The organism is Ruminococcus sp. RTP21198st1_G1_RTP21198_201120, from assembly GCF_040924265.1.
In the GTDB taxonomy this organism is placed as follows: Bacteria; Bacillota; Clostridia; order Oscillospirales; family Ruminococcaceae; genus Hominimerdicola; species Hominimerdicola aceti.
The window spans coordinates 76,898-134,568 of record NZ_JBCOMH010000009.1 but is presented as its reverse complement, the minus strand read 5'-3'; the positions used below and the strand labels follow the sequence as shown (position 1 = coordinate 134,568).

Here is a 57,671-nt window from a genome sequence, read left to right as displayed (position 1 = left end):
TTAAGAACAAGACTTCAGGCTGCAAATGCAAGGTGTCTGGTGAATTCAGGTTTATGTAAGGATAATACATCGGAGGAGAAGTGAATCTTCTCCTCTATGTATTAATATAAACCTACGGAGGCAAATATATGATCAAAAGTATACTTACCCAAACAAAAATAATGCTTAACAAAAAGGGCTTTATGTTCGGCTTTTCGGCAATGATGATGATATGTCTCTTAGAGGTTGTTTTCAGTTCATACGGTGTTACCGCCCTACGAATGGAAGGAGACGGCTTTCCCGGGAACGACCCATCGTCGGTCATAACTTCCTTTGAAGCATTTATCCTCTGTGTACCCTCAGGACTGCTCAGCTATCTTGAGCTGCTGTTCCCATTCCTGTGTGCTTTGCCCTTTTCTTTTTCGATACTTACCGACAAGGCAGCCAACACGGATACTCTGTTGTGTGCCTACTGCGGTAAACGAAGGTACATCATATCAAAGATCACAGCTGCATTTATCGGCTCATTTCTGATATTTTTCGTTCCGCTGATGATAAACGGCTGTCTTAATTATCTCATCTTCGATAATTCCATGGGAGCAAATCTATTCAACCCGAACTGGCGTTTTAACGGCTTCGGCGTTATGCGTGCCACAGACTACCCCAATGCTCCCTTTGGAGAACTGCTGGCGGCTGCGCCCTTTCTGTACAGTATGCTTCATGCTTTTATGTTTTCTCTGATGTCGGGAGTGTTCGGGGTGCTTGCTCTTGCCTGTTCGGTGTTTTGCAGAAGGAACAAAGTGCTGACCTTCGGGGTCGGATTTCTTATCATAAACATAATGCAGTTCCTTGAAAACTACAGCATGAATGATGATATAGATAAAAAATATACCGCACTCGATCCATTCAAATATGTTACTTACTATTACTGTGACGGCAGGAGTGGAGTGAACTATTTAGCGTTTTTCATTGCTATGGGTGCGGTGATAGTCGTGAGTTCGGCTCTGCTGCTTTTCTGTGGCAGAAAAGACTATATCTAGGGAGTGAGAGAATGAAGAAAATGCTTCTAATGATCGCATCTATTGTCCCATTGTCACTGATATTCAACGGTCGTAATTTTTTCAACATTCTCGCAGAGCGCAGTCTGGGAGAATACGATGAGAGTTTTGATCTTTTGTTTATCGGAAACGCTTTCGGTTTTACAGCACTTCGTGATGCAAGCCTGCCCTTTATGCTGTACACATTGACTGTGGCTGTTGTCTATCTTTTTATGTTCGGACATACCATGTCTGATAACCTGAACGTCAGCGATATTTATGTTTTTATCCGAGAGAACAAGAGAACAAAATGGTTCGTCAAAAACTCGGCTCGTATATATTTGCAGAGCGCTGTTATAGTCCTTGTCAACGTGGTTGTGATATGGTTAATGACTGCCAAAATGGGCGTTGCAAATCAGCCCGGGGATATAGGAAAAATAGTTGGGATAACCATGATGATGATACTGTACATTTGGATACTTATTACCACCACAAATCTTTTCTCGGCATTGTTCGGCAGTACTATCGGATTATCTGTCGGAGCGGCAGCACATTATGCCTTTGTTATATCTGCAAGGTACGGCTTTGAGAATACCCTCATAAAAAACATAAACCCTTTGGCTGTCATTTTTAATATGTCAGAAAACAGGCGGAGCATTGTAACGTCAGTAATAGTAATGGGAGTGATCTTATTTGCGGTGTGTGTCATATTCTGCACCTATGTGAACAGATCTGATGTTAGCCTTAACAACAAAGAGATATTAGTGTGAGGGGATAGAAATGTCAACGATAACAGTTAAAAATGCAGTTAAAAAATTCAAAAACAGCACAGTGATCGACAATGTGTCTCTTACACTGGAGGGCGGAAATATCTACGGATTTGTAGGGCGAAACGGCAGCGGTAAGACCATGCTTTTCCGTGCGATATCGGGGCTTATACATCTTACAAGCGGCAGCATTGAGATAGACGGCAAGGTGCTGCACAAGGACATTGACGCTCTGCCCAGTGTGGGTATTGCTATTGAAAATGCAGGACTATTTCCGGACTTGTCGGGATATAAAAATCTGAAGCTGCTGGCAGGGATAAAAAAGAAGATAAGCAAAGACAAAATTCGTGAGACTATCTCGGAGGTAGGGCTTGATCCCGACGATAAGCGCCCGATCAGAAAATATTCCCTCGGTATGCGGCAGAGGATACTTATTGCACAGGCTATTATGGAGGAACCCGATGTGCTGCTCCTCGATGAACCTACAAATGGTCTTGATGACAGCGGTGTTGACGAAATCAGAAAGCTGATCTCTGCACAGGCAAAGCGAGGGGCAATAGTCTGTGTTGCAAGTCACAACAAGGAGGATATCGCCCTTCTGAGCGATAAGATATTCAGAGTTGACAATGGCGCTGTCCGGGAGGAATGATATGAAAGTATTTTTGACCTTACAGGCGGCTTTGATTGCAGTCACCCTTCTGCTTTGCTTACATGCAAGGGGCTTGTCAGAGGATGTAGGAATAACCCGCATGGACACTATCGAGAAGATACATAACAGCAATTGTGACTATATTGCTGTGATCCATGATACAGAGGAACTGTATGATCGCTTTTCTCAGTTTGACAGTGAGAATGCAGACTACGGCATTGGGCTTTACGGAACAGCCATATTTGTAGGAACTCCACAGGACAGCTTTTCCTTTTCAAAGGGCAGTACCTTCTGCACCCTTGATGTGGATAAGGTCATAAAGGGTAATATCAAAACAGACAGCATTGATGTTGAAATCAAAGGCGGCTTTCACTACGAAACAGAGGCTGAGTTCAAAGAGCGGTTAATGAATGCTGAGGACATGGAGATAGAGACACCTTCTGAAAAACTATTCTCGCTGGATTTTGGCGGCATGAATTTTATGGTACCAGGGAAGAAATATCTCATAATTGCGCAGACTCTTGATTTTAAAGAAAAAACTGTTTACAGGATAAACGGTTATCAGATAAGCTGGCTGTGTCTTGATGAAACGGAGAGCAAGATTATGAAAGAAGAATATGTTTATTCAGAATGTTGCAATAATGAGATATTTTCGCCGGATCATAGTATTATCGAAGCATTTTACGCTAAAAAGGACGATATACTTAAAACTTATAATATAGTACTGTGATTTATTCAGTGATTCCTTAATATGTGGTCATCTCTAAATTCTGTTGGCTTATCTGCGGCAAATCTTTATCCGTCATATTGTCCAAAATTCCCATGACATACGCTAGTATGCCTGCGAAAATTTAGTACAATCTGCCGAATAAATCTGCACCGCATCCAAACGACATATGAAGTTTATGCATTCACACGGGATGATGTGATTAAAAGTTTTGAATTATGACATAGTTTTATACTTGATAAATTAAAGTGTGATCGTGAAGCTATTGCTATGGAATTATTTGAAGAAGAGAAAGAAGATGGAAAACAATTGGTTTCTGATCTCACAAAAAAGCAGTATTAATAAAAAAACGACCGCCTGCTGTCATTACGCATACGGTACTCTTCCTGGTAGAAATGCGCCACTTTCAACCACTTGTTTGCCACTTATTTGTGCTAAAAATCACCGAAATCGGCTTAAAATCACTACAATTGCATTGCTCAAAAACGCCGCAAAATCGGGCTTTTTCGCATTTTACTAAAGACCACATCAGGTGTGCGGTTTAATTCAATTCCCGTACGGGTCACCAAAGTTTAAAGCTCGGAGATAGCACATTGTGCTGTTTCCGAGCTTTTGTTATCTGAAGTTTCATACCTTCCATGTTCTGCCCTACTTTTCCCCGCACACCTCACTCTTGAGTTTTTTCGCCGCCTTGAAATACTCATGCATTTTCACGTCCGCAGGGTCTATCTGTAATGCAAAGGATATCCTGCCCAGCAGCGAATTTATGTACTTCTCAGGCGTAATGTCAGCACCTTTGAAAAACAGGCTTTGGGAAACTCCGTATTTCTCACAGTAATATATTTCCTGACGTATCTCCCGACGCTGTTTCGACGAGATCTGCGCCTTTTCGTTGACTACTATCCCCGTTACCTGCTGACGTTGCGATGAACCGATAAGCGTTGTTTTTTTCATGTTCAGCTTAAAACCCATTTTCCACAACGCCCTGCTCACAAGTTGCGTTATCTCTTTGGCGTTAAGCACAGCTTTTCCACCTGAAAATGTCATATCATCACAGTATCTTGTGTAATTTATGCCACGCTCTCCACACCACTTGCCTATCCTCTCATCAAATCTTTTCATCACCAAATTCGACATCTGCGGAGACGTTGGCGCACCCTGTGGCAGTATGCTGTTATAAGTGCATATATTTGTCAGCAGCGTTGTTGCAGGCTTAGAAAATCCAAGCTCGCACATGGCCCCATAGACCTTGCCAAAATCAATGCTGTCAAAAAAACCTGAAACATCGAGTTTAAGCACTCTCTGTTGACCAATATGCGGCTCTGCATTTTTCAAAAGCGAAGAGTTTTTGCAATATGCAGTGGCATACTCAGATACGGACAGCGTGTAAAGATACCTTTCAAGTATCCTTCTTTGAACGAGCTTGAGATATTCGTTCGGCACTTTTAACACCCTGTTTTTATGCCCTCTGCCACGATGTATTATCACCTTGCGGTAATTTGAATAACACTTTTTCTGATTTCGTTTATGATAGCGTATTCGGTTGTTGCTAAGCATATAAAGCTTTTTTAAAGGAACATCAAGCTCCTCTGAGATCCTTATGATATCATTATCAATATCATTCATTTTGTCACCTCAAAAAAATAATAACAAGCGTCAGCACAAGATTCAAATGCTTTGGAGCCGAATTTTATTTAATGGAATTAAATCCGATTCGGTGAAAAAGCTTTTGATAAAGCTACTATTCCCTGAAACTTCCACAGCGACTCGCTGTAGTTATGCGTTTTGCAATATCGCTGCTGACGCTTGTCATATTTTACTAAACCATGTTATGTACTCATGATAAAAGCACCTTGTTTGTTTTATGAGATAATTATATCACGCGAAATGCACAACAATTGGTACATCTCGCAGAACACAACTAAAAAAATGGCTGTATATAAACACTCTGATATCATTTTACCAATTTATGCACGACACGTCAATGGGTTATCCTGACATTTTGCGCCAAACGCCAATATTTTGTATGAATACACAAAAAGCCACACGAAGATAGGAAAAAAAGCCGAGCCTTGCTTTTATCACCTCTCAATTCCCCCACCTCTCGAGCTTTTTCCTTTTTATCACTATCCCCACCGGGCTATCCGTTTTTTCGTCAAAATATTCCTCGCAGGCCCACCAATGATACTCTTGCCTTGGCAGGGTCGCCCACGTCATATAGCAAAAGCTCCACTGGCGAAGCAATTCCTTCTTCTTGCCGTTTTTCAGACTTTCAGGTAAATAGTCCTCCATAAGCTTCACTATCGTATCATAGCTTATAAATCTCATCTTGTTCTTTCTTTTTATTATGGACAGCCTGTGGGCAAGATAAAAATGCAAAACAACTTTCCATATGCTGCATTTGTATTCTGGGTCAAGTATTGACTCTTTTTTCATTCTCCTGATGATCTTAATACGTTCATCGGGGTCATTCAAAAGGTCGCACAGCGCTGAGATATTAGAACAATCGAAACCGTCCTGCCCACTGTCCATCTTGAAATATCTCCGCCCGTCTAGTTTGTATAAAGGCACTCGTGCTATCTGCCCCTCCTGTGTTTCCACTGCATATGTCCACAACCTCGGGCAGGATCTTATCTCATAGACTTCTCTGCCACTGGTATCCTGACCTCTCTGTACATTAAGAAATCTCTCCCCTATGTTGTCACCGACTTCCTGCGGAGCATTTTCAGTGCCTGCTATAAAAATCCTAAGCCTTTGGAGTTTCTCAACGCTTTCTCTTAGCTTGTCTTTAAGTGCATTTCGTGAAAATCTAATGTCCTCGTTTCCGCTGAGAAGTTCCCATATGGTGTTGAGATAAAAATCCTTTCTGTTATTGTTCCATATAGTGCAAACAGCGTCAAACACACACATATCAAAGTATGTCAGCGGTGCTTTTTCATAAGCCGTGCAGTCTTGATACCATAAGGTACAACAGATATCATTTCTGCGCTGACCTTTCACAAAAGCTACTCTGTAGTTATAGTCCTCTTGATCGTTTCTTTTGCCTGACAGCCCGTCATAAAGCCCTTGTATCTCTTTCTCTCCCAAAAACCTGTTTATTTTTTTGTCTATATATGATACCGCACGCTCGTCCTCTTTTATCTCTGAAAGGTCATCATTTTCCCTTTTATATTTTCTTATGAGCCTGTCCGTTTCCCATTTGTCAAAACCAAGCTGGATATCATACTTATCGCCTTGTGTGTAACCTAATACCTGCAAAAAATCCTTGTCGGTGCTGTCCTTATTACTGCTTATAATGCCGTCAAAAATATCCCTATCTATCTTATAAGCCACAGTGATAACAAGGTCAAATCTCTGTCTGCCCTTAGAAGCATCTCCCCTGTTCACGTCGGTGTAAAAATACACATATCTCAAAGAATATTCTTCCCTCTGGCTTTTCAGATCGTCCATAAGTATCTTCTGTGCATGATATCTTATTTCAAATTCCTTTTTCCCCGACAATGTTGCAGGTCTTACATATATAAACGCACTGTCATTAAAAACGTGCCTTTCAAGCATGAAATCCCCTTCAAGCTCTTTTTTCCATTCCATTGACCTGTCGTAAAAGCGACAGCCCTCTATATTGCCGACCTCAGCTTCAAGAAAGACCCTTTCTGCTATGACATTTCCTTTATTGCAAACTGTCCCGTTTTCATCGGGCTTATAAAACCAATTGAAATTGCGTATCTCGTTGGCAAGAAGAGTATTGTTTATATAAAGCTCGTTTATCTGACCGATAACACGTCTAAGATCCTTGTTCACTTCATCGGCAGAGGTTATCTTTGAGGTCTGTTTTTTCGGCTTGACCTGTTGGAGCAGTAATTTTTTCTTTGGAACTTCTGCCCTCATGATACTGTTTCGTATATATTCGTTGATGATATTTTCCAGCTCTGTGCCATTGAAATATTCGTCAATAACAGTTTGATCGCATGGTATGAGTGCCATTTTATCATAGCATTTTTGCATTTTGTTGCCAAGACACTCTACCGCCTGTTCTTTTGTTACAGGCTGATGCTCCAGATTTTCCATAACATACCGCTTCATCATGTCAAAGGAATATTTTCTTGACAGTTTGAAAGCTCCCTTTGTGCGATCATCAAGTCTTGATATAACAGACGATTCCAAGAACACGTTATTTACAGTATACACATACCTTCTCTTCGTTTCAATTCTCACCAAACGTCTTTTCTTGATTTCATTTTGGTCTTGAGCTGTATCGTTTTCCTTTTTCTCCTCCTGGTTCTCTGTTTCTTCTTTTTCATTGCCTTTTTCTATTTTCGAGTTATCTTCATTTTTATACAGCATTATTACGTTGTTATTTCTATCATCAGCAGACCGCCCTGCTCTGCCGATCTCCTGATAATATGTTTCAATGCTTTCAGGGACAGCATAATGTATAACAAGGTCAACGTCGCTGTTATCTATACCCATTCCAAACGCCATTGTTGCAACGATAATGTTATAACCCAGCTCCTTGTTTGCATATTTATATTCCGCACCGAGCCTTTCACTGTGATACATTTTGCCGTGATAGCTTATACTGCCCTTTGACAGCTTCCCGCCCTTTTTCGCAAGATTTTTTGAAATACGCTTACTTATATATTCGACCTGTTTTACAGTATTGCAGTATACGATGCACTTTTTGAAGCTTATATTATTAAGAAGAACCAAAAGATAATAAAGCTTTGGCAGGTCTTTATCATTATCCAAATTGCTCTTATCGCAGTTTAGGATAAAAACATTCAGGTCGTCACGCTTCACCGACAGCGAGCTTTCTCCCATCTCAACAGACCTATCAGTACAAATACCGAACTCCTTTGTTTTTTTCATATCAAGCAAAACTTTGAGCTGCTCTGCATTTGCAGGGGTCAGTGATGCAGAAAAAATGCCCATAGGTATCTCCTGATATTTTTTCAAGCGAGCTATGGTACTGCATATCTGAAAATAGCTTTCTCTGAAATTGAAGCCCCACTCTGATAAGCAGTGTGCCTCGTCAAATATTATCATGCTTATTTTCAGCTTGCCAGAAGCGACGGCTTCAATAAGCTCCTGCCTGTATACTGGCTTGTTGAGCATTTCAGGGGAAAGATACAAAAGCTTACATTCTGTGTTATCATCGTTGTTATTTTTGACCAGCTTGCTTACAGACAGGTCAAACTCTGCCTTAGGCATTTTATCAGACAGAAAGCCTGCACACTCAGGGTGAGCCTCCGCATACTTTTTATTGAACTCCGTCACAGCTTCAATGCAGTATTTTTTATTGAAGTTATCCACCTGATCGTTGCAAAGTGCCTGCAATGGAGAGATTACAATAGTCACGCCCTGAGATATGATAGCAGGGGCTTGAAAGCAAAGTGACTTACCTCCGCCGGTTCTCAGCCTTACAACAGTATCATGCCCCTTGAGCAGTGACTCTATTATGCTTTTCTGCTCGTTCCTATAATCCTTGAAATATGTAGTAAGCCTTTTCTCCAAGTCAGAAATATACCTTGTTCTAATATCAAGCTCCGCCTTTTTAAAACGCATTTTCCAGCCCCCTATATCAACGTATTTACGGCTTTTCCTATATTATACTGCACATTTTCAAAAAAATCAATATCCGCACATCAAATATTTTTAAAATGCCTTTAAATCGGCTATTTCATGGAGCTTATCATCAAGATATTTATCCTAATTATTTTATTAAAACTCGCTTAGCATAATATTATTCTATCTCTTATACTCTTATAATTCGTCTTTGTATGCACGAGTCAAACGAATTATTACTCTTTTCTAAGCGGCTGGGCCGCTTCAATTCAACTTTAATTTCCACATTACAGGAACGCTTTATGGAGCAGCAGGCTGCTCCTGTATATTTATTGATAGGTACTCCAACCTATCGTCATGTCCAATTTCTTTGATCCATTCCTTTTTCTAAAGTCATATCTGTGTACGCAGGTATGACTTCTTTTTTTCTGTCACATATCCGTTCCTATTTCACACTGTGTGACCATATTATAGGAACGCTTTATGGAGCAGCTCCGCTGCTCCTATGGGTATATTGGTAAGAATGGTGATTACCACATATAGTTTTTTTCTCCTATCTTTTTTGATAAAGTCATATCTGTGCACACAGATATGACTTTACTTTTTATTCTCTTCAAACGTTCCTTTCACACACACTGTGGGGACTGGTTATAGGAACGAGGTGGGGAGCAGCATGGCTGCTCCGGTGGATATAATGGTAGACAGCTAATAAGTCTGCTACTAAATATTTTTCATCTCCTGTACTTATGTACTACGTCAATGTCAAGAAAAGGGACGTTCTCTCTTCAAACGTCCCTGAGTATTGACGCTAATGCTATGCAGGCAGGGTCGAGTGGCAAAGCCACTCCTACTTGTATAATGAAAGGAAATAACACTTTACAAATTCATCACACACAAAAGAAAGGAACGATAACAATGAGATCAAATCTAAACAGAATACTCGAAAGTTCAAGAGGTATCGAACGCATAAATCTTGACGATCACCTGCTAAGTGAAAGAAAGATATTCCTTGATGGGGATATCCGCTCTGAAAACTGCACTGACATCATCAAGGCTCTTATGCTAATGGACGGTCAGGCAGATAAGGAGATAACACTGTATATAAACTCTCCCGGCGGTGATTGCGAAAGCGGTCTTGCACTGTATGACGCTATAAGAATGACACGCTCAAAGGTCAGAGCCGTATGCGTGGGACTTTGCGCTTCAATGGGTGCTGTCATATACCTTGCGGCAGACCAGCGTGAGATACTTCCACACTCCCGCATAATGATACATGACCCAAGTTTCGGCAAAGCAGATTTCAGCGGTCAGAAATCAAAAGAGATAGAAGAACATCTTGCGGGGCTGAACAAAATGCGAAAGACCCTTGCAACCATAATAGCAGACCGCACAGGAAAAACTCTTGAGGAAATTTACAAGGTCACACAGTATGACTCTTTTTACACCGCAGAAGAGGCCGTGGAATTCGGTCTTGCACACAAGATAATTAACAAATTAATTTAAAGGAGTAACAAATAATGAGTAAACAAAGAATCACAGGCGGCAGTCCTACTTACACTGCACCAATAGAAAGATACGGTAAAAGAACTCTCGCCAAGGACGTTGAACTCTTGGAGGACACAAAGGTCACAGGGCTTAATAACAACGTCCTTGTTATAGGCAATTCAGGCTGCGGCAAAACAGGCTCTTACATCTGCTCTGTGCTAAAAAACATCAAATCATCAGTCATATTGCAGGACGTCAAGGGTCTGCTCTATGATATGTTCGCAGGCGAACTGAGGGCTAAAGGCTATAACATTATAAAACTCGATTTTACAGAGCCTGAGAAAAGCCAGGGCTATAATCCATTGGCGGCGGTAAAAAGAAACAAAGACGGCAGTATATACGAGCCTGACGTTAAAGCTATCGCCGACGCAATATCTCCTGTGAGCAGTGGCTGTAAAGAGCCATATTGGGATATGAGTGCCGCCTCAATGATAGAGTTCGCGATAGCATACGCTCTTGAGGCCCTGCCAAAAGAGTATCACAACATGACATCAGTGTTGGAGCTTTTCCACACATATATCCAAAACAACGGCGACGCTTATTTCGTCAAATGGATAAAAGACAATCCCAACACATTGTCTACAAGGCTGTTTTCAGAAACACAGGCGACCAGACCCTCCGACAGAACATTCGCTTCCACTGCAGGAATAGCCGCTTCACATCTCAACTGCTTCAACATGAAAGAGCTGAGATACATCTTTAACAACAAGATATCCGTCAATCTTGCGGATATAGGGAGAAGAAAGACCGCAGTATTCATAAAGACAAGTGACACAGAGCATAATCTCGACAATCTTGTGAGCTTGTTCTATACCCAGACCTTGCAGGCACTGTGCAGAGAAGCTGATAACAGCCCTAAAGGCAGGCTTCCAGTGCCTGTGCATATGATACTTGACGACTTTGGTGCTACAAGCGCATATATCAGTAACTTCGACAAGAACATCTCCACCATAAGGTCAAGAGATATCTACGCATCACTGATAATACAGAGCCTGTCACAGCTTGCCACCATGTATGACGCAAACGCCGCCAAGACTATCATAAACAACTGCGACACACTGCTTTTCATGGGCTGCAACGACCCTGACACTGCAAGAATGATAGCGGACAGAGCGTCAAAGACCATGGACAACATACTCTGTATGCCAAGGGACAAGGTCTATGTGATATTCTCAGGCAGACAGGCTATGCTTGCAGACAAGATCGCACCATACAGTATGCTTCAAAAAGATCATCAGATAAGTATGTAAAAAATTACAAAAGGAGTAAAAACCATGCTACTAAATACAAATCAATTCTCTGAACTGCATTTTATAAAACAAGCCGTCAGAGATCTAATGGCACTTCCGCTGGAGAAGCTGACCTCTTACAGCACCCCAGCAGGTGAAAAGAGAGGCATTGACATCATCGCAGAGCAGATAGAGAAATACTTCCACATCAGCGCAAGCGATTGCATGAAAATGACCTTCGGCGAGCTTGTGGCTCTTATGGACGAGCTTGACACATATGCACAAATAATAAGCACCGATGCCGACAGCGAGGACGAGATAAGATGCTATTCGGCTTATGTAAGAAAAATGCTCGTCTTAAATCGACAGCTTCCGGAAGTGCAGATATACAACGCCATAAACGTCAAAGAATACTTAGGCTATCTGAACACACTCTGCATGGGCTCAAACACCAGATACCCTGCCAATGACAGATTTCTGTTGTCCAAACTTCAGATACAGCTTGAAAAAGTGCTGAAACAAGACCCTAACATGAGCTTAGGCAGTGCATTTGATATACTTGACAGAAAAGTCTGTGCATTCTGGATCCCATGGTGCATTTTTATTGACAACTACGCCGAACAGATACGTGACGCTTATGACATGAGGTGGTGGCTCATAGCCTCGGCTTCTGACATCATCTTGTCATACCCCTATAATGCGGCGGATATAATAGAGCGCTACAAGGGCGACCTGCCGCTTACCACAGCCCCCATTCCCGACGAACAGACCGCCATATCATCACAGAGCATAGAAAAAGGACATTAACATATAACCAACGATCATTAATTTTCTTTACCTTGATTTTTTCAATCACCTGATTCTATGCTCTGCTAAATGATCTGCTCTCTGTTCTGAGGGTGCAAATAGAACAAGTGACATGGCTCACTGCTGTTCGGCACAGCCATGTCGGCATTGTTCTTTACAAACGTTCATCGCCTTACACTGGTGTGAACGCCTCAAGCGGCGTTGCCGCTTCAATTTATACAATGGTAGGCAATAATGCTTACTAAACTTAAATTTTATAACGAAAGGACACCAACACTATGAAAAAAACAATTAATTTAAAAGACATCATCCATGAATACGAGAACATGACTCTCGAAAACGCCATTACTGTGATAATGGACACACCGCTGTCAAAGCTTCTTAACTTAACGGAGAATGACAAGGACATTGTTTTCAGCGAGCTTGAATGTAACTATGCCACCGCCCGTGACAAGTTCACGTTCAGAGACTTCATAGACGTATATCCAAGCTTCCTCAAGGACACAGGTATGACCATGAGAGGCGAAATAAGGTCTGCCGCAGACCAATACACTGAGCTTGCCGACACCATTGAGTATATGTGCAACATGGCTGAGCAAGCTGAGAGGATAGGCAAAATAAGGCTTGTCATGGAGGGCAAAGCGCCGCTTCCAATAAACATCAAGGGCTTCACAGACAATGCCAAGATGATATGCGCACTGAACGTCCTCTGCTCAATGGAGCTGAACGACTATTTTGCACAGGTAGGCAGACTCTATAACATCACCCCTGACGTATATCCATTTTGCAGTAAGCTTGTGAACAACGTTGGCTGTACAGTGGGCAAAATGCTTATAGCGGCAAGAGACACTATACCGAGCAACTGCGCATACATGATATTCGAGGAGCTGATATTAGCACCGTTCAGCATTGCCCGTATGCGTGAAAATTTCAAAAGGCGCAGAAGACGTCAACAAAACACCAAGAAAGGAGTGGAATAAAAATGCCACAAACAGAAGATATAGAATACATCAAGAAATATGAGGCGTATGATTGTATCAACGACTCCGAGGACGATGATTTTGACCCACTGGACGAGCTTTACGAGCCTGATCCTGTGGAGATTCAAAACACGAGCCAAAATCCATTTACAGCAAAGGTATTTGACCCCGAAACAATGTTTTTCGACCTTGCCGAAGCAAGAAAGACAGAAACAAAATTCAGAGAGAACATACTCTCTATGATGATGTCTGTTCTCATAAGCTCGGACAAGCCCAACGCACTGCTCTGCGGTCCTGCAGGCTGTGGAAAAACCAAAATAGTGGAGGAGCTTGCCTACAGGCTCAAAAACAGCGAGAACATCGTACCACAGTTCAAAGGCTATAGGATATATGCCCTCCAGCTCTCTGATATCGTGGCAGATTCAGGTCTTATGGGCGACCTTGAAAACAAGGTCAAAATGCTCATAAACTATATGAGCGACCAGGACGAGAAGCGAATTTTGTTTATCGACGAAATACATATGCTTTTTCAGGAAAAGGCATATCGGATCGTCGCTCAGATCTTGAAGCCTGCTCTGAGCCGTGGGAAAATAAAGCTCATAGGAGCGACAACGACCCAGGAAGCAAATCTCATCGACAGCGACCCTGCCTTTTGCAGGCGTATGACAAAGATAATAGTTGACGAAGCAGACCATGAGCAGACAGTGGAGATCCTTCTCAGCATGAACGAGCATTTTGCCAAACACTATAACATCTCGTTCGCTTTGAGCCGAAACAAGGCAGAGCACATTGTGGATATCGCAGACGAATTTTGCTACTCAGGCTCACACCGCCCTGACAATGCCATAACGCTACTTGACCGCTCCATAGCTTCCGCCGTGGTGAAGAACGCTTCTGACAAGAAGATGAAAATTACTCTCACCGACCGCCATATAAAAGAAACGGCTTTCCGCATGACATCAGGTCACAGCACGCCCCACGCCTTTAACGAGAGAGCCTTTCGCCGTGACCTCTCAGCCGTCTGCGGTCAGGAAGCTATCATAGACGACCTTGTCAACGTGCTTAAGCTCCATTCTCTCCACATCAGACCGACCAAAAAGCCTTTTACAATGCTTTTTATCGGACCAAGCGGAGTGGGCAAAACAGAGGTCGCAAAGATAATAGCCAAAAACTGTGCAGGCGAGAAACCTATCACACTGAATATGTCGGAATTCTATTATGACGCAGGCATAAACCGCATTATAGGCTCGCCTGCAGGCTATCTTGGAAGCGACAGCAATGTTGAACTGCCCTTTGATAAGCTCAAATCAAATCCCTATCAGGTGATACTCCTTGACGAGTTTGAAAAGTGCGACAGATCCGTACAAAGGCTGTTCATGTCTGTCTTTGACGAGGGCATTCTCACCACAAGTCAAGGAAACGTTATAGACTTCTCAAAGTCCATAATAATAGCCACCACCAACGCAGGCTGTACCGCAAAGAGCAGAAGCATTGGATTCAACTCAGACAGCACATCAGAAACACAACTCATAAGCGACCTTTCCGACTATTTTGACGTCGAGCTTATCAACCGCTTCTCACAGAAATACACTTTCAGCGAGATATCAAGGTCGGTGTACAGAAAGATAGTGGAAAACAGGCTTGTGAGCGAAATAAAAGTCATCAAAAGGCTTCACCCTGAGCTGAATATGGACTCCCTGTTCAGTGCAGACGAGCTTGCAAAGGCAGTAGATAAGATAACAGCCGACACCTACAACGTCAAATCAGGTGCAAGACCTGCCATCACAGCAGTAAGCAAGTTCATTGACAGCAGGTTCCTTTCACACTTCTCACGCATGGCAAAAACATACAGGCCAAACCAAAACTAACGCTCCGCCACAAAATACTAATGACCGCACCTTTCACGGGTGCGGTCATTTTTTTACTTCTGACAATTTTACTCTTATTAAACAGATATAAAGAAAAGAAAGATAAAAAAAGCCCGAATTATGTTATTAGGATATGTCACACCCACTGCATATCACGCTAAACAGCCAATATTACGATGTGATTTTTGCATTTGATGTGCGGGAATTGGATTTTTTCTATATGATCTTACCGTCAGACACTTCGATAACACGACTGCATTGTTCTGCGACTTTTGGATCGTGAGTAACGATAACGACTGTTTTTCCCTCTTTGTTAAGGCGTTTGAAAAGCTCCATTATCTCGGCCGAGGTCTTTGTGTCCAGCGCTCCTGTAGGCTCGTCCGCAAGTATCATGGCAGGCTCGTTGACAATTGCTCTGGCTATAGCAACACGCTGCTTCTGTCCTCCCGAAAGCTTGTTGCAAGGCTTCTTAGAAAGATCCCCCATACCAACAGCTTTTAATGCTTCAAGAGCTTTTTCTTTTTTATTCTTTATCTTTTTCTTTGCAAAATCCAATGGAATCAATACGTTTTCAAGGGCAGAAAAATCCTCAACAAGTGCAAAGTCCTGCATTACAATGCCTATCTTTTCATTCCTTATCTGTGCATACTGCCCCTCCGATAAATTTTTTACCAAAGTGCCGTCAATTGTGTACTCACCACTCTGATAGCTGTCTATGCAGGCAAGGATATGCAAAAGTGTGGATTTTCCTGCGCCTGATTTTCCAATTATCGCTACCATTTCACCGTCTGATATCTCGCATGATACCCCATGCAAAGCCTCATATTCATTGGCTTTCTTTGGATTATATATCTTTATTATTTTATCAAGCTTTATCATTATAATGCCTCTCTTATTCATTTATCATCAAGATCTCATTTGGTGTATTTCGTCTCATTATAACGCCCGGTATCAAAGGTGAGATCAGAATGTTCAAGATAACGATACATACACAGCCGATCAAGTGCAGCCAACCAAAACTTATCACTGTATTTCCCATAAATTTGCTCATAGTAAGAACATTTGAAATACACACTGCAATGGCGGCTGCCATAACTGCGGTCATAAGATCACACACAAGATCTATCTTGATATATGCGTTCCACTTTGCTCCGCAGAGATAATAGATACCATAATCTCCAAGTCTCTTTTTTATGTTCACTGCCGAAGCCGAAACTGAGCTTACAATAACAAGAACTATCACGCATATAAGCATTGGAACAAGCTTGATAAGCTGACCATTAATATAGACAAGCGAATTTTCTCTGAAATCCTCAAAGTCAAAAACCCTGCCATAATCCCTCAGATATAATTCAAGCTCCTTAAAACGCTCATTGCTTACATTATCCTTTAACGTTACTATTTGATTGCCGCAAGGGTATATTTTACAGTTTATATCTTTAAGACAGTCTGTCGGAACTATCAGCATCATGTTGCCATGCTTATTGACATTAGCATAAAGATCTCTGAAATCAGGCTTTTCTTTTATACTATCCTCAGTGCCTAAATATGCAGATGAAAACCCCAGCAACTGTGAGCCGTCAGCTATGACACCGACAATTTCCACCTTGTTCTTAACATACTCATACTTATAAGGATCAGCATAGTCAAAATCCTCATCATCAGGGGACATCTCCCCTACTTTCTCTTTGTGCATAATGGTAACTATGTCACCCGTTTTGTAGTTGCTGTTTTCAGTCACAACAGCAGGTATCAGATCTCCGTTAGCCGACGCATTAGACAGCCATTTTCCCGAACTCATCTGCGGCGTAAATGACTTTATCATATCTTCAGATAAAGCATTAACGCTCATTCTATCGTCACCAAGTCCATTAGATAGATCTTTTGATGACGGAGAATAATACAAGCTTGTATCATATCCGCTTGTCACCGACTCCACATCATCAATATTTTTAAGCTCACTGTCAAGAGGAGCAGTATCATATATATTACATATATATAGTCCCTTGCCATCAGGAAAGTATTTCTTTACAGGAGTATACATCTCTATTCTTGAAAGAACAGAAGAAACAGCCGCCGTCATTATAATAAATGCAATGGCGAGCTGAACAGCGATAAAAATATTGCTGTAGATATTTCTTGCAAATTCTTTTAAACCATATTTTATCATATTATTTTCCCCTCTCTTTCATCATTTTCACAGGGGATCTTTTATTGGTAAACAATATCACAATGTTAAGGAACAAATAAATAGAAATAATATATATTCCAAATATGGTCATATATACCCTGAAATTATATGCGACCTTGATATACTCAAAAAACAAAGTAAGCTTAGGAAGCAGCGCATAATTGAATACCAATGCAAATATCACATATATCGTCACTGATATCATACCTATCTCGGCTATATACATCCGTCTTATTTTATTTGACGTGCAGCCACACAGCATGAATATAGCAGTCTGTTTAGCACGGGATCTTATTATGTATCTGAAAAGCATTGCAAGATTTATTGCAGAAGCTATCGCAACGGCTACGGACATAAATATAACGGAATTGTAGAATTTTATTTCAGTCATATCGATCGTGTCTATCGGAGGAAAATTAACATTACACGTTAGAACTTCGCTGAAAGCTTTTTTCAGCTTAAAAAAGCTTTCTGTATCGAGAGCATTGTCATCAAGAAAACTTATGCTTGAAATAGTGCAGTTATCACCCAACGTTTTAAATGGCACCTGAAATTCCTCTTGTACAGTATTACCGAATATGCCTATGACCTTATAGCTTTTGCCAAGCAGTTCAACATTCTTGCCGATCATATCGTCTTTTGCGCCGCTAGGCAGCACGACCAAATTTTCGTCTGAAGCATATTCTTCCTTAGTAAAATATCTGCCTTTGCGTATACTCATGTTGTCGACATACGATTCGTATAAACTATAATCATTCAGCTCCTCATCATATTGAATACGCACCGCGGACATAAGATACGGTTGACCGTCGTCAAAACACTCATCAATTTTAAGCTCGTCTTGATCAAACATTAAACTAAAATACATACCCGGCATTGACGCTTTAGAATTATCATCAAGCTTGTCAAGCACCTCCCGAAGCTGAACAGGAGTTATAGAATCTGTTCCAAAATAAGACAAGATCCTGCCATCACTGTCTTCCTGAGTATCTATTATATCGCCAAATGAAAAAGTATAGTTAAATACATACTTCTTTTGCTTTTCAAAATCCTTGCTTGCTTTAAAATTCTGAAATGCACCATGTGAAAACAATATTATAAGCACATCAGTAACGGCGCAAACAATAAATAGAATAAAGATAAGTACATTCTTTACGGCAAAATTTTTCAGGTTAATAAAAACGTATTTCATTTAGTCCTCTTAATATTACTTATTTTGATTTATACGATAATAAACATCGTCTATAGTATACTGATTATCCTTATCGGTTTTAACTTTTACACGATGGATATAATAAACATATGAATTATTCTTGTTTCTTTTAATTCCAATACCTGTTCCGGCATTTTTTGTTGTTATCTCATTTGTCTGATTTGATATAACAGCATTATTTGCTGTATTTCTGCATTCAACCGATACCTTTATGTAACGTTGAAACTTACTTTCTGTTTTTCCCGCAGTAGTCATTGCAGTTGAAGAATCGCCCTTAATATTCCAACTCACGTAACTATTATTTCCAAGCTTTCCTGAATAAGCATATGACTGACCATATACCTCTTTGGTTGCTGACGTAGTTGCTAATGCAGTAGTAACAGCCATAGTGCTTACAATAGCCAATGCAACAATTCCCGTAACAATTTTCTTAATAATCATACTTATTCCCTTTCTCGTTTCGCAATAAATCACGAATTTTTAATTATACAACTAATAATTTTTTGACCTGTGCTTAACTTAGAATATCTTCATGCTCACTTGAATTTCATCAAAAATTCAACACAGTACTATGAAGTTCTAAGTATTCTGACTTACTTCCACTGTAGGTATACACCTGTAATTCCGTACGATATTTATGACCTGAGATCGCACTAGAGTAGGAATCAGTTGCTGTCAAGTATTTCCCGTTGACCTCTTTTCTTAAAACGTGAACATTTCTCCATGAACCATTCACATTTTCCTGAAGATAAAGATAAACTGTTATCTTTGTTGCCGTTGATTTTCCTGTAACGGAACAATCATATGAAATTTTCTTAGAACTGGAACGTGTGATGTTTGTGCTGATTTTGTTCGTATATAAATTCATTAATGCTATTTCATCATCAACTGTTGTTTCAGCAAAAACATTAAAACTAAAGCAGCAAGTCATCACACATATAAGAACAAGTGTAGAAATAAATTTTTTTAACATAAGATCACCTCCTTTCCCATAAAAACCTTCCACATAAATTAAAACATGAAAGCACGCTGTTTTTTGACAATAATTATCGAAAATATTTTTAATTCGTAGACTTAACTGAATTTGCCATACGAATTATGTCATCTTTGCACAAATTACCGTCTATTTCAAAAGCATAAGTTCCATCTGTCCATGCAATTATTGTATATTCACTGTCATATGAAATGAATGCTTTTTTGCCGTTAATATCTACCCATTCAGTCTTCATATTTTCGGTATCTACCTGATTAGACACTGTCAAAGAACTTTGCGAATAGTTTATGTATTTATCGCCTGATATATAATGTATTTCATGCCTTGTATCGTTAGTGACAACAGATTTGATTTCAAATTCGCTAGGTACGAATGTCGGTACATACTTAACAAAATTATAAATGCTAAAATCGTCCAAAGAATTATCTTTTATATGCGTTATTTCAGCGTTTTTATTATTATCCTGTACAAAAACTCCAACAAACCATTCACGCAGCGGCGGCACGGCGGCGACTGTAACAGAGCCGACTGCAAGCACCGCGGCTATTATCGCCGCAGCAAATCTTAGAGTGATCTTTATATGTCTGTGACCGCTTTTTCTGTTAGTTTTTATCAGCTCGCCAATTCTCTGCTCATATTTTTCCGAAAAATCATGTGGAATTTTCTCAACAGCCAAATAATCCTTATAGTCTTCATCAATTATGCCTGTTTTTATTGCCCGTCTTAACTTATCATTCAAAACGATCACCACCGATCAAATCTAAAATTTGTCTTTTGGCTTTGTTCAGATAATTAAATACCGTTCTCTTAGAAATGCCCATGATCTGTGCGATCTCATCAGCAGTCAGATCATAATAGACCTTATATGCTATCACAGACTTTAGTTTATCATCCAGCTTTCTTACCGCATCTATAAGCAGATCTAAGTCAATATCATCATAAAAATCCTCACTCGGCTCATCTTCCACCTTAAGATCAAATATAGACGATGTTGGATTTTGATTTTCCTTATTGTAGATCGCATAACAGGCGTTTCTAATAGTTCTAATAAGATATGCGTCCATATCGTGCAAAGAATAATTGTGAATTTTTTTAAAACATTTTGCGATGCTGAAAAAAGCATTTGCACAAGCCTCTTCTGCCAGCGCAGAATTATTCAAGATCTTGTATGCAAAAGCATAGGCTATCTGACGATTTCTGTAATAAAAATCTTCAAAAGACGTCTGATCCTTATCGTTGTCTATCAAGGTCATACATACAGCTAACATTTGATTCCCCCCTGAGTTACTTATGTTACTAAGCATAACACATATTGACATACTTTTCAAGATACCAACAAATAAACTTATAACCCGAAATTATAATACATTTTGCGATTTATACTTGTATAAAACTAACATGATTGAGCCATTCAATTTAGTTAAAGCTACAAAAATTCAAATATAAATCAACAATATGATGCACGAAACGACTACTTTCGCTATTATTTATAGTGTAAGACTAAAATAAATAGGAGGTTTTTATGGTAAACATAAATTCAGAAGTAATCGTTGAACGTATACAGAAAGACGGAGTAAACACTATAATCATAACAGCGGTCATAGCTATACTAAGCTGGATATTTAATATGTATCACAAAAGTGCAAACAAGTATCGTGACCAAAAAGACCAACAATTTCGTGAAGCAAGAGCTACATTTGAATCGGCTTTAAAGCAGATCAACAAAGATGATACTGATTTTAATGAATTTTATGATTTATTAAAATACACTAAAACGACTGAGGAATATTATCAGTTAGATCAGTTAATTAATGATAAAAATGAGGTTGAAATAAAGAAATACATAACTGGTAGAATATTTGAATTAAATGACAAAAATCCAACTCCATTTAATGAATCTGAATTTGCATACAAAATTATACTTGGAAAGATACGAAATTTAAGAATATATGAGAATATTGTTGTTCCTACACTTTATACATTATTTACAGTGATTGTAATTACGATTGCTATAGGATTAGGCTATAGGATTAGTATTGAATATAAATAACAACCCTTTAGGCTGTTTGGTATTAGCAAACATATTAATATCCGCTATTTTCTTTGTAACGTATGGTTCACTCTTGCTTGATGACGATAAAGTTTTCTTATCATCATCTTTAGTAAAAATACTTGTTATTCTAGAATTTGTCGCCGCTACAACCGTTGAGTATAATCAGAAATTCGGCAATGCTTTTGCCCTTTTTGTAAATGTATGTTTCTTTATAACAACAGTTGTTTCAGCACATCTAAACAATGTAAAAAACATTACTCGTATCTTAAACAAAAAGAGCAAATTGCGTGGTTATAATATGATCATGTCTTTCGTAAAATCACAAAATGGTGAACTTTTGTCAGATGAAAAACTGGTATCTTTCATTTACTTTTTCAACCATAAGATCTATGGCATTTATCAATTCAAAAAAATTGAGAATAACAAATTAGTTTTGGTCAAAGAAATAAGGAAGTCATACTATGATTCAATAATCGATCAAAAAAAGGTCTTTTCAGAAATTGAAGAAAACTCCAAATGCAGAATTATTCAATAAGATAGGCATTACCTTGAATCTAATAGCCAAACCTGAAAAAGCCAACCGCACCAAAATGGATGCGATCGGCTTTTTTATCTTATTCTATTTTTTTCTACCCCAGCTTCAAAACATTCAGCAGGAATATCCAGCTAGTTCCATAGTAAGCCACAACTGCCACCAGATCGTTCAGCGTGGTTATCATAGGGCCTGACGCAACGGCAGGGTCTATCTTTATTTTCTTAAAGAAAAGCGGTGTGAGCGTGCCCACTGCACTGGATACTATTATGGCAAGTATAAGTGAAATGCCTATACAGCCCGACATTGCAAAGGAGTATACCAGCCCCTTGCCCTTGAAGAAGAAAATATACAGCCCCACTGCTATTAACGACAGCATGCCTATAAGAGTGCCGTTTAGAAGTCCAACTCGCATTTCTTTTGACACAAGGTGAAGCTTCTGCTTTGCAGTAAGGCCTCCGTCTGTAAGCACACGGATAGTCACTGCAAGGGATTGTGTACCAACATTTCCTGCCATGTCAAGTATCAGCGATTGAAACGCCACAATAAGAGTGAGCTGTGCAACAACTTTCTCAAACGCTCCCACCACTGTTGACACCACCATGCCAAGTCCCAACAGCACAAGGAGCCACGGCAATCTCTTTTTCACACTCTGCAACACAGGCTCGTTAAGATCCTCCTCTGCAGAAAGACCACCAAGCTTTGCATAATCCTCGCCCATTTCATCATCTGACGCCTCGATGATATTTTGCGCCGTGATAACTCCCAGCAGTCTGTTTGAATCGTCAAGCACCGGTATAATATACTCTGAATAATCCTTCAGTTTTTCGATACAATCGGCAGTCTGCTCGTTGGCGTAAACATATGGGAAAGAAGTTGCCGTTATGCTCTCAAGTTCCACCTCGCTGTCAGCCGTGATAAGATCCTTCAGATCTATAGCTCCGCTGAAAACCTTATTTTCGTCCACCACGAACAGCGTTGAGATGTTGTCATTTTTTCTCGCCTGACTAACAAGAGCGTTCATTGCCTGCTTTACAGTCATGTCTTCGTCAATGATAATACAGTTCGTAGTCATTCTGCTTCCTATCTCTTCCTCATCAAATGAAGCGATAAGCTTGAGTTCACTGCGTACATCAGGTGCAACAGCGTCTATAATAAGGCTTCTCCTGTCCTTATCTGTTTCAGACAGAATATTCACCGCTGTATCAGTGTCAAGCTCCGATATAAGCTCCGAAGCCTTGTGGATATCCATTTCCCTGAGATACTCCCCTGCCTGCTTTTCGTCAAGATATTCAAATATCTCTGCCAGCATTTCAAGACTGCACACACGATAGAATTTTCTTCTGTTGAGAACAGAAAACGTACTTATTACCTCTGCGATATCACTGCCATGATAATCGTCAAGCTTGTTCATCATGGCTTTCGGGGAATCATTGCTGTTGATGACAGCGGTTATCTCGTCGCAGTGAATGTTCTTTACTGCGTCCTCGTTTAAAATTACATTTTTGTTCAGTTCATTTTTCTTCATTTGCTTGTCCTCCGTTTCATTTTTTTATGACGTGAGGGACAAACAGGCATAAAAATGCCCGTGCATGACAGGTCACACACGGGCAGATATATCAGATCACAACGAATAAAACGGCAACGCAAAGCGAAGCCCGTCGGCTGTGTTCACATATATACATAATTGCCCGTTAGACCCGCAACTGTCGCAGTTTGCCACTTTATTCACCTCCGTATTATATTAGTCCTTCGACATTATACCATTTTAGCAAAGATCTATCAACACCCAAAATCTTATTTTAATATTAAAAAGCTGTTAAAGCAATGGTGCAAATATCCTTAGCACGCCGTCAATGAGCCGTCCAAAGAAACCACGCTTCGTGTCCTCCAGTGTACGCTGTTTGCACTTGCTCTGAGTATCCAGAATGTCCGCCTTAAAAGTCTTTATTATAGACGAATCATAGAATATAGAACTGCACTCAAAATGCAAAAACAGACTTCTATAGTCAAGATTTACCGAACCAAGAACCGCAAGCTTGTCATCGCATATACAGCCCTTTGCGTGAACAAACCCAGGGGTGTATTCATATATCTTCACTCCTGCCTCGATAAGCTGACGATAATAGCTTCTCGAAAGCCTGAAAACCACCTTTTTGTCAGCGATACCTGGCATTATGATGCGCACGTCAACCCCACGTTTAGCCGCCCTTATAAAAGCGTCAAAAAGGCTGTCCCCAAGCATCAGATACGGCGTGTAGAACCACACATAATCGCTTGCGGCATAGAGCATCTCAGAAAAAAACGTGTTGCTCACATTTTCGTCCACCATAGGGGAATCATAATAAGGCAAAACATAGCCGTCGCCACCCTTGCCCTCTTTTTCAAAGCTCTCCCCCACAAGGTCATGAGGTATCATGTCATTTGAAAAAGCGTTCCAGAACTCCATAAACATATAGGTGTAGCTTTTTACGCCCTCGCCTGTTATCTTAAAGCCGATATCTTTCCAGTGACCATATTTCGAGCCTATGTTTATATACTCGTCTGAAAGATTTATTCCGCCGCTGTATGCAACTCTGCCGTCCACCACCATTATTTTTCTGTGGTCACGGTTGTTGAGCTGTGATTTTATAAAAAGGAACGGATTGAAAGGCACACATTTTATACCTTTCTCCCCAAGCTTCAAAGCGTCTGCAAGAGAATAAGTTGCGATACTTCCAAGGTCGTCATACATTATCCTGACGTCAACGCCCTGAGCTGCCTTTCTCGCCATAATATCAACCACAGTGTTGAGAAATTTGCCGTTTTGCAGAATAAAATACTCTGCAAAAATATATTTCTCAGCCTTTTCAAGCTCCTTGCACATATCAGCGAACATTTCCTCGCCCACGGAAAAATACTCTGCGCTGTCAAGCTTCACCATAGGGAATCCCGTTGCGTCGCTTATCCTTTTCACCGATTGAGCAAGCCTTTTGTCCTCACGTTCAAGCTCCCCTATGCACTTTTCTCCGTCAGAAAGCTCATAGTCCATGTGAAGCCTTGCCTTTGTGATATTCTTTTCAAGCTTTTTCGCAGTATTGTTATTGCCAAAAATTATATACATAACTGCACCAAGCACAGGAAAAGTAAGTATCACAATAAGCCAAAGGGTCTTGTAGCTGCTCTCCTCACGCTTTGTGTTGATATAAAGCACAAACAGAAATGACAGCACAGTAAGCACGATGCTGAGAAGCCCTGCCGCCTTGCTGAGCCATTTAAGTATGAGAAGATACCACAAAAACTGCATCGCCACAGGAACTATCACCGCCACCACTCTGCCTGCTATTTTCTTTACATTGTTCCACGTCAACTTCGTTTCGCTCCTTTCATTTATCATCTTAGGACAACAAAACACTATCATTATGCGATGTTACCACTATTATAACAATTTTTTTAACATAAGTCAACGCCATTGATTTTAACTGCAAAAAGTGTTATATTAAATATAACGAGTCCTGCGGATAACTTTGTCAGCCGGCGAGCGAGCTGTTCGCCCCTACAAAAATAATATAATTGATAACGGAGGTAACAAAATGTGTACTGCGGCAACTTATAAAACGAACGATTTTTACTTTGGAAGAACCCTTGACTATGAAAGCTCCTACGGTGAGGAAATAGTCATAATGCCAAGAAACTTTCCCCTTAACTTTGTTAATATGGGCAGGATAGCCACCCATTATGCGGTAATAGGCACAGCTCATGTTGCTCAGGATTATCCTCTTTTCTATGACGCCGCCAATGAAAAAGGTCTTGCCATGGCAGGTCTTAACTTTGTTGGCAATGCCTTTTACCGTGATGATATCGACGGCAGGGACAACGTTGCACAGTTTGAGTTTATCCCATGGATACTCTGTCAGTGTGCAAACGTGACAGAAGCAAGGACGCTTATAGAAAAGATAAACATAACCAAAACTCAGTTCAGCCCGCAAATGCCGTCAGGTCAGCTCCATTGGATAATAGCAGACAAGAACGATTGTATCGTAGTGGAATCTGTAAAAGAAGGCATAAAGGTCTATAACGATCCCGTGGGAGTGCTGACGAACAATCCAACCTTTGATATGCAGATGTTCAGGCTCAACGATTTCCGTAGACTTTCTCCAAAACAGCCTGAAAACACTTTTTCAGACAAGCTTGACCTTACTTCCTACAGCCGTGGCATGGGTGCAATGGGACTTCCGGGTGACCTGTCCTCGCAGTCAAGATTTATAAGAGTAGCATTTGTGAAAATGAACTCACGCTCCGCCCCTGACGAGCAAAGCAGTGTGAGCCAGTTCTTCCACATCTTAAACTCAGTTGACCAGCAAAGGGGCTGCTGCCAGGTGGCAGAGAGCAAGTATGAGATAACCATTTATACAAGCTGCTGCAATACTGACAAGGGCATTTACTATTACACCACCTACAACGGACATCAGATATCCGCTGTTGATATGCACAAAGAAGACCTTGACTCCGCCAAGCTTATTGCCTACCCTATGATAACCAACGAGATAATAAACTTTCAGAACTAGCAAACGCTCCGTACAAAATCTGTACGGAGCGTTTTTATTACTCAAATCTGAAATATTCAAAGTCAAAGTTGCTTCCCGGCAGGAACGCAAATGAGACCTTCTGTTTGCCGCTGATACCTGAGATATCAAAGCTCTTCTGAGCATAATTTTCGCTGTCATCTGTCCTGAACTCGCAGAGTATTCGGTTTTCGCCATCACTGCCGTTCAGGATAAGATGTATGCTGTTGAGGGCAAGCGGTGACTTTCCGCTTATAACGAGCCTGCTCGGCTGTTTTTCAGAGAAATCGAACTCGCCGAAATCAAGCATAACGTTGTTGCCTATCTCGGTCACACACTTTTCGCCCTTTGTGAACTTGTCACCATAAATGTTGTCAGCATCAGCCGCATTATTCACCGCAAATTCACGGCTCTCCTTTTCAAAGTTAAAACCGCCCACTTGGAAACCGTCCTCAGTAAGGATACAAAGGGTCTCAATACCCTTGAGCTTTCTTGAAAGCTTGAAAGTTTCAGGCTTGAAGATCATCCACTCAGGCTCTTTGTGATAACAAAACGTGCCAAGAAGCTTGCCGCCCTCGTCAGGTATTCCGTCATAGAAGCTTATTTTAACAGGGTCAAGGGTGTTCGCCCATATCTGCACCGTAACAGTGTCAGAGCCTGCACTGCCGAAGTCAAGATTATCATATGCCGCCCATGATGTTACCTTGCCCATTGCAAAGCCTACACCCTTCTTCATGCCGCTTGAAACGTTGTCGCTCGCCCTTGTGAATAGTCCGCCGATAACGAACTGATAAGGGTCGGTAAGTGCGTTTCCAAGACCCTCAGCAGTGAATTTGAGCATAGAAATGATGTGATAACGCTCTGTGCCGTTTTTGCACATTGCACGAAGCCAGAAGCTTCCGTCGCCCTTTGCTTTCACCTTAATGCTGTCTGCTGTTACCTCGCACTCTGCAAGATTAGATTTTATGCCCTTTTCATTTGTTACCCTGAACTCTATATCCTCGGCATAATCCGAATTGGCAGGGAGCGCCTTATATTTCACTGTTATCTCAGGGTTATCCTTGCCAAGAGTAAAAGTATCAGTATAAAGCTCTATCTTTCTCACAGGTATCTCGTCTGTTCTTCCACACTCAGTAGGAGCAAAGCCCACGTTTTCAAGCGATGATGTGCCGCTGTCATATTCTGCCTTAACAGCATCAAGGGTAACAACACAGTCAGGCAGACCCTTTGATGTGAGCGTTACCTTTATCTCCCCCGTCTTATCAGCCACACCAATAACAGCAAGCATTTTTCCTGAGAAAAGTCTGCGTGATGTGCCTTTATACTGGTCATAGTCTGTGCTGTCGCCGTTGTCAAGACCCATAAGCCTTGCCGCACCCTCAACGCTCACGTTCACACGGTTGTTGGCGTTTGCGCAGAAAGTGCCGTCCTTATCAAATGCAGATATCTCAATATAAACAAGGTCAGAGCCGTCTGCAAGTATCTCTGTCTTGTCAGGGACAGCTTCTATTTTAACAGCGTCCCCGAATGAACGCTGTATATCCTCTGCAATGATATTTTCATTCTCGTCATATGCAACGGCTTTAAGCTCACCCTTTTCATATGGTATGATATAGTTCGCTGTCAGCTCCTTGCCATGCTTGTGGTCGATATCATATGCACCCATTGAAACGCCGTCCTTGAAAAGCTCAACTCTCGGAGCATTTGAGCAAACTCTCACGTCACAAGGAAGTCCGTCGCTGAAATCCCAGTATGGGAAAATATGCACGAACGGGTCGTCCTTATAGTCTGTCCACTCTGCACGGAAAACATATGCGCTGTCTTTTGCAAAGCCTGCTGTGTCGAACTGACCAAAGTAGGAATTTTTCGTGCTGTATGGAGTAGGCTCGCCTATGTAGTCAAAGCCTGTCCAAATGAACTGACCTGCACAATATTCTGCGTCACGGTCAGGGATAATGCAAGCCTCAGTGTTCTTTGCGCCCCAGCCTGTGCAGCTATTGCCCAAAGATGAACACTGCTCGTCATCATCAGTTAGCAAGGTTTCAGACAGTGGGAAATGATAAATTCCACGGCTCTGAACAACAGAAGCCGTTTCGCTTCCGTATATCATCCAGTCAGGGTGAGCGGCGTGGTGTTCCTCATAAAGTCTTTCACCGTAGTTATAGCCTGCAAGCTTGAGAATATCAGCGCATTTCTGACCGTTCTCCCACTGCATATAGTTAGAGCCGAATGTGACATAGCCGTTGCCCTCAGGGTCATGGAGCCTGACGAGCCTTTTGAGCCAAGCCGTTACCTCCTGACCTCTCTCGTCAGCGTGTGTGTCAAAAATCTCATTTCCCACACTCCAGCCTATGATAGAAGGGCAGTTTCTGTCACAGCGCACCCATGAAGCAACGTCCTTTTCTACCCACTCATCAAAAAATCTGGCATAGTCATAGTCGGTCTTTGACCTCTCCCACATATCAAAGCCCTCAGAGAGAATGAGCATACCTGTTTCGTCAGCGATGTCCATAAACTCCTCCGCAGGCATATTGTGAGAGGTCCTGATAGCGTTTATGCCCATTTTGCGTAGCTTTTTAAATCTTCTCCTTATAGCCGCAGGATTGGAAACTGCCCCAAGACAGCCGTTGTCATGGTGTTCACATGAGCCGTGGAGCTTAACGTGTCTGCCATTGAGATAAAAACCGCTGTCGCACTTGAATTTGATAGTCCTGAAGCCGAATTTCTGATCTACACGCTGTACACAGCCGCCGTCCACAAGAATTTCCGACACCATGGTGTAAAGCACAGGCGAGGTGATATCCCAAAGCTCAGGGTCTTTCACTGTCATGGTCTGAGCGGTGAGAGAATAGCTCACGCCTTTCACACGCACAGCCTCAGGTATGCAGGAAATATCCGCCCCACAAGCGTCAGACTCATAGCTTGCCACCTCTTTGCCGTCCTTGTCGAGGATAGTGTTTTTAATGCGTATACCCACAAGAGGAGTACCCACCGGACGAAGCATTTCAGCATTGACAGTTACAAGCCAGCCGTCCTCCTGCTTTGACGTGATGATATAAATGCCGTCATTGCCGAAGCGTATCTCAGGGCTTTCGCAAAGCCAAACCTTTCTGAAAATGCCTGCTCCTGAATACCACCTGGAGTTTGGCGAGTGGTGATCCACACGGACAGTAATAATGTTCTCTCCGTCCTTAACAAGGTCGGTGATATCGAACATAAATGCCGAGTAGCCGTATTTCCACTCCCCTGCCAAAGCACCGTTCACATACACCTTGCTGTCCATGTAAACTCCGTCAAAGCGGATAAAAGTGCGTATGCCCTCTTTCTTTTGGTAAGAAAAAGCCTTTCTGTACCAGCCTGTAGAAGTTTCATATAGGTCATTTGTATTATAAATAAGCCAATCATGAGGAATGTCCACAGGCTTGAAAGCAAAGTCCTCTGAGTAGTCAGAGCCGAAAGCCGCCTTGTAAAATTCCCAATCGTTGCAAAAAAGCTTTCTGTCTGAGTGTGTTTCACAGATATCCATAAAAACTCCTTTATATTTTACTTATCTGAATATGAAAATGTGCATTTATCAAAGGCTTTTCAAGCTGATATTTCTCCGCAAGCCTTGGTCCGCAGGAGTTAGAACCTACCCCTGCCATTGCATAGTCAACGCAGATAACATTGCTCTCGCACCTTTCAAGCTCATAGTTATGTGCCTTTGCCGCAAGCTCCTCCTGCGAAAACTGAGAAGCGTTGAATGAAAACTCCTCTCCCGCAGTGAACATCACACTTGTGTCCTTACTGCTCACAGTGAGATATCTGCACCCATAGTGCGATGAATTTTCCTGCGGTCTTATATAATCCTCGTGCATATCCCCGATATCAGCCGCAAATCTGCCCATATAGCAAGCCTGACGCTTGTCAATGTAGCTTTCTGTAGGACCATATCCGAAATATTCCGCCCTTGAAAAATCTTTTGGCATGAAAAGCCTTATACCGAACCTTGGAAGCATATCTATCTTATTTGAAAACTCCGCTTCGCATTTTATGTCAAGCCCACTGCCGTCAATAACATAAACAGCTTTCAGCCTGCAAAACGGCTGTTGTATGGACCAGCCAAAAGACTGTGTGACGCTTATCTCCGCTCTGTTCTCGCTTGCTGAAAGCTCACAGCCGTAGCTTTTCACATCAAAGTCATTAAGATGCACCTTGTACCAATTGTACTTCATGACATCATTATCCGTAGGCGCACGGAAGAAGTTATACTGCAATGGTCTGTCAAGAAGCTCTCTGCCGCCGAATTTCACAGATACAAACGCCGACTTACGCTTGTCAAAGCGGTAAACAACATCTCCCACTGTCACAGTGATATCAAGAGGCGTTTCCACAGCCTCAACATTTCCTTTCACCTCAGCGACCTTACAAGCCTTGCCCTCTGCTATCCTAAGCTGATCAAAGCACACCTCATAGCCATTTTCACAATAGTCAGTGTCCTCCTTTGCAGTGAAAATAAACCTTATGAATGTTTCATTTTCATACTCCGCTGTATCATTGGGAACATTCACCACAGTGCTTCCCATAGGCTCGATGTCAAAATCCACCCTGCCGATATGTATAATACCGTTTTTGTCCGTTATCTCATAGCGGCAATCGAGAATATCCCCAGCGTTCACAAACTCCAGCGTGCTTGAAAAAACAAAGCTTCCCTCGCTTTCCCCTTTTGTTACTCGCACAGGTCTGTATACCTGCTTTACCTCTAAAAGCCCGGTGTGGGGCGTTCTGTCAGGATAAACAAGACCGTCCATGCAGAAATTGCTGTCATTGTGTCTTTCCCCAAAATCTCCGCCGTAGCCGTATTTTATCTTACCCTCAGCCGTTTTACCAAGCGGCACAGAATGGTCGCACCACTCCCACACAAAGCCACCGCAGAAACGCTCATTGGAATAGAACACATTGTGATAATCCTCCAGATCTCCCGGACCATTTCCCATGGCGTGGCAGTATTCACACTGCACAAGAGGTCTGTTTTCCTCAGGCTTTTCAAGATAGCCTTTCAGCCCGTTTAGATCCCAGTACATACCCGAAACTACGTCAAGCACGCTGTCGGAAGTTCCGTCAAGGCAGTGTGTGCTTTCATAATGCACAAGCCTTGTATCATCAAGCCTCTTTATAAGCTCAGCTTCATCAAGCATATTTTTGCCATATCCGCTCTCGTTGCCCAATGACCAGAACACCACGCAAGGGCGGTTGATGTCACGCTTTACAAGACATTCCGCACGATCTTTTATGGCATTGCCAAACCTCTCGTCGCAAGCAAGCATCGCAATGCCGTTGTAATCTGAATAGTCCCACTTGTAGTCATAATAGACCTCCACACAGCCATGTGACTCCAGATCCGCTTCATCAATAACATAAAGCCCCAGCCTGTCGCAAAGCTGATAAAACACAGGGGAGTTAGGATAATGTGACGTTCTCACAGCGTTTATGTTGTGCTTCTTCATAAGCACAAGGTCAGCTCTCATCTGCTCATAAGAAGCATAATATCCCGTGTCAGGATAGCTGTCATGACGATTTACACCCTTGAACTTCACCGCCCTGCCGTTTATCTTAACAACGCCCTTATCCACCTTTACATCTCTGAAGCCAACCTCCTCGCCGATAACCTCGTCGCCTGCATTGATAGTAAGCCTGTAAAGATAAGGTGTTTCAGCACTCCAAAGCTTGACGTTCTCTAACTTTATCTCAACGCTCTCACCGTCATAAGCCGAAAACTGAGCCATTGTAACACCGTCATCATCGCAAAGCTTTGCCGAAACATCACAGCCGAATACCGTAAACTCCAGCCTTGCAGAGCCATTTTCACCGAGAACAGTTTTCACGATATAATTTTCAAGACGCATTTTTGGTCTTGACAGCACATAAACATCTCTGAAAATTCCCGAAAGCCTTATCTTGTCCTGATCTTCAAGATAAGTTCCGTCGCACCATTTCAGCACAGCGGCAGTAATGATATTCCTGCCCTCAGCAAGATATGGTGTAATATTAAACTCAGCCGTAGCGTGAGAAACCTGTGAATATCCCACAAAGCTGTCGTTCACATACAAATAAACACAGCTATCCACACCCTCGAACACAAGCACCCTGTCCATGCCGTCAGGGGAATAATCATATTCACGCTGATAAACTCCCACAGGTATATCGTCAGGCACAAAAGGCGGGTCAAATGGTATTGGATAGCACACGTTCGTATACTGCGGCTTGTCATAGCCGTAAAGCTGCCAGTTTGACGGCACCGGGATAGTGTTTTCAAACTTTTCGTGAATAAAATCGTCCTCTAGGTCTATTATGCTGTCATAATAGCGAAAACCCCAGTTGCCGTTTAAAAGCTCCATTCGCTGAGAATTTTTACGGTCCTCAAAAGGATCCTGCCCCTTTGCAAACGGCACAAAATAGCAGTGCTTGTCAAGCGTGCCAATGTGCAGTGCCTGAGTATCCTCATGATATATCATTTTCGATCTTGGCGAATTCTCCGCCGCAAGCTTTAAAATATCCATAAATGTTCTCCTTTACAAGTTTATAAATTACTGTAATTATTTTATCAGCTATTGACAGGCAAGTCAATGAATGATATTATTAATTTATAACAATATGAATATGGAGTTGATATTTTTGTTCTTTGCCGATTATCCTATCCTGGGAAACGAAAAGTCCCTGCCACTATATCTGCAAAATATGGGTCATCATCACTGTCAGGATCACATTATAAGACCCGAGGGCTATCACTATGACCAGATCCTCTACTGCACCAAAGGCAGCGGCACGCTTATCTTTGAGAATAAAGCCATTCCCATACCACATGATACCGCCATATTCATACCCGCTGAAACGCCCCACGAATACTATCCAGAAGAGGATATATGGGATATCCACTGGATAGTCCCATGCGGATATGCCGCCAATGATATCCTTACCCAGTTCGGCCTTACCGAGCTTAAAACCTTTCACCTCAGCGACACAAAAATGCTCGAGCATATTTTCCGCAAAATGCACAATGCTCTGCGAACCGACAGTATTTTCGGCAATTACAAAGCCTCTGGCTATTTGTATGATTTTCTTATGGAGTTTTACCGCCTTATCGCCTACAAAGACCCTGCCACGTCAGTATCCTCCGCCCTTATGAAAGCACTGGACTACATAAACTACAACTATTTTTCACCTATCACAATGGACGAGCTTTGCAGTGTGTCAGGAGTAACTAAACAGCACCTTTGTCTGCTTTTTCGCAAAAAACTCAGTATGCGTCCAATGGAATACATCGCAAAACGTCGTATCCAAGAAGCCAAAGCCCTGCTTACCGGTACAGAAAAAAGCATCGAGCAGGTAGCCGAGGAAACAGGCTTTTGCTCAGAAAGCTATTTCTGCAAGCTTTTCAAAAGATACGAGGGCATGACCCCCTCCGCTTTCCGCCAGATCAAATAACCACAAACAAAAAAAGAGCCGCCCAAAGGCAGCTCAATTATGCAGAAAAATTAGCCCTGCTCCTTCATCTTAGCGAAACACTCACTGCAGTAAACAGGTCTGTCCTCTCTTGGCTTGAAAGGAATAACAGCCTCGCCGCCGCAAGAAGCACAAGTTGCTGTATAAGTCTGTCTTTCAGACTTTGTAGCAGCCTTTCTTGCATCTCTGCAAGCTTTACATCTCTGTGGCTCATTTACGAAACCTTTCTCAGCATAGAACTCCTGCTCTCCTGCTGTGAAAACGAACTCGTTTCCGCACTCCTTACATACTAATGTCTTGTCTTCGTACATGGTTCTTACCTCATTACATAAAATTGTGCCTAGTCGGATTTGCACCGACACCTTTGAATAAACAACGCTCTGCTATTAAGCTATACGGCCATATTCCTATCTCAACAGTGATCTCAATTTCCGTCTGACTCTCTGCATTGCATTGTCTACCGCCTTTTCCGACGTGCCCAAGCCTAATGCTATCTGATTGTATGACATTCCTCTCAAAAACGATTGAAATACCTGCCACTCCTGCTCCGAAAGTGCAGAAGTGATCTTATCATAAAGCTCATTCAGCTCCTCACGCTCCACTACGACCTCCTCAGGTACAGTGCCACCGCCGCCAAGAATAGCCTCAAGGACAGCTTCCTCGCCGCCTGAAAGAAGTGCATTTCTGTGAACAGATGAAATGATCTTATTTTTTATACATTTTGTAGCGTAAGTTGAAAACTTCGCATTTTTGTCTTCACGATAGGTCCTAACCGCACCCAGAAGCCCCATAAGCCCCTCTTGGACAAGATCCTCGTGAACCTCGGCGCCATATTTTTTTGCCAGAAACTCCACCGTACAGATATATCTCGCAATAAGCTCACCGATAGCCGTTTTGTCACTCTGTGCATTTAGCACAAGCTGCTCATCTGAAAGCTTTTTCTGCTGATCCTGCCGATCGCCTCTCAAAAAATACCGCCCACCTAATCGTAGAAATTACCGCAAAGCCCCATTCTGATGCCACTGCGTAATGTTATAATACCATTTTAGACCATAAAAGTCAAGAGAATTGACGAAATCCGCCGTCCCTGTGAAAATATTTGTAACATACCACAGTTTTAAGAATGTATTCTTGTGATTTTCAACAAACAAAAAGTCAGCCGTGTCGAAATACACGGCTGACCGCAATTTACGCAACTTTGATGTTATACACGGCAGTATTTTGCTCTGCCATCGCTGAAAATATCCCCTCCGTGGCAATCGTCAGCCACAACAAGAGGAAAATCCTCAACGTAAAGTTTTTTCACAGATTCACAGCCCAGCTCCTCAAAAGCCACTACCTCACAAGACTTTATGCAGTTGCAGGCAAGTGCGCCCGCACCGCCTATAGCACAGAGATAGACCGCACCATTTCTTATCACGGCGTCCCTTACCTCTTGTGATCTCTCGCCCTTGCCGATCATTCCGCCCAATCCAAGATCAAGCAATCTCGGTGCAAACCTGTCCATTCTTCCTGAAGTGGTCGGTCCGCATGAACCGATAGGCTTTCCCTCAGGTGCAGGAGTAGGTCCGGCATAGTAGATAACGGCGTCTTTCAAAGGGATAGGAAGCTCCTTTCCCTCGTCAAGCAAAGCATTGAATCTTTTATGTGCAGCGTCCCTTGCAGTGTACACAACGCCCGAAAGCAATATCTTGTCACCGCATTTAAGCTCTCCGCTCACCGCTTTAAGCTCCTCGGAACGCACCTTTCTTATTTCCGACATGACAAACTATTATTCAGCGTCATCATCGCTTACAAGAGAAAGACCATCGTCAATAAGATCTCTTGCAGTGTTTACAGCACCGATACTATTGCCATACAGATCGTTAAGTGATGTAACGAGCTGCTGAACAGTTTCGCTCAGACTTGTGAATTGTGTCTTAACAGACTCTCTCAGATCAGCAGACTGTGCTCTGATGTTCTTAGCTTCGTTCTTAGCGTCGCTTACTACCTTTGCAGCTTCGGCATTTGCCTTTGATGTTACGTCAGCGGCTTCTGCGTTAGCCTTAGATGTAACAGCCTCAGCTTCAGCGTTAGCCTTAGAAGTTACCTCGGCAGCCTGCTTGTTTGCAGCACTTGTAACAGCTTCAGCCTCCTGCTTAGCGGCAGCTGTCATTGCGGCAGCACTTGACTTAGCTGTCTGAAGTGTAGTATCAGCCTCTGTCTGAGCATTTGTAACAAGCTTCTGTGCCTGTGCGTTTGCGTCAGCAAGAACCTGATCCTGAAGTTGCTTAGCTTCATCTTCCATCTGCTTAGCTGCCTTCTTAGCTTCCTGAACGACCTTATTAGCTGTGTTCTGAGCTTCCATGAACACGCTTCCAAGATCGAATGCAGGAGTGGCTGTGCCGGCATTAGCCTCAGCAGTTTCGAGCTTCTCTTTAAGATCCTCGATCTCCTGCTTCTGCTTTTCAAGCTCAGCGTCCTTTTCAGTTACCTGCTGCTCATAGTCAGCGATACGAACCTTCATTGTATCAGTATTAGCCATAAGCTCGGCTATCTTGTTTTTAGCCTCTTCTACCTTTTTCTCAAGTTCCTTCTTGCCCTCGAAGTCCTGCTTCTGAGCGCCGCCCTGCTTCTCAAGACGTTCGATAGTTTCGTTCTGGTCATTGACCTGAGCCTCAAGAGTATAAATTTTAGAAGTAAGGTCGTCTACATAAGCAAGAACGTCCTGCTTATCAAATCCGCCGACTCTAACCGTTCTTAAATAACCATTACTAGCCATTTCAATCCCTCCACATTAGTGATTATCTCTATTATACAATAAACCACGTTATTTTTCAACTGATTTAAGCCGTTTTCAAAAATTTCATTATTCCATACAAAATAGCAACTGAAATTTATACAAAATGTCTTAAAATCATATTTATCACAGAATAATTATATCAAATTTTCCGTAAGATTTCAAGTGCTTTTGCGAAAAATTTTCAATATCATGATAATTTTCTGAGAATACGAAAATCCCTTTAATTATGTAAACGTTTTCCGATTTTGGTTCAAACAAGGCGGACAGCGTAAACGCCGATCCGCCTTTGAAAGCATTATTACTTGTTCTTGAAGATATTGAAGATATCGTCGTAATAATTTGGATTATCAGCAGCCTTAACGCCAGCCTTGTGCATCGCTTCAGCGTCAGCCTTTGCGTCGTCAGCCTTCTGAGTAAAATTTGCAGTATATGTTGTCGCAGCCTTTGGTGCAGCAGCCTCAGGAACGTCATCTCTGTCAACAAAGTCAGCAGCGATAACAGTAACGTCCATAGCGTCCTTGGTATCAGGATTTGTACCGTTACCAAAAATGATCTCAACGTTATCGTCAGCAGCGTCTGCTATAGCAGCAGTAAGCTCGTCCATATCACTGATAAGGAGATCCTCGCTCATTGTAACGTTTACGATAAGTCTTCTCGCACCCTTGATAGAAGTTTCAAGCAGATCAGAAGAAATGACCTGATTGATGATATCCTGTACCTTATCCTTGCCCTCGCCGTGGCCGATAGCAATATGCGCTCTTCCTGCACCCTTAAGAATAGTAGTAACGTCAGCGAAATCAACGTTGATCTCATCATGTCTTGTAATGATCTCAGCGATAGCGATAACGTCTGTCTTAAGAACTTCATCAGCGATAGCATAAGACTGCTTCATAGTGAGGCGCATCTCGTTTGTGATAAGGTTCTGGTTAGGGATAACGATAAGAGCGTCAACGTGCTTGATAAGAGCCTCGATACCCTTTTCCGCTCTCTCCATTTTCTTAGCGCCCTCAAATTTGAAAGGCTTTGTAACAACTGCGATAGTGAGCTTGTCAAGTGACTGTGCGATCTCAGCAACTACAGGTGCAGCACCAGTACCTGTTCCACCGCCCATACCTGCTGTGATGAATACCATATCAGCGTCCTTGATAGCGTTCTCGATCTCGTCCTTGCTTTCCTGAGCGGAAGCCTCGCCGATCTCAGGCTTTGCACCTGCGCCCAGACCGTGAGTAAGCTTCTCACCTATCTGGATCTGTGTGTGTGCAGCTGACTTATGCAGTGCCTGAATATCAGTATTAACAGCGATATATTCAACATTTCCCTCGATACCGGCCTGTGCGATACAGTTAAGTGCGTTTCCACCGCCGCCACCGACACCGATTACCTTGATCTTTGCGCCTACGACTGGCTCTTCAACATACTCGTAACCCATAATAGAACTCCTCCTAAAAGCGAATTTTCATACTTCTCCGTATTTTTACATATCAATTTATCAAATCAAAAATAAAATGCAAAAAAGCCTATGTGCCGAATATGCACATAAATAGATACAATAATATATTATCATACTTTTGTCAAAAAGTAAAGAACTTAAATGAAACCATTATAAACTTTTTATTAATTATCAATAAAACGACTGATTTTTCAGTTTCATTTGTGTATACTATACAATTAGTTATCCTGACCCCTACCAATCTGTGTTCGTCTGATCGTCCACATAGCCGTTGTCAGCATATCCATTGTCGGTATAGCCCTGATCACCGCCGTTATCATATTCCCAGTCGGTGTTTCCGTTCTCGTTTGTCCACTGATCTGTGCCTGCATTGTCAGCATCATCATTGCCGTCCCATGCGTTGGTATCGTCGCTGTAGCCTTGGCTATCGTCCCCTGACCATGAGTTATCACCGTCCCATGTGTTGCCGTCATCAATATTAGTATCAGCCGATACCGCACTGCTGCTGTCATCTGGCTTTGCAGAGCTTGTGTCGTCAGGTTTTGACGACTCGTCCTGCGATTTCGGAATAGCCGAAATGCCGCTGTCAGCACCATTGTAAATAAGCGTACCCTCGTAATCGTCAGTAATGCTCTTGTCAATTACCGCCTTAAGATATGTAAGCTTGTATTCCATATCCACTGAGCTTCCAAGCTTTATTTCAAGCCTGCCGTCATACATAAGCTTGATATCCGAACGGGTGGTCAGGTCAATAGAGTCTATATTTTTAAATTTCAGATCATGAAGATCATTCAGAAGCTCTTTAAGGATATCCGCCTTAAATGAATCCTCAGAAGCAAGCTTGTCGCCCTGACTAAGGCTTTTAAGCTCAAAGCCCTTTATAACAGGTATATCCCCTGTCGGAGCAGGATTTTTCGTTTCAAGTATCTTTCCCGAAGTAGACAGCACATAGTATGAATTTTTATACTCGATATCAGCCGCCTTTTCGGCCTCTGTGCAGGTTATAACAAGTGTTGACGGAAATTTCTTTGTGACCTTGACATCATCAAGATACACAAGAGTATCTTTCAAACGCTTTTCAACTATATCCGTATTCGTCCTCACAAGGTTTTGTCCCGTTGAAACGCCGCCCACGCCAAGGATCTGATCCTGCTCGTAAAGGGTAACGCCCTCTATTTTTATCTCCGACACATTAAAAAACAAAAACATACTCAGCACCAGCAGCAGCGCCGCAGCCGCAAAAAAGCTGGCAACATACACATTGCGCATATTCACTGTCTGCCGACGTGCCGCAGGCCGCTGTGAGTTCATTCTGTTTTCCTTGTAAGTTCCGTTCATTTTTCTCTTTCCTAACTGCTAGTAATTTACACGTTTTATGTTTCCTCCCAGAAGCGTAAAAGCATTTTCAATGCAGTCATAGCCCCTGTCCATAAGCTTTATATTAGTGAGAGATGTTTCTCCCTCTGCCGAAAGCGCCGCCACAGCTAACGCCGCACCGCCTCTAAGGTCAGGCGCACGGACTTTTGCTCCGTAAAGCTCCTTCACGCCCTCGATGACAGCCACTTTTCCCTCTGTCTTTATATCCGCACCCATTCTCACAAGCTCGTCAACATGGCGGTAGCGGTTTTCAAAAATATTTTCCACCACCACACTGGTGCCTTTTGCCTTAGCAAGTGCCGCCGTGACTATCGCCTGAGCGTCCGTAGGGAATCCCGGGTAAGGCATAGTCCTCACCGTCCGCACAGCTCTTAGCTGTTTAGGCGCTTTTATAAATATCCTGTCCTCATATAGAAATACCTGACAGCCCATTTGCTCAAATATAGGTATGACCGCACGGATATCCCCTGCCCTTGCCCCAAGCAGACCTATCTCACCGCCTGTTGCCGCAGCCGCGCTCATAAAAGTCGCCGCAACTATCCTGTCGGGCATGACAGAGTATTCACAGCCGTGTAGCTTTTCCACACCGCTTATTGTTATCGTTCCGCCCCCTGCGCCGCTTATCTTTGCACCGCAGCAGTTCAGAAACTCCGCAAGATCGCATATCTCAGGCTCTCTTGCCGCATTGTATATCACCGTGTCGCCCTTTGCCAGAACAGCCGCAAGCATGATGTTCTCAGTCGCTCCTACAGAGGGGAACGAAAGGTCTATCCTAGCCCCTCTAAGCCCTCTCGGGCAGGTGCAGCTAAGCACGCCATACTCCTCGTTTATCCTGACACCCATTTTTCTAAGTGCGCACAGGTGCATATCTATAGGTCTCGGACCAAGCTCACACCCTCCCGGGAATGACAGCCTGCATTCACCTGTTCTTCCAAGAACAGCTCCCAGAAAAACGATAGACGAACGCATCTCTCTCATAAGCTCATCTGGCACAAAGGTCTTTACAGCACCCCTTGCGTCCACAGTAACACAGCCGTCCTCACGGCTGCACCTTGCCCCAAGCACTGACAGAATGCGACAAGCCGCAAATACGTCCGAAAGTGCAGGACAGTTATGTAGCCTGATCTCTCCGTTTATAAGAACACACCCTGCCAGCAGCGGCAGAGCTGCGTTTTTTGCTCCCTGAACGGTTATCTCTCCGTTCAGCCTGCTTCCTCCCTGAATGATAAGCCGTTGCATAAGCGTCGCTCCTTTTAAGGTTTTGACTTATCTTATGCAGGACCGCCCATATAGGTTAAAGCTATTTGTTGATATATATCTCTGTAGCGTTTGAAACAGGCATAAAAGCAGGCAAACAAGGCAGATAGAAGTCCTTGCCTATCTTCTTTTTCATATCCTTAGTTGAAAGTATCATGCCGGTAACGCAATCGTCAAACGTACTATCGTCCATATCAGTGATATTCACAAGTATCCTTACAGTGACCTCCTTGCTGGAAAACGGAGGAACAGTGTCGCCTATGACCTCGCCGTCGCTGTTTGTTGTAACGCTGGTCGCATAGCATACCGCGTTGTCATATTCAGAAGAAACATGGCTGATCTCATACTGCGGTATCTTTATCTCAAAAGGAGACGGGTTTTTGATATTGAACACTATATCTGCAAAACGGTAGCTTGAACTCAACTCAGAACCAAAAGCTTCTTCGTTGTATACAGAATAATTTGACAGCGCATATGTTTTAAAATCCGTCATACCCATTGTTTTGAACACGTTGTCGTCATATCTAACCACGCTCTTGTCTGCGTCGTTGAAAAACAGCGGTGGGAAGAAGAACACCATAAGCACAAGCACGATAATAACAGCCACAACTGTCTTTATTATCTTGCTACGCTTTACATATGAATCTCCCACCTTTACTCCCTTGCTAAGACCTGTCGCCGCCTGCGCAGGCATAGCCGCAGCGTCCTCAAGGAAATCGTCCTCATCGTCCTCTTCCTTGTGCTTGGTAGGGTCATCGTAAGTCTTTGTGGCACGGTCGAACTCCCCTGCCTTGTTGAACTTTTCTCCGTCAAAAATCTCGTCGGCGGTGCGGTTCACTCCGCTGCCCTTGAACTTTTTATCTGACAGCTTTTTTATCTTGTCAACATCAGGCACTTCAATGCTGTCCATTGAAGCCCTCTTGTTATACTGTCTGTAATTCTTATCCATTATTTTATCCCCTTAAATTTTACGTTCCTTATCCCTTAATAAGCGGCTCTAAAGCCTTGAATATCCTGTCCTCAGTATCGGCAACATGAAGCTTTGCAGCGTTTTCCGAGCACTGTCTGAGCTTCTCAGGGTCTTCTATAAGTCCCTTTACAGTATCAATGAAAAGCTTTTCCGTCAAGTCTTTTTCTTCGATAACAAAGCCTGCTCCTGCGTTTTGCAATACCATGCCGTTGTAATACTGGTGATTTTCAGCCACCATAGGCGACGGGATAAGCACAGAAGCTCTGCCCATTGCTTCAAGCTCCGCCAGCGAAGCTGCTCCGCACCTTGATATAACAAGGTCAGCCGCAGCCATTGCCACAGGCATATTGATATAATCCTTTATGATACGTCTGCTGTTGTTGATATCTATACCCATAGCCTTCAGCTTTTCAGGATAGTCCTTATAGCCCTGATAAGTGCCGTAGGAATGTATATGACACACCTTAACATCATTGTCCTGATACCATTTCAAAAGCTTTGCGATATTCTCATTAAGCACTCTCGCACCCAGACTTCCGCCTGTTGAAAGCACACATATTTCATTTTCATCAAAGCCAAGCTGTTTTTTAGCCTCCGACTTTGACATGGTGTTGAAAGCTCCCCTTACAGGCAGACCTGTCACCACCGTCTTAGCATTTTCGGGCATATACTTTTCTGCCTCTTTCACAGTGAGCATAACAACGTCCGCAGACTTTGCAAGTATCTTGTTTGTCACGCCCGGAAAAGCGTTCTGCTCGTGAATAGCCGTCTTTATGCCCATTTTAGCGGCTTTTCTAACTATAGGTCCTGAAACATATCCTCCGGTTCCTATAACAAGATCAGGTCTTGCTTCCTTTATTATCTTCTTTGCAGTGCTTCCTGACTTTACAAGACACCCTGCCGCATGGATATTTCTTTTGAGATTTACCCAGTTAGGCTTTCTCTGAAAGCCCTCTATCTTTATAGGATAGAACTTATATCCTGCCGCAGGCACGAGCCTTGCTTCAAGCTTTTCAGGATTTCCCGCAAAGCTTATCTCAGCGTCAGGATAATGTTTTTTTATGATCTCCGCAATGGCAAGAGCAGGATTTACATGACCTGCCGTACCTCCGCCTGCAAGTAAAACTCTGAGCATAGAACTAATACCTCTTTACTTTTTTTTGATGCACTGACGTGAAACGTTTAGCATGATACCCATTTCTGCAAGCTGTATCATCAGTGCAGTACCGCCGTAGCTGAAAAACGGCAGTGAAATACCCGTGTTAGGGAAAGCGTTGCAGGCTACCATAATGTTGAAAAGCGCCTGCGAGCCTATCTGTATTGTTATACCAGCCGCAAGAAGCATACCGAAACGATCCTTGCTTCTTGAAGCGATCATGAAGCCCTCGATTATAAAAAGCACAAACAGCAGTACCACTACCATTGCACCCACGATGCCAAGCTCCTCGCAGATAATAGCGAAAACGAAGTCGTTTTGTGACTCAGGCAGATAGTATTTTTGCCTTGACTCTCCAAATCCAAGACCGAACCAGCCGCCCGAGCCTATAGACAGCAGGGATTCATAAGTCTGAAAAGTCGTTCCGCTAGGGTCAGACTCAGGATTTTTCCAGCTCTGTATACGCTCTGAAATATAAGAAAATCCCGACCCTGACGCCATTTTATATATCAGCAGCAGCACCCCGAAAACAGCACACACACCTATGAACTTCCAAAAAGTCTTTTTCGGCATACCGCTTATGAACATCATAGACACGCCTATGATACCCACCAGCATTACCGCCGACATATGCCTCTGTAAAACAAGCACCAGTGCCACCGCACCCATTATCACCGTAAACGGTATAACGCAGAATTTCCAATCCTTGAACTTAGGATAATTCACCGACATTATGTATGCGAAAATAATAATGAACGTTACCTTCAGAAGCTCCGACGGCTGAAAGCTGATCGGACCTATTTGTATCCAACGCCTTGCACCGGCAACGTCTATTCCGAAAAAAGCTGTATAAAACGTAAGAAGATATGTGGCGATAAACGCAATATATGCTATCTTAGTGTTCTGAAAGAAGTGATAATCAAGATAGCTCGTGGCAAACATGAGAAGAAGACCAAGTCCGGCAGACTTGAGCTGGCTCACCAGATAATAATATCCATCGTTATATTCACTCAGACCCCACGCATAGCTTGCAGAAAACATCATCAGAAGTCCGAATACAAGCAACACCATTACAAGAATGAAAAACGGCTTGTCTATCTCCGTAAGTATAAATCTGAATCTATGTTTTCTTTTTGCCTGTGCCACAGGTTGTTTAAGAGGAACGTGACTATTATACACTATGCTTCCGTCACGTTCACGTCTAGGACCTCTTATAGCCAAACAAACAACCTCCCAACAAAATCTCTATATGAAAAACTTTCCCGAATATATCAAAAACGCTATCGCCGCCGCAGCCCCTGCCACAGATATCACAGCGAATATCCCGATCACGGAGTGATCCCCATGACCCTTTTTCTGCAAATGCTCATGAAGCGTGTAACCTTTCATAAGCAGCTTTTTTCTTATCTTAAAAACGATATACTGCAAAAGCCCACAAGCTCCGTCAACGACCACCGCCGCACCTGCCAGTAGGAAAACGAAATATTCTCCCGAAAGCAGCACCGCCATAGTCATAAGACCACCAAGCGCCAGCGCACCCGACTCGCCCAAATAAAGCTTCGCAGGACTGCACCCCCAAAAGAGAAAACCTCCTGCCGCACCCATTGTGCAAACAGCAAAAAGCTGAGCGGCGTCAGAGCCTGCCCCTGCCGCAAGACCGCTTGACAGCCCTGCCGAAAATATCAAAGCCGTTACAGCGCACAGCCCGTCAGTACCAGTGTCGGTCTTACCGCCTGCGCAATCGTGTATCTTCACCATGTTTATCCCCACTGTCATAAACAGCGGAAAAAGCGGATAAAAAAGCCTGCCGAACTGCACATAGCCCAAGTGAAAAGGCATAAGCACAGCCGTCTGCACTCCTCCGCAGTATCTAAGCCCCACGCATACACCAAGACATATAAGATACTCCATACATATCTTGTAAAAAGGCTTCATGCCTATGCCAAGCTTTTTCTCCTTAACATAGTCCTCTGAAAGCCCGATAGCCGTGAGCATCAAAACTCCGCCCAAAGCGATAAACACACGCCTTGAAAACTCTCCGTTCTCAAAACTCAGCACCGCCTGCGAGTCATAAAATATAACTCCCGTAACAATGCCGAATATAACGCAGAGCATTATGACAACTCCACCGAATTTCGGCTCAGAGCCGTCCTTTGCGAACCTGTCGCCTATATAAAAATCGAATTTGCCTGTTTTTATCCTGCGGAAATATGGTATGAACACTCTGCCGAGAACATATCCCAGCACCATTTCACACCCCAGTATCACCGCCTGCACGCTCCAACTCATTTTGTCAGTGCATTGAACACTTCTTCAAGCTTCATTCCTCTGCTTCCCTTGAAAAGCACAGCGTCGCCCTTTGCAACTACCTCTTTCAAAGCCGCCGCAAGGTCATCTCTGCTTTCAAAGTGCCTGCAATTTTCCTTTGCAAAGCCCTTTTTCTCAGCACCCTCTATATAGCACTTTGAGTCCTCGCCAAAGCAGTAAAGCAGGTCAGCCTTTGAAGCCGCAACATACTCTCCCACATTTCTGTGATAGGTCTTTGAGTTCTTGCCAAGCTCCAGCATATCTCCAAGCACGCAAATGCGCTTGCCCTCCGCCTGTGCCTGTGAAAGCACCGAAAGGCTCGCTTTCATTGAGTCAGGCGCAGCATTGTAGCAGTCAACTATATATGTAACTCCGTCAATGACGGTAACATTCTGTCTTAAACCCTCCGGTTTGAACTGAGCAATGCCCTTTACGATATCCTCAGGAGGAGTATCAAGCGCAAGACCCACACAGAACGCCGCAAGAGCGTTCTTTACATTATGCTCGCCCAAGCAGTTTATCTGGGCGGCTATTTTTCCGCCCTCATAGTTTATAGTAAATGTTATGCTGTTGTCAACAGTCTTAACACCGCTTGCATAAACATCGCAGTCCTTCTTTGATACAGAATAGTAATAAACCTTTCTGTCAGAATGTAACTGCACCCCTGCAAGCAATTTATCATCACGGCAAAGTATCAGCGGAGCGTCATAAGCCGCACCGTCAAGTATCTCAAGCTTCGCCTTGAGAATGTTTTCCTGCGTGCCGAGATTTTCAATATGTGAAATGCCGATGTTGGTTATAACAGCCACGTCAGGCTGACATGACATTGACATTCTCGATATCTCGCCCTGATGCGACATACCCATTTCGATAACAGCCGCCTCATAGCTGCTGTCAAGACCGAAAAGCGTCTGTGGCATACCTATCTCATTGTTGTGGTTGCCCTGAGTTTTCAGCGTCTTGTATTTCTGCGCCACAACAAGGGCTATCATATCCTTAGTGGTGGTCTTTCCCACGCTTCCTGTTACGCCAACTACCTTAACATCGAATTTAGACCTGTAGTATCCCGCAATGTCGAGCAATGCCCTTGCAGTGGAGTCAACGATCATACATCTTGCACCCTCCACAGGTCTTTCCGTAACAACAGCCTCCGCACCAAGCTCCATAGCCTTTGCGGCAAAGTTGTGTCCGTCAAAATTCTCACCCTTTAGTGCAATAAAAAGCGAGCCTGGCTTTATTGTTCTCGTATCGGTGGAGATATCGGAAATTTCAACGTCAGCAGGATAGCCGTAGCTTCCGTGAACCGCCGATATTATCTCCTGTAAGCTTAATTTTTCCATTTTAATTCTTATCCGCCAATTTCTCGGCAGTATCTCCTTTCCCTTATCTTATAAATATATCTTTATCGCAAAATCGCCCACAGCCGCTTTGCATATCACGGGCGAACACTGTTCACCCCTACATTTTTCTCTTATCTGCCCTCAGCTTCAAGCTCTTTAAGAGCGTCCGCAACGACTTCTCTCTCGTCAAAATGTATCTTCACACCACCTGCAAGTATCTGATAATCCTCATGACCCTTGCCGGCAAGCACGATGATATCGTCCTTTTCCGCATGATGTATAGCCCAGTGGATAGCCTCACGCCTGTCAACGATAGTTATGTAAGGGGTCGTCTTGCCCTCCAGACCTACCAGAACATCGTTTATGATATCCTGCGGATCTTCATTCCTCGGGTTGTCGGAAGTGACGATAAGAAAATCAGCATTGTCCGCCGCAGCCGCAGCCATAAGGCTTCTCTTTGAAGCGTCTCTGTTTCCGCCGCAGCCGAAAAGGCATTTCACCTTTCCGCTTGCACTGTTCTTTATAGCTGAAAGCACGTTCACAAGTGCGTCAGGAGTGTGAGCATAGTCGCATATAACAGTGAAATCTCTACCCGTCGGAACTATCTCCGCTCTTCCTCTTACGCCCTGCATTGTACCCAAAGCTCTGATAGTCTTGTCAACGTCAAATCCAAGGGTCTCACAGCAGGCTATAACAGCCAGTGAGTTTGAAACGTTGAAAAGTCCGGGCATATTGAATGAAACATTGTGCTTTATCTTTCCGTCAGTGAAAACATACTTCACACCGCTTGCTGAAAGCAGGATATCCTCTGCTCTGAAATCAGCCTTTGTACAGCATGAATAAGTTTTCGCAGGACAGCTTATCTCTTTGAGATACCTTCTGCCGTATTCATCGTCTATGTTGATGATAGCGTTGTCAGATATAGTGAAAAGTATCTTCTTAGCCTGATAGTAATTTTCCATCGTGCCGTGAACGTCAAGATGATCCTGCGTCAGATTAGTGAAAACGCCTACCTTATAATGACAGCCTGAAAGTCTTTTCTGCTCCAATCCCTGCGAGGAAGCTTCCATAACAACATAGTCGCACTTCTCATCAGCCATTTTTCTGAAAAGCTCATAAAGGTCATAAGGCTCAGGAGTCGTTCTTGCAGTAGGATAAACGTCGTCGCCTATCTCGTTCTGACAAGTGCCGATAAGACCAACCTTACAGCCGAATGAAGAAAGCACCTTCTTTATAACAGTTGTGATAGTCGTCTTTCCGTTAGTGCCTGTTACACCGATAAGAGTAAGCTCCTTTTCAGGGTGACCGAAAAATGCCGCACACAGCAGAGGGAAAGCCTCTCTTGTGTTCTCCACGATTATCTGACAGTCAAGCCCCAGATCTCTTTCGCAGACTACAACTGTACAGCCCTTTTCTATCATGTCCTTAGCAGCGTCATGTCCGTCAAAGGTCTTTCCTTTTATGCACACGAACATCGAGCCTGCCTTGACAGCCTTTCTTGTGTCGCTTGTGACGTCACTTATCTCCATATCAGGCAGAGAAGTTTTCGCAACGTCCTTTATGATATCATATAGTTTCATAATTATCATTCCTTATCATGGTTTCTTACTGTGAGCCTACCGAGGTCACTGCAAATGTTACCGACACAGCCGTTCCCATTGGAACGCTCTGTCCTGCTCCCACGCTCTGATCGGACTGTGCAACTGCACCCTCCTCCTCATAGCCTGAGCCTTCTGCCGTCAAGTTAAGACCATACATATCAAGCGTAGCCCTTGCCTGCTCCTTTGTAAGTCCTTTAAGTTCAGGCACCGTAACAGTTTCTTCCTTGGCGTTTGCTTCTGTGTAAAGCACGACCGATCCGCCATGCTCTATCTTTGCGGCAACAGGCGTCTGCTTAACAACAGTGTCGCCCTCGCCCTTGACCTTGACCTCAAGTCCAAGATCTTCAAGTGTCTTTTTGGCTTCCTCAACAGTATAATACTGAACGCTAGGTACTGATACCTGCAAGTCTGCAAGCTCGCTTTCGTCATACTCAGGGAAGATCCCCACATAAGGCAGAACGTCTGAAAGCACGTTCACGCATATAGGTGCTGCCACCTGGCTTCCGTAGAATTTCTCGCCCGTCGGGTGGTCTACCATTACGAGCATTACTATCTCCGGATCGTCGGCAGGAGCGAATGCACAGTATGAAGAAACATACGTCTGACCGGTTGAGTCCTCGTCTATTTTCTGTGAAGTACCCGACTTACCGCCTATCCTGTATCCCTTTATATAGCAGTTAGAGCCAGGCTGACCTTCAACAACGCCCTCGAGTATCTCTCTCATAGATGCTGAGGTGTCCTCAGAAATGACCTGACGTCTTACAACAGTGTCCATTTTCTTTACAATGTTGCCGTTCTCGTCAGTTATACTGTTCACTACCTGTGGTGTAACAAGATAACCGCCGTTTATAGCCGCCGAGTAAGCTGTTATCATCTGTATCGGCGTTACCTTATTTGTCTGACCGAATGAAGATGAAGCAAGCTGAACAGGGCCCATGTTGCTAAGCGGCATACTGATAGAATTTGATTCCGCAGGCAGGTCGATACCTGTCAGCTCGTTGAAACCGAACGCATTGTAATACTGACAGAACTTTTCAGAGCCAAGCTTCATGCCTATCTGAATGAATACAGGGTTACATGAGTTTAGCATTGCCTGGGCAAAATCCTGCGAACCGTGGTCGGTAGTTGACCAGCAGTGGAAAGTCGTGTCCTCCACCTGTATCTGAGTGCCGCAGCCAAAAGTATCATTAAGAGTGATAGCCTTTTCTTCCAAAGCCGAAGCACCTGTTATGACCTTGAATACAGAACCCGGATTGTATGTTTCTGAAACCGCCTTGTTCTTCCACTGAAGGGACCATGCGTCAAGCTGTTTCTGCTTGTAATCGTTTGAATCTTCATCAAGCCCCGCAAGCTCCGCCGCCGTTTTTTCATCGGAGATAGCCGCAGGCTCGTTAGGGTCATAAGGATCAGAAGTCGCCATTGCGTATATCTGACCTGTCTTAGGATTCATTATGATACCGCAGGCTCTGTCAGTAGGCTGATTTTCCTCAACTGCCTTTGCAAGCTCTTTTTCAAGGATATACTGAATGTTGGCGTCGATATTCAGATTAAGATCGTCGCCGTCTTGAGCGTCATAGCTCTGCTTGTATCTGTATGGTATCTCAGTTCCGTCGCTTGCCTTTGCAGTGATTATCCTGCCGTCAATGCCGCTGAGATAATCGTCATAGTAAGCTTCAAGACCATATATGCCGTTGCCCTCATAGTCCGTGTGACCAAGAACAACAGAAGCAAGAGTATTCTGCGGATAAAGTCGTCTTGTGGTAGGGTCGCACCTTACGCCGTCAATGCCAAGCTCCGTGAGCTTATCCTCGATAGCCGTGGAAACGGTCTTTTCCACCTCTTTTTTCAGCACGATGTACTGAGTATCCGTCTTAGTGAGTTTTTCTCTCACAGTGTTAGTGTCTATCTCAAGATTGAGTGCCAAAAACTCCACAAGCTCGTCAAGACATTCGTCCCCTGATTTCGTTGCGTCAAGTCTTTGCTGATATGTAGCCTTCTTGGACGCGTCGTCCTCTTTGGCTATATATCCTTTAAGCTCCTCTATCTTCTTGTCGTTGTCATCAAGCTTTTCTTTGAGCATAAGAGGGTCTGCATAAACAGTATAGACCGTTGCGCTCTGAGAAAGCACCGTTCCGTTTGAATCATAAATAGTGCCTCTTGACGCTGAAACAGCCGTGCTTTTAAGCTGCTGAGCGTTTGCAAGGGACTGCCACTTCTTGCCGTCCTTTATAGACACCGAAAAGATGGTCGCAACCGTATATATAAGTATCGCCGCCACAGGCAGGCTCAGCCAAATATTCAGACGTTGTTTCATTCTGGCACTTGGTCTGTCGGTCATAAATATCTCCTCTCAGGACATCACCGCACATACAAAATCTTCAATAAATTAGCATGATACGGCAAATATCGTATTTTCACACATACAAATTAATAGAACAAGAAAGCTAAGCACAAATATCTTGTCCCTAACTTTCCCCATAATTATTTTATTCACTAAGCCCCGATATATTCCAGAACAGAGCTGAACCAGTGTTTTATCTTAACGAACACATTGTCGTCCTCGGCCTTTACCACCTTTGCCACCGAGTCTGACTCCACAGTAACATACTCTATCTGAGATTTATCCAGCTTTTTAAGTCCCAGCTCATTCTCAGCATACTCCTCGACCTTTGACATATTGGTCTTCTGAGCAAGCTCTGACTGTAAACTTACATTCTCTCCCTGAAGCTGAGCAAGCTGTTCCTCCTGTCTGGTCTGCTCCGAACATAGGCTTGATATTTCGACTCTGCCGTATATCATCGTTCCAAGAACAACAGCCACCAGCAGACAAATGCCTATCACAGCTACTACCGATATGGTTTTCTGCTTTAGTGCAGGGTTTTTCTTATATTTTATGGCTCTCTGAGCCTCCGCCTCCTGAGCGTTGTCATAGGCACTGTAATCAAATGCCAAGTTATGTACCTTTGCCATTGCGGTAAAACACCTCTCACGATCCACGGGCAAGCCCGTTATTTACACATTCCCAATTTCACACAAATTTCACTCAGTCCTTGATCTTCTCGATCACCCTGAGCTTAGCGCTGCGGCTTCTGTTATTCTCCGCAAGCTCCTTTTCATCAGCCTCTATAGGTTTTCTGTTCACAAGCTTTCCCCTAGGCGTTCTTCCGCATATGCACTGAGGAAAATCAGGCGGACATATACAGCCCTTGCAGAAGCTCTGAAATCTCTGCTTTACCAATCTGTCCTCCAACGAGTGGAAAGTGATTATGCAAAGCCTGCCGCCCACGTTAAGACAATCGAATGCCTTGTCAAGAGCGATATTCAAATGTTCAAGCTCCTTATTTACCTCTATCCTGATAGCCTGAAAAGTCTTTTTGCAAGGGTTTTTCTCACGCCTTGCCTTCTGCGGAACTGCGCTTTTTATTATCTCGGCAAGCTCCATAGTTGTCTCTATCGGTTTTTGTTCTCTGTATTTTACTATCTTAGAAGCAATGCTTCTTGAAAACTTTTCTTCGCCGTACTCGAAAATTATCCTCGCAAGGCTCTGATAATCATATCCGTTCACAACGTCCTTGGCGGAAAGCCCCTCCCCTGACATTCTCATGTCAAGAGGCGCGTCATTGTGATAGGAAAAACCTCTCTCCGCATTGTCAAGCTGATAAGAGGAAACGCCCAGATCCATAAGAATGCCGTCAGCACCGCTTATGCCGAGCCTTTCAAATATCTCGTCTATCTCAGAGTAATTCCCTCTCACAACAGTCGCAGGATAGCCTGCCAACCGTTCAGTCGCAGTTTTCACCGCCTCGGGATCTCTGTCTATAGCCACAAGCCTGCCGCCCTTTTCGCCGTCAAGCCTTTTAGCGATCTCTCTCGAATGTCCTGCTCCTCCGGCAGTGCCGTCGCAGTAAATGCCGTCAGGTCGAATGTTCAAACCCTCCAAGCACTCATCAAGCAGTACGGGAATGTGGTTAAATTCCATTAAAAATCAAGCCCCTCCAGAGCTTCCATAAGCTCGTTATCATCAATGCTGCTGTTGAAATCGTCCCAGCGCTTTTTATCCCATATCTCACATCTGTCAGATACTCCGGCCACAACGATCTCCTTTTCAAGCCCTGCCACCTCTCTCAGTGACTGCGGAACAAGTATCCTGCCCTGCTTGTCAGGCTCGACCTCGCACGCCCACGCCATAAAGCTTCGCTGTAAAGCTCTCGCCTTAGCCATAGGCAGACTTCTGATCTTTTCGGCTCTTTTCTCGAAATCCTCAAGGGAATAAACGAACAGACAGCCGTCTATACCTTTAGTTACAATGAACCGCTCGCCGATAAGCTCTCTGAGCTTAGTAGGAAAAGTCATTCTTCCCTTAGCGTCCATAGTCTGATTGTAAGTTCCTTTAAGCAAGCACGCCAGCAAGCCGTTCACCTCCCTTGACCGAGTTAAGCAATGAAATGCCACATTTGAAGCACTCATCACCACTTTTTTGCACTTTTAACCACCGTACAATAATTATACACTATATTATAGAAAATTGCAACAGTAATATTTCCCAAAGTGAATTTTTGCAAGGGATTTTTCTTGGACACTTGGTCAATTTAAGAGAGATTTTAGGGGGATTTTGTAACCTTCGCCTTTTGATTTGTCACCGTCTTGTAATTTGTAAACTTTTAATTAATTTTACGTCATACAATATCTTGTGGTACTTTAAACATTTGCGCCTGTATAAAGATAGCAGATATTTCCGTGAAACTCCCATACATTCACATCGTATTGACCTTATAAAGTTATTGTAACACAACATATAGTATACGTCAATAGGTTTTGCGAAAAAAAGCACAATTATTTCTGACGCTGTGACAGAAAAAGCAAGAAGGGTGATGAACGGTAGAATATAGTGTCGCAAAAAGGTTAAAATTCGGTAACAAGGGAATTTGTTTTCTAATTTAATTATTACACTATCCGATTTTGTAAATTTTCATTGCTTAGATAAAGAAAATAAAGATTGAAGAGGAATGGAGCATGAGAGAGGGTTTTTAACGTTAAAACAGCCAAAAATAATAGTAAAATTGCACAAAACCGCAAAATAAAGTGGCAAAAAAGGCAACTGCAAGGGTAGAAATACAATATGCAGTAAAAAAGCGGACGCACCGGGGTGCGTCCGCCAAGCCTCAGTTATTTACTTGCAAAAATTCTCAATGTATCTGTCGATACACTGTGCCACGATCTCAGTAGCGTGTTCACGATCCTTAACATCATCGACCACAGTGTCCTTGTGTTCAAGTGCCTTGTATACCGAGAAGAAATGACACATCTCATCAAAAATGTGCTTAGGCAGTTCTGAAATGTCCTTATATATGTTGTATGTAGGATCATTGAGCGGAATGCAGATTATCTTCTCGTCAGCCGCACCATTGTCAAGCATGGAGATAACGCCTATAGGATAACAGTCAACCAAAGACAAAGGCGCAAGCGTTTCCGAGCAAAGCACAAGTACATCCAACGGGTCGCCGTCCTCTGCATACGTCCTAGGGATAAAACCATAGTTTGCAGGATAGTGGGTCGATGTGTAAAGTATCCTGTCCATTCTCAGAAGGCCCGTGGTCTTGTCAAGCTCGTATTTTACCTTTGAGCCTTTTGGTATCTCTATTACCGCCGTGAATTTTTCCTTTGTTATCACCTTTGGTGAAATATCGTGCCAGATGTTCATGTACATTCCTCCTGTATTTTCATTCAGCTTCGTACATACCCTCAGACTTTAGATTTTCAGGTATGTCAAAAACCGTTTCGCCGTCCGCCTCAACGCATGAGATACAACCGGCGTTGTCCTCGTTTATCAAGTCCCACAGTGTTACAACTTCATCTTCACCCACAACGTCTATCCCAAGCCTATCAAAAAGCTTCTCAAGCTTCTTTGGATTGCGTGAGTATATCTGAAATTCCTGATAGTCTGTGAAATATATCTCCTCGTCATTCTTGTGCGAGCCAAATCCAAATCTCGATACTCCGTCATTTACAAGCACAGTGCCGTAACGCTTCATTATAGCAAGGGCGACCTCTTTCGTGCAGTTATCAAGATAATAGGTCTTGTATCCATCTCTCTCGCTGTCAGGAAGCTCCAGAAAGAAGAATATAGGTTCAGCGAGCTTCTCTATCACACCGCAGGCGACCTTCGCCATGATGTCACAACTCAGCACACCCCTTATATTATCCCCCTGAATGTGGCAGCAAGACCGCAGTTTTTCCGCTCCGCCCACAGATACGCCCTGACAGAGGGTAAAATTATCTTCCATAATATCCTCCGTAAAATAGTTTTATTACCAATAGTATAAACCATTTTCGCAGATATTTCAAGTATAACCTATGAATTTACATTAAAAGTTTACGGCAGTACAGCCTTTCAGCCATACCGCCGCTGGAAATCACAAAATTCAGAAAAAGAACAGCGTTCTCACGCATATTTCGCAAACAGCCTGTTACTTGCCTCTCTGCTCAATAATGCCGATCATCTCGCCCACATCTTTCATACCCGAAACTTCGCCCATTTTGAACCTCATCTTGAACTCGTCCTCCACCGCACCGATAAGAGTGATATGCTCGATAGAGTCCCAATCCTCGATATCATCAGCCGTGGTGTTCTCGTCCACCTCCAAAGTATCATCATCAAAAACATCTCTGAAAACATCATCAAGTCTTTCAATTATCTCGTCCTTGCTAAGCATAATGCTCCTCCTTCACCTTTATAACAGTATTTTTATCCTCATACCCCTCAACTAAAAGCCGCCAAGCCGTGTTGCCCTCTTCGTCCTGAGATATCTTCTCAAAGCCGAAGCTTTCATAAAGCCCTGCCACCATTTTATTTTTCGCCGTAGGGTAATAATGCCCGTATATCTCTCTTATGCCACGCTTTTTCGCCTGTGCCACCAGACTATCCAGCATAGCAAGCTCCATATCCCTTTTCAGCACACGGCATGACATCAGCCAAAGCTCGATATCAAGCCTGCCCTTGTCCTCGCTGTCTGTCTTTCCGATAGTCACCGCCACAACGCCGTTGTCACCGAATTTGTCATAAAGCTTTCCATACAGCCTTATGTATTCATCAGAGTTATAGACCGCCTCCATTTGCTCCGCAGTGTATCTCTTTGTAGTGAGATTGAACTGATTGCTCTTGTTGGTGAGCTGAGTTATCCTTTGCAGATACAAAGGTGAAAAATCCCCTATCTCTGCCGTCATTTCAAGACTCAAAAGATAATCATGATAATCCGCAAACCTGCTCTGCGCCTTTGCACGCTGAGCGTTCGCCCTGTACATATCATTGCGTTTGAGGTCGTCCTCCGACAGCGTAACAGTTTCAAAATATCCCGAACGGTCAAGCACTCTTATGTAGTCCGTGACCTCCCCTATCTCAGGCACAGCCGTTCCCCCAAGCTGTCCCCTGACTATCTCCCTCTCCGCAGGGTTATCGTCCACAAAAACAAACGCCTCAGAAAGAATGTTAAGCTCCTCCGCTGTGTCAACGATATTTTTGTCCTTTGGCAGCCAGTTGGCTTTTATCGCCACAAAATCATCAGGCCTTAGCACGCCCTCAGGGTGGGAAAGCCCAGCCAAAGCGTTCTCTTCCTCGTTTTTGGAGCATACCGTCAAAAGCACGCCCAAGTCCTTGTGCGCCTTAACATACTGCTGAAACTCAAAATAAGCCATTGCCTCAGCCGTTTCCTTGCCTATCTCGAGATTTTCCACACCGTCGTCACCAACGATGCCGCCCCAAAGAGTGTTGTCAAGGTCAAGAGCCAGCGCCTTTTTGTTCTTGCCAAAGATAGCCTTTATAATATTCGCCACCTGAAAAGCCAGCTCAGGTATAGCCTCGATATTGAGAGCATATTTGTAGAGATACCAATACTTCGGCTCGCTCCACTTTTCAAGCCCATATGCCGCTGACAGCCAGTTTATATCATTGAGATAAACCTCCGGTCTCTGGGCTATCCTGTCATACAAAGCCGAATTGAGCCTTGTGACGAAGTTCACCTTTCCACGCCTGTCGGAAGCGTCCATGTTTCCCATAAGGCGGAAAAACGGAAGCTCAAAATTGTTCTGTATCACAGGACAGCCGAAATGCTCTTTCACTCCGTCCCAAGCCTGAGAAAGCCTGTCAAGCTCAGCGTTCAACCCCTGCTCTATCTCCTCTTCACCCGACCTGGGGGTAGGTGAAAAGCTGAGGTTTCTAAGGCTCGTGTGTATATAAACGATATCAGGTTTAAAGCGGTCAAGCTCCTCGTTTGAGAACACAGCGTCCTGCCAGAACTGTCCGTATTCCGATCGATAGAACTCACATTCAAAGCCCATGTCAAGCAAAAACAGCTCCAATACCGACACGATATCGTCCGTAGTCGAGCCGCCCAGCACAGCCACCCTCTTTTTCAGCCGCACCGCTCCGTCGCCCAAAAGCTGCCTTTTCAGCGACCTTTTCTTTTTCATTATAAACCCATTGTCAAATGGATACTCCAACTCTTTCATTCTTTTTTACCTTCTCTTAAATAACTCTCAGCCCCTATGAGCCTGTCACTTCTTCCTGCTGTACCTAAAATCGCAGTATGGTGCACCCTCAGCAATAGTTCCCGTCCTAACGAGTTTCATGTTCATCATGTCCGCCAGCACAAAATCCATTCTGCATATGTAAGCCGCCAGCTCAGGACACCCCTCGTCCTTGCAAAGCTTGCACGCCCCACATTCGTGATAATCATACCCAAGGTCATATTCACCATTGCCCGGCAGTATGTCCACCACCCAGTCGTTTTCATATAACCTCTTGTGACTGTCCTCCGACCATTTCAAACGCCCCGGCATCTTCTTAGGGTCAAGATAACTGTCCACATCACCCATTACCTTGTGAAAAAGCTTTGAAGCGCAAAGCCCGTCACGGAATATCTCAAAATTCTCCTGCGCAGACTTCCCGGTGCTCCTGTTCATGGCAATGTAATAGCTCGCCATAATGTACGAACTCAAAAGCTTTGACTTACCAATATTCTTAGCCCTCGCAACTATCTTCCCATGTTCTTCCTCTATCTTCTTAGCCACCTCTTTAGGAAAGCCTCTCCTTTTAAGCTCCGCCTTTACCACACTGTGATAAAAGTGAAATATCATCTTCACACTAAACGTATTTTCCATATTTTCACCTTTCTATCCGTTAAACAACACCAACTCTATTCCCGATTATCCATATTGTAAATAACGCAAGCAAACCCGGTTATCACCGCAAACAGTATCGCACCGCCCATTTC

The 57,671-nt window shown here is 43.3% G+C and carries 49 protein-coding genes (1 of these 49 cut by a window edge); 14 read left to right on the top strand and 35 right to left on the bottom strand.

Annotation, left to right across the window (positions count from 1 at the left end; translation table 11 throughout):
• The 5 genes from AB5627_RS07690 to AB5627_RS07670 form a co-directional block, all read left to right on the top strand.
• On the top strand, nt 1-59 hold the final stretch of the coding sequence (locus tag AB5627_RS07690) for a hypothetical protein (protein WP_022127447.1). Its footprint begins 346 nt before the window's first position; the window shows 59 of its 405 coding nt (coding positions 347-405); the start codon falls outside the window, past its left edge; its stop codon occupies nt 57-59.
• A gap of 69 nt (nt 60-128) precedes the next feature.
• Nucleotides 129-1,019: a hypothetical protein gene (locus AB5627_RS07685; protein ID WP_022127448.1), complete on the top strand. Its 891-nt coding sequence runs from the start codon at nt 129-131 to the stop codon at nt 1,017-1,019.
• An 11-nt stretch (nt 1,020-1,030) separates the two neighbouring features.
• A complete protein-coding gene (locus AB5627_RS07680) occupies nt 1,031-1,786 on the top strand; it encodes a DUF2705 family protein (RefSeq protein WP_022127449.1) in 756 nt (251 codons plus the stop codon).
• Between the two features lie 10 nt (nt 1,787-1,796).
• Complete coding sequence (locus AB5627_RS07675) at nt 1,797-2,432, top strand: ABC transporter ATP-binding protein (RefSeq protein ID WP_022127450.1); 636 nt, start codon at nt 1,797-1,799, stop codon at nt 2,430-2,432.
• 1 nt (nt 2,433) lies between these two features.
• Nucleotides 2,434-3,162, top strand: coding sequence for a hypothetical protein (locus tag AB5627_RS07670; protein WP_022127451.1), 729 nt, complete (start codon nt 2,434-2,436; stop codon nt 3,160-3,162).
• 645 nt (nt 3,163-3,807) lie between these two features.
• Here AB5627_RS07670 and AB5627_RS07665 read toward each other — a convergent pair.
• Both AB5627_RS07665 and AB5627_RS07660 read right to left on the bottom strand, forming a co-directional pair.
• Nucleotides 3,808-4,785 (bottom strand): reverse transcriptase family protein, encoded by a 978-nt coding sequence (locus AB5627_RS07665; RefSeq protein ID WP_022288087.1) that lies wholly within the window; start codon nt 4,783-4,785, stop codon nt 3,808-3,810.
• A gap of 462 nt (nt 4,786-5,247) precedes the next feature.
• Complete coding sequence (locus AB5627_RS07660) at nt 5,248-8,724, bottom strand: DEAD/DEAH box helicase (protein ID WP_333635232.1); 3,477 nt, start codon at nt 8,722-8,724, stop codon at nt 5,248-5,250.
• A gap of 915 nt (nt 8,725-9,639) precedes the next feature.
• Between AB5627_RS07660 and AB5627_RS07655 the strand changes: the two genes are divergently transcribed.
• The 5 genes from AB5627_RS07655 to AB5627_RS07635 all read left to right on the top strand — a co-directional run bounded on the left by AB5627_RS07655 (nt 9,640) and on the right by AB5627_RS07635 (nt 15,153).
• Complete coding sequence (locus AB5627_RS07655) at nt 9,640-10,227, top strand: ClpP family protease (RefSeq protein ID WP_265290867.1); 588 nt, start codon at nt 9,640-9,642, stop codon at nt 10,225-10,227.
• A 14-nt stretch (nt 10,228-10,241) separates the two neighbouring features.
• Nucleotides 10,242-11,519, top strand: coding sequence for a VirD4-like conjugal transfer protein, CD1115 family (locus tag AB5627_RS07650; protein WP_265290866.1), 1,278 nt, complete (start codon nt 10,242-10,244; stop codon nt 11,517-11,519).
• A 24-nt stretch (nt 11,520-11,543) separates the two neighbouring features.
• On the top strand, nt 11,544-12,305 hold the full coding sequence (locus AB5627_RS07645) for a hypothetical protein (RefSeq protein WP_022288379.1): 762 nt from the start codon (nt 11,544-11,546) through the stop codon (nt 12,303-12,305).
• Between the two features lie 278 nt (nt 12,306-12,583).
• Nucleotides 12,584-13,285, top strand: coding sequence for a hypothetical protein (locus tag AB5627_RS07640; RefSeq protein WP_022288378.1), 702 nt, complete (start codon nt 12,584-12,586; stop codon nt 13,283-13,285).
• 2 nt (nt 13,286-13,287) lie between these two features.
• On the top strand, nt 13,288-15,153 hold the full coding sequence (locus tag AB5627_RS07635) for an AAA family ATPase (RefSeq protein WP_022288377.1): 1,866 nt from the start codon (nt 13,288-13,290) through the stop codon (nt 15,151-15,153).
• 216 nt (nt 15,154-15,369) lie between these two features.
• On the opposite strand, the gene AB5627_RS07630 is transcribed toward AB5627_RS07635, so the two are convergent.
• The 7 genes from AB5627_RS07630 to AB5627_RS07600 all read right to left on the bottom strand — a co-directional run bounded on the left by AB5627_RS07630 (nt 15,370) and on the right by AB5627_RS07600 (nt 20,819).
• The gene (locus AB5627_RS07630) at nt 15,370-16,032 is read right to left on the bottom strand and encodes an ABC transporter ATP-binding protein (RefSeq protein WP_022288376.1); all 663 of its coding nucleotides are present in this window, start codon (nt 16,030-16,032) and stop codon (nt 15,370-15,372) included.
• A gap of 13 nt (nt 16,033-16,045) precedes the next feature.
• A complete protein-coding gene (locus tag AB5627_RS07625) occupies nt 16,046-17,323 on the bottom strand; it encodes a hypothetical protein (RefSeq protein WP_265290864.1) in 1,278 nt (425 codons plus the stop codon).
• 1 nt (nt 17,324) lies between these two features.
• Nucleotides 17,325-18,536, bottom strand: a complete 1,212-nt coding sequence (locus AB5627_RS07620) for an ABC transporter permease (protein WP_022288375.1) — start codon at nt 18,534-18,536, stop codon at nt 17,325-17,327.
• Nucleotides 18,537-18,551: 15 nt separating this feature from the next.
• Nucleotides 18,552-18,998, bottom strand: a complete 447-nt coding sequence (locus AB5627_RS07615; RefSeq protein ID WP_022288374.1) for a hypothetical protein — start codon at nt 18,996-18,998, stop codon at nt 18,552-18,554.
• A 109-nt stretch (nt 18,999-19,107) separates the two neighbouring features.
• Complete coding sequence (locus AB5627_RS07610) at nt 19,108-19,530, bottom strand: hypothetical protein (protein WP_022288373.1); 423 nt, start codon at nt 19,528-19,530, stop codon at nt 19,108-19,110.
• 88 nt (nt 19,531-19,618) lie between these two features.
• The gene (locus tag AB5627_RS07605) at nt 19,619-20,290 is read right to left on the bottom strand and encodes a DUF4367 domain-containing protein (protein WP_022288372.1); all 672 of its coding nucleotides are present in this window, start codon (nt 20,288-20,290) and stop codon (nt 19,619-19,621) included.
• The gene (locus AB5627_RS07600; protein ID WP_022288371.1) at nt 20,283-20,819 is read right to left on the bottom strand and encodes an RNA polymerase sigma factor; all 537 of its coding nucleotides are present in this window, start codon (nt 20,817-20,819) and stop codon (nt 20,283-20,285) included. Before AB5627_RS07600 ends, AB5627_RS07605 begins: the two co-directional genes overlap by 8 nt.
• Before the next feature lie 254 nt (nt 20,820-21,073).
• On the opposite strand from AB5627_RS07600, the gene AB5627_RS07595 reads away from it, so the two are divergent.
• Complete coding sequence (locus tag AB5627_RS07595; protein WP_368369769.1) at nt 21,074-21,601, top strand: hypothetical protein; 528 nt, start codon at nt 21,074-21,076, stop codon at nt 21,599-21,601.
• Nucleotides 21,588-22,139, top strand: coding sequence for a hypothetical protein (locus AB5627_RS07590; protein WP_368369768.1), 552 nt, complete (start codon nt 21,588-21,590; stop codon nt 22,137-22,139). Before AB5627_RS07595 ends, AB5627_RS07590 begins: the two co-directional genes overlap by 14 nt.
• A 94-nt stretch (nt 22,140-22,233) precedes the next feature.
• On the opposite strand, the gene mgtE is transcribed toward AB5627_RS07590, so the two are convergent.
• Together mgtE and cls are read right to left on the bottom strand one after the other, a co-directional pair.
• Nucleotides 22,234-23,664 (bottom strand): magnesium transporter, encoded by a 1,431-nt coding sequence (gene mgtE / locus AB5627_RS07585; protein ID WP_022288369.1) that lies wholly within the window; start codon nt 23,662-23,664, stop codon nt 22,234-22,236.
• Nucleotides 23,665-23,955: 291 nt separating this feature from the next.
• Nucleotides 23,956-25,485, bottom strand: coding sequence for a cardiolipin synthase (gene cls, locus AB5627_RS07580; RefSeq protein ID WP_022288368.1), 1,530 nt, complete (start codon nt 25,483-25,485; stop codon nt 23,956-23,958).
• Nucleotides 25,486-25,708: 223 nt separating this feature from the next.
• On the opposite strand from cls, the gene bsh reads away from it, so the two are divergent.
• Nucleotides 25,709-26,683 carry a choloylglycine hydrolase gene (bsh, locus tag AB5627_RS07575; RefSeq protein WP_022288367.1) on the top strand — a complete coding sequence of 325 codons (975 nt, stop codon included), beginning with the start codon at nt 25,709-25,711 and terminating at the stop codon, nt 26,681-26,683.
• A gap of 37 nt (nt 26,684-26,720) precedes the next feature.
• Here the strand turns inward: bsh and AB5627_RS07570 are convergent, their stop codons facing one another.
• Together AB5627_RS07570 and AB5627_RS07565 are read right to left on the bottom strand one after the other, a co-directional pair.
• Nucleotides 26,721-30,206, bottom strand: a complete 3,486-nt coding sequence (locus tag AB5627_RS07570) for a sugar-binding domain-containing protein (RefSeq protein WP_368369767.1) — start codon at nt 30,204-30,206, stop codon at nt 26,721-26,723.
• Between the two features lie 10 nt (nt 30,207-30,216).
• Nucleotides 30,217-33,219: a glycoside hydrolase family 2 gene (locus AB5627_RS07565; RefSeq protein WP_022288365.1), complete on the bottom strand. Its 3,003-nt coding sequence runs from the start codon at nt 33,217-33,219 to the stop codon at nt 30,217-30,219.
• 115 nt (nt 33,220-33,334) lie between these two features.
• Here AB5627_RS07565 and AB5627_RS07560 point away from each other — a divergent pair, with 115 nt between their 5' ends.
• On the top strand, nt 33,335-34,144 hold the full coding sequence (locus AB5627_RS07560) for an AraC family transcriptional regulator (RefSeq protein ID WP_022288364.1): 810 nt from the start codon (nt 33,335-33,337) through the stop codon (nt 34,142-34,144).
• Nucleotides 34,145-34,194: 50 nt separating this feature from the next.
• Here AB5627_RS07560 and AB5627_RS07555 read toward each other — a convergent pair whose 3' ends face one another.
• The 22 genes from AB5627_RS07555 to AB5627_RS07450 all read right to left on the bottom strand — a co-directional run bounded on the left by AB5627_RS07555 (nt 34,195) and on the right by AB5627_RS07450 (nt 57,558).
• Nucleotides 34,195-34,473, bottom strand: coding sequence for a zinc-ribbon domain containing protein (locus AB5627_RS07555; protein ID WP_022288363.1), 279 nt, complete (start codon nt 34,471-34,473; stop codon nt 34,195-34,197).
• A 96-nt stretch (nt 34,474-34,569) separates the two neighbouring features.
• Nucleotides 34,570-35,130, bottom strand: a complete 561-nt coding sequence (locus AB5627_RS07550) for a sigma-70 family RNA polymerase sigma factor (RefSeq protein WP_265290860.1) — start codon at nt 35,128-35,130, stop codon at nt 34,570-34,572.
• Nucleotides 35,131-35,366: 236 nt separating this feature from the next.
• On the bottom strand, nt 35,367-35,924 hold the full coding sequence (locus AB5627_RS07545) for a FumA C-terminus/TtdB family hydratase beta subunit (RefSeq protein WP_022288361.1): 558 nt from the start codon (nt 35,922-35,924) through the stop codon (nt 35,367-35,369).
• A gap of 9 nt (nt 35,925-35,933) precedes the next feature.
• Complete coding sequence (locus AB5627_RS07540) at nt 35,934-36,923, bottom strand: hypothetical protein (RefSeq protein ID WP_022288360.1); 990 nt, start codon at nt 36,921-36,923, stop codon at nt 35,934-35,936.
• Nucleotides 36,924-37,242: 319 nt separating this feature from the next.
• Nucleotides 37,243-38,373 carry a cell division protein FtsZ gene (gene ftsZ / locus AB5627_RS07535; RefSeq protein WP_022288359.1) on the bottom strand — a complete coding sequence of 377 codons (1,131 nt, stop codon included), beginning with the start codon at nt 38,371-38,373 and terminating at the stop codon, nt 37,243-37,245.
• Nucleotides 38,374-38,628: 255 nt separating this feature from the next.
• Complete coding sequence (locus AB5627_RS07530; protein ID WP_022288358.1) at nt 38,629-39,732, bottom strand: cell division protein FtsQ/DivIB; 1,104 nt, start codon at nt 39,730-39,732, stop codon at nt 38,629-38,631.
• A gap of 18 nt (nt 39,733-39,750) precedes the next feature.
• Nucleotides 39,751-41,010 (bottom strand): UDP-N-acetylglucosamine 1-carboxyvinyltransferase, encoded by a 1,260-nt coding sequence (gene murA, locus AB5627_RS07525; protein WP_195220527.1) that lies wholly within the window; start codon nt 41,008-41,010, stop codon nt 39,751-39,753.
• Between the two features lie 61 nt (nt 41,011-41,071).
• Nucleotides 41,072-41,977 carry a hypothetical protein gene (locus tag AB5627_RS07520; RefSeq protein WP_278643213.1) on the bottom strand — a complete coding sequence of 302 codons (906 nt, stop codon included), beginning with the start codon at nt 41,975-41,977 and terminating at the stop codon, nt 41,072-41,074.
• Between the two features lie 28 nt (nt 41,978-42,005).
• The gene (gene murG / locus AB5627_RS07515) at nt 42,006-43,133 is read right to left on the bottom strand and encodes an undecaprenyldiphospho-muramoylpentapeptide beta-N-acetylglucosaminyltransferase (RefSeq protein ID WP_278643212.1); all 1,128 of its coding nucleotides are present in this window, start codon (nt 43,131-43,133) and stop codon (nt 42,006-42,008) included.
• A gap of 15 nt (nt 43,134-43,148) precedes the next feature.
• A complete protein-coding gene (locus AB5627_RS07510) occupies nt 43,149-44,375 on the bottom strand; it encodes an FtsW/RodA/SpoVE family cell cycle protein (protein WP_368369766.1) in 1,227 nt (408 codons plus the stop codon).
• A 24-nt stretch (nt 44,376-44,399) separates the two neighbouring features.
• Nucleotides 44,400-45,422, bottom strand: coding sequence for a hypothetical protein (locus tag AB5627_RS07505; RefSeq protein ID WP_368369765.1), 1,023 nt, complete (start codon nt 45,420-45,422; stop codon nt 44,400-44,402).
• Between the two features lie 17 nt (nt 45,423-45,439).
• A complete protein-coding gene (murF, locus tag AB5627_RS07500) occupies nt 45,440-46,801 on the bottom strand; it encodes a UDP-N-acetylmuramoyl-tripeptide--D-alanyl-D-alanine ligase (protein WP_368369764.1) in 1,362 nt (453 codons plus the stop codon).
• A gap of 131 nt (nt 46,802-46,932) precedes the next feature.
• On the bottom strand, nt 46,933-48,381 hold the full coding sequence (locus AB5627_RS07495) for a UDP-N-acetylmuramoyl-L-alanyl-D-glutamate--2,6-diaminopimelate ligase (protein ID WP_117859042.1): 1,449 nt from the start codon (nt 48,379-48,381) through the stop codon (nt 46,933-46,935).
• A gap of 25 nt (nt 48,382-48,406) precedes the next feature.
• Nucleotides 48,407-50,740 carry a penicillin-binding transpeptidase domain-containing protein gene (locus AB5627_RS07490; RefSeq protein ID WP_368369763.1) on the bottom strand — a complete coding sequence of 778 codons (2,334 nt, stop codon included), beginning with the start codon at nt 50,738-50,740 and terminating at the stop codon, nt 48,407-48,409.
• Between the two features lie 155 nt (nt 50,741-50,895).
• A complete protein-coding gene (locus tag AB5627_RS07485) occupies nt 50,896-51,372 on the bottom strand; it encodes a cell division protein FtsL (protein WP_022288349.1) in 477 nt (158 codons plus the stop codon).
• Nucleotides 51,373-51,445: 73 nt separating this feature from the next.
• On the bottom strand, nt 51,446-52,381 hold the full coding sequence (gene rsmH, locus AB5627_RS07480) for a 16S rRNA (cytosine(1402)-N(4))-methyltransferase RsmH (protein WP_022288348.1): 936 nt from the start codon (nt 52,379-52,381) through the stop codon (nt 51,446-51,448).
• Nucleotides 52,381-52,800, bottom strand: a complete 420-nt coding sequence (gene mraZ / locus AB5627_RS07475) for a division/cell wall cluster transcriptional repressor MraZ (protein ID WP_256320806.1) — start codon at nt 52,798-52,800, stop codon at nt 52,381-52,383. Before mraZ ends, rsmH begins: the two co-directional genes overlap by 1 nt.
• A 772-nt stretch (nt 52,801-53,572) precedes the next feature.
• Complete coding sequence (locus tag AB5627_RS07470) at nt 53,573-54,103, bottom strand: inorganic diphosphatase (RefSeq protein ID WP_038670519.1); 531 nt, start codon at nt 54,101-54,103, stop codon at nt 53,573-53,575.
• A 19-nt stretch (nt 54,104-54,122) separates the two neighbouring features.
• Complete coding sequence (locus AB5627_RS07465; protein ID WP_022288345.1) at nt 54,123-54,686, bottom strand: hypothetical protein; 564 nt, start codon at nt 54,684-54,686, stop codon at nt 54,123-54,125.
• Nucleotides 54,687-54,869: 183 nt separating this feature from the next.
• On the bottom strand, nt 54,870-55,115 hold the full coding sequence (locus tag AB5627_RS07460; protein WP_022288344.1) for an acyl carrier protein: 246 nt from the start codon (nt 55,113-55,115) through the stop codon (nt 54,870-54,872).
• Nucleotides 55,108-56,907, bottom strand: a complete 1,800-nt coding sequence (locus tag AB5627_RS07455) for an HAD family hydrolase (RefSeq protein ID WP_022288343.1) — start codon at nt 56,905-56,907, stop codon at nt 55,108-55,110. The genes AB5627_RS07460 and AB5627_RS07455 overlap by 8 nt, the downstream gene beginning before the upstream one ends.
• Before the next feature lie 45 nt (nt 56,908-56,952).
• On the bottom strand, nt 56,953-57,558 hold the full coding sequence (locus AB5627_RS07450; protein WP_302837650.1) for an L-2-amino-thiazoline-4-carboxylic acid hydrolase: 606 nt from the start codon (nt 57,556-57,558) through the stop codon (nt 56,953-56,955).
• Nucleotides 57,559-57,671 lie beyond the last annotated feature (113 nt).

Coding starts and splice junctions, on each gene's coding strand:
- AB5627_RS07685 (WP_022127448.1), top strand. CDS start 129: ATGATCAAAAGTATACTTACCCAAACAAAAATAATGCTTAACAAAAAG.
- AB5627_RS07680 (WP_022127449.1), top strand. CDS start 1,031: ATGAAGAAAATGCTTCTAATGATCGCATCTATTGTCCCATTGTCACTG.
- AB5627_RS07675 (WP_022127450.1), top strand. CDS start 1,797: ATGTCAACGATAACAGTTAAAAATGCAGTTAAAAAATTCAAAAACAGC.
- AB5627_RS07670 (WP_022127451.1), top strand. CDS start 2,434: ATGAAAGTATTTTTGACCTTACAGGCGGCTTTGATTGCAGTCACCCTT.
- AB5627_RS07665 (WP_022288087.1), bottom strand. CDS start 4,785: ATGAATGATATTGATAATGATATCATAAGGATCTCAGAGGAGCTTGAT.
- AB5627_RS07660 (WP_333635232.1), bottom strand. CDS start 8,724: ATGCGTTTTAAAAAGGCGGAGCTTGATATTAGAACAAGGTATATTTCT.
- AB5627_RS07655 (WP_265290867.1), top strand. CDS start 9,640: ATGAGATCAAATCTAAACAGAATACTCGAAAGTTCAAGAGGTATCGAA.
- AB5627_RS07650 (WP_265290866.1), top strand. CDS start 10,242: ATGAGTAAACAAAGAATCACAGGCGGCAGTCCTACTTACACTGCACCA.
- AB5627_RS07645 (WP_022288379.1), top strand. CDS start 11,544: ATGCTACTAAATACAAATCAATTCTCTGAACTGCATTTTATAAAACAA.
- AB5627_RS07640 (WP_022288378.1), top strand. CDS start 12,584: ATGAAAAAAACAATTAATTTAAAAGACATCATCCATGAATACGAGAAC.
- AB5627_RS07635 (WP_022288377.1), top strand. CDS start 13,288: ATGCCACAAACAGAAGATATAGAATACATCAAGAAATATGAGGCGTAT.
- AB5627_RS07630 (WP_022288376.1), bottom strand. CDS start 16,032: ATGATAAAGCTTGATAAAATAATAAAGATATATAATCCAAAGAAAGCC.
- AB5627_RS07625 (WP_265290864.1), bottom strand. CDS start 17,323: ATGATAAAATATGGTTTAAAAGAATTTGCAAGAAATATCTACAGCAAT.
- AB5627_RS07620 (WP_022288375.1), bottom strand. CDS start 18,536: ATGAAATACGTTTTTATTAACCTGAAAAATTTTGCCGTAAAGAATGTA.
- AB5627_RS07615 (WP_022288374.1), bottom strand. CDS start 18,998: ATGATTATTAAGAAAATTGTTACGGGAATTGTTGCATTGGCTATTGTA.
- AB5627_RS07610 (WP_022288373.1), bottom strand. CDS start 19,530: ATGTTAAAAAAATTTATTTCTACACTTGTTCTTATATGTGTGATGACT.
- AB5627_RS07600 (WP_022288371.1), bottom strand. CDS start 20,819: ATGTTAGCTGTATGTATGACCTTGATAGACAACGATAAGGATCAGACG.
- AB5627_RS07595 (WP_368369769.1), top strand. CDS start 21,074: ATGGTAAACATAAATTCAGAAGTAATCGTTGAACGTATACAGAAAGAC.
- mgtE (WP_022288369.1), bottom strand. CDS start 23,664: ATGAAGAAAAATGAACTGAACAAAAATGTAATTTTAAACGAGGACGCA.
- bsh (WP_022288367.1), top strand. CDS start 25,709: ATGTGTACTGCGGCAACTTATAAAACGAACGATTTTTACTTTGGAAGA.
- AB5627_RS07570 (WP_368369767.1), bottom strand. CDS start 30,206: ATGGATATCTGTGAAACACACTCAGACAGAAAGCTTTTTTGCAACGAT.
- AB5627_RS07565 (WP_022288365.1), bottom strand. CDS start 33,219: ATGGATATTTTAAAGCTTGCGGCGGAGAATTCGCCAAGATCGAAAATG.
- AB5627_RS07555 (WP_022288363.1), bottom strand. CDS start 34,473: ATGTACGAAGACAAGACATTAGTATGTAAGGAGTGCGGAAACGAGTTC.
- AB5627_RS07545 (WP_022288361.1), bottom strand. CDS start 35,924: ATGTCGGAAATAAGAAAGGTGCGTTCCGAGGAGCTTAAAGCGGTGAGC.
- AB5627_RS07540 (WP_022288360.1), bottom strand. CDS start 36,923: ATGGCTAGTAATGGTTATTTAAGAACGGTTAGAGTCGGCGGATTTGAT.
- ftsZ (WP_022288359.1), bottom strand. CDS start 38,373: ATGGGTTACGAGTATGTTGAAGAGCCAGTCGTAGGCGCAAAGATCAAG.
- AB5627_RS07530 (WP_022288358.1), bottom strand. CDS start 39,732: ATGAACGGAACTTACAAGGAAAACAGAATGAACTCACAGCGGCCTGCG.
- murA (WP_195220527.1), bottom strand. CDS start 41,010: ATGCAACGGCTTATCATTCAGGGAGGAAGCAGGCTGAACGGAGAGATA.
- AB5627_RS07520 (WP_278643213.1), bottom strand. CDS start 41,977: ATGGATAAGAATTACAGACAGTATAACAAGAGGGCTTCAATGGACAGC.
- murG (WP_278643212.1), bottom strand. CDS start 43,133: ATGCTCAGAGTTTTACTTGCAGGCGGAGGTACGGCAGGTCATGTAAAT.
- murF (WP_368369764.1), bottom strand. CDS start 46,801: ATGGAAAAATTAAGCTTACAGGAGATAATATCGGCGGTTCACGGAAGC.
- AB5627_RS07495 (WP_117859042.1), bottom strand. CDS start 48,381: ATGAAACTATATGATATCATAAAGGACGTTGCGAAAACTTCTCTGCCT.
- AB5627_RS07490 (WP_368369763.1), bottom strand. CDS start 50,740: ATGACCGACAGACCAAGTGCCAGAATGAAACAACGTCTGAATATTTGG.
- AB5627_RS07485 (WP_022288349.1), bottom strand. CDS start 51,372: ATGGCAAAGGTACATAACTTGGCATTTGATTACAGTGCCTATGACAAC.
- rsmH (WP_022288348.1), bottom strand. CDS start 52,381: ATGGAATTTAACCACATTCCCGTACTGCTTGATGAGTGCTTGGAGGGT.
- AB5627_RS07470 (WP_038670519.1), bottom strand. CDS start 54,103: ATGAACATCTGGCACGATATTTCACCAAAGGTGATAACAAAGGAAAAA.
- AB5627_RS07465 (WP_022288345.1), bottom strand. CDS start 54,686: ATGGAAGATAATTTTACCCTCTGTCAGGGCGTATCTGTGGGCGGAGCG.
- AB5627_RS07460 (WP_022288344.1), bottom strand. CDS start 55,115: ATGCTTAGCAAGGACGAGATAATTGAAAGACTTGATGATGTTTTCAGA.
- AB5627_RS07455 (WP_022288343.1), bottom strand. CDS start 56,907: ATGAAAGAGTTGGAGTATCCATTTGACAATGGGTTTATAATGAAAAAG.
- AB5627_RS07450 (WP_302837650.1), bottom strand. CDS start 57,558: ATGGAAAATACGTTTAGTGTGAAGATGATATTTCACTTTTATCACAGT.